This window comes from Prosthecobacter fusiformis, from assembly GCF_004364345.1.
Taxonomy (GTDB): Bacteria; Verrucomicrobiota; Verrucomicrobiia; order Verrucomicrobiales; family Verrucomicrobiaceae; genus Prosthecobacter; species Prosthecobacter fusiformis.
Genome location: NZ_SOCA01000002.1, coordinates 710,096 through 767,766 on the forward strand (window position 1 = coordinate 710,096; position 57,671 = coordinate 767,766).

48 protein-coding genes (2 of these 48 running past the window's edge) are annotated in these 57,671 nt (G+C 53.9%); 29 read left to right on the top strand and 19 right to left on the bottom strand.

Features of this window, described 5'->3' with window-relative positions:
* Positions 1-264: the 3' portion of an NAD(P)/FAD-dependent oxidoreductase gene (locus tag EI77_RS08765; protein ID WP_133794754.1), read on the top strand. Its footprint begins 993 nt before the window's first position; 264 of the gene's 1,257 nt are visible here — the last part of the coding sequence; the start codon falls outside the window, past its left edge; the stop codon is at positions 262-264.
* Here the strand turns inward: EI77_RS08765 and EI77_RS08770 are convergent.
* From EI77_RS08770 to EI77_RS08785, 4 genes are all read right to left on the bottom strand, one after another.
* A complete protein-coding gene (locus tag EI77_RS08770) occupies positions 240-647 on the bottom strand; it encodes a hypothetical protein (protein WP_133794756.1) in 408 nt (135 codons plus the stop codon). The genes EI77_RS08765 and EI77_RS08770 overlap by 25 nt on opposite strands.
* A gap of 66 nt (positions 648-713) precedes the next feature.
* Positions 714-9,569 (bottom strand): lectin-like domain-containing protein, encoded by an 8,856-nt coding sequence (locus EI77_RS08775; protein WP_133794757.1) that lies wholly within the window; start codon positions 9,567-9,569, stop codon positions 714-716.
* Entirely contained in the window at positions 9,566-11,275 is a 1,710-nt protein-coding gene (locus tag EI77_RS08780) for an MbnP family protein (protein WP_166647134.1), read from the bottom strand. The genes EI77_RS08775 and EI77_RS08780 overlap by 4 nt, the downstream gene beginning before the upstream one ends.
* Before the next feature lie 239 nt (positions 11,276-11,514).
* A complete protein-coding gene (locus tag EI77_RS08785) occupies positions 11,515-12,165 on the bottom strand; it encodes a helix-turn-helix transcriptional regulator (protein ID WP_133794761.1) in 651 nt (216 codons plus the stop codon).
* Positions 12,166-12,361: 196 nt separating this feature from the next.
* Between EI77_RS08785 and EI77_RS08790 the strand changes: the two genes are divergently transcribed.
* The 5 genes from EI77_RS08790 (at position 12,362) to EI77_RS08810 (ending at position 16,797) form a co-directional block, all read left to right on the top strand.
* Positions 12,362-13,525 (top strand): KamA family radical SAM protein, encoded by a 1,164-nt coding sequence (locus tag EI77_RS08790; protein ID WP_133794763.1) that lies wholly within the window; start codon positions 12,362-12,364, stop codon positions 13,523-13,525.
* Positions 13,526-13,554: 29 nt separating this feature from the next.
* Entirely contained in the window at positions 13,555-14,202 is a 648-nt protein-coding gene (locus EI77_RS08795) for an ABC transporter ATP-binding protein (RefSeq protein ID WP_133794765.1), read from the top strand.
* Complete coding sequence (locus EI77_RS08800; protein WP_133794767.1) at positions 14,199-15,374, top strand: ABC transporter permease; 1,176 nt, start codon at positions 14,199-14,201, stop codon at positions 15,372-15,374. Before EI77_RS08795 ends, EI77_RS08800 begins: the two co-directional genes overlap by 4 nt.
* A gap of 108 nt (positions 15,375-15,482) precedes the next feature.
* On the top strand, positions 15,483-15,755 hold the full coding sequence (gene rpsT, locus EI77_RS08805) for a 30S ribosomal protein S20 (RefSeq protein WP_133794769.1): 273 nt from the start codon (positions 15,483-15,485) through the stop codon (positions 15,753-15,755).
* Positions 15,756-15,882: 127 nt separating this feature from the next.
* Complete coding sequence (locus EI77_RS08810) at positions 15,883-16,797, top strand: aldo/keto reductase (RefSeq protein ID WP_133794771.1); 915 nt, start codon at positions 15,883-15,885, stop codon at positions 16,795-16,797.
* Positions 16,798-16,800: 3 nt separating this feature from the next.
* On the opposite strand, the gene EI77_RS08815 is transcribed toward EI77_RS08810, so the two are convergent.
* A complete protein-coding gene (locus EI77_RS08815; protein WP_133794773.1) occupies positions 16,801-17,418 on the bottom strand; it encodes a DUF2238 domain-containing protein in 618 nt (205 codons plus the stop codon).
* A 168-nt stretch (positions 17,419-17,586) separates the two neighbouring features.
* Between EI77_RS08815 and treS the strand changes: the two genes are divergently transcribed.
* The 6 genes from treS (at position 17,587) to EI77_RS08845 (ending at position 27,391) form a co-directional block, all read left to right on the top strand.
* Positions 17,587-20,805 carry a maltose alpha-D-glucosyltransferase gene (gene treS / locus EI77_RS08820; protein WP_133794775.1) on the top strand — a complete coding sequence of 1,073 codons (3,219 nt, stop codon included), beginning with the start codon at positions 17,587-17,589 and terminating at the stop codon, positions 20,803-20,805.
* A 69-nt stretch (positions 20,806-20,874) separates the two neighbouring features.
* A complete protein-coding gene (treZ, locus tag EI77_RS08825; protein ID WP_133794777.1) occupies positions 20,875-22,869 on the top strand; it encodes a malto-oligosyltrehalose trehalohydrolase in 1,995 nt (664 codons plus the stop codon).
* A gap of 20 nt (positions 22,870-22,889) precedes the next feature.
* Positions 22,890-25,700 carry a malto-oligosyltrehalose synthase gene (gene treY, locus EI77_RS08830; protein ID WP_133794780.1) on the top strand — a complete coding sequence of 937 codons (2,811 nt, stop codon included), beginning with the start codon at positions 22,890-22,892 and terminating at the stop codon, positions 25,698-25,700.
* Positions 25,701-25,792: 92 nt separating this feature from the next.
* Positions 25,793-26,590 (top strand): SDR family oxidoreductase, encoded by a 798-nt coding sequence (locus tag EI77_RS08835; protein ID WP_133794782.1) that lies wholly within the window; start codon positions 25,793-25,795, stop codon positions 26,588-26,590.
* Between the two features lie 20 nt (positions 26,591-26,610).
* Positions 26,611-27,147 (top strand): lipocalin family protein, encoded by a 537-nt coding sequence (locus EI77_RS08840; protein ID WP_133794784.1) that lies wholly within the window; start codon positions 26,611-26,613, stop codon positions 27,145-27,147.
* A gap of 25 nt (positions 27,148-27,172) precedes the next feature.
* Positions 27,173-27,391 (top strand): hypothetical protein, encoded by a 219-nt coding sequence (locus EI77_RS08845; RefSeq protein ID WP_133794786.1) that lies wholly within the window; start codon positions 27,173-27,175, stop codon positions 27,389-27,391.
* 58 nt (positions 27,392-27,449) lie between these two features.
* Here the strand turns inward: EI77_RS08845 and EI77_RS08850 are convergent, their stop codons facing one another.
* Complete coding sequence (locus tag EI77_RS08850) at positions 27,450-27,596, bottom strand: DUF3309 family protein (protein ID WP_133794788.1); 147 nt, start codon at positions 27,594-27,596, stop codon at positions 27,450-27,452.
* A gap of 145 nt (positions 27,597-27,741) precedes the next feature.
* Here EI77_RS08850 and EI77_RS08855 point away from each other — a divergent pair, with 145 nt between their 5' ends.
* From EI77_RS08855 to EI77_RS08875, 5 genes are all read left to right on the top strand, one after another.
* Positions 27,742-28,329 carry a type 1 glutamine amidotransferase domain-containing protein gene (locus EI77_RS08855; protein WP_133794790.1) on the top strand — a complete coding sequence of 196 codons (588 nt, stop codon included), beginning with the start codon at positions 27,742-27,744 and terminating at the stop codon, positions 28,327-28,329.
* Positions 28,330-28,428: 99 nt separating this feature from the next.
* On the top strand, positions 28,429-28,875 hold the full coding sequence (locus tag EI77_RS08860) for a response regulator (RefSeq protein ID WP_279586903.1): 447 nt from the start codon (positions 28,429-28,431) through the stop codon (positions 28,873-28,875).
* A 27-nt stretch (positions 28,876-28,902) separates the two neighbouring features.
* Entirely contained in the window at positions 28,903-29,325 is a 423-nt protein-coding gene (locus EI77_RS08865; RefSeq protein WP_133794794.1) for a PGPGW domain-containing protein, read from the top strand.
* Positions 29,326-29,396: 71 nt separating this feature from the next.
* Positions 29,397-30,269, top strand: coding sequence for an SDR family oxidoreductase (locus tag EI77_RS08870; RefSeq protein WP_133794796.1), 873 nt, complete (start codon positions 29,397-29,399; stop codon positions 30,267-30,269).
* Positions 30,244-31,356 (top strand): DNA topoisomerase IB, encoded by a 1,113-nt coding sequence (locus EI77_RS08875; protein ID WP_208300306.1) that lies wholly within the window; start codon positions 30,244-30,246, stop codon positions 31,354-31,356. The genes EI77_RS08870 and EI77_RS08875 overlap by 26 nt, the downstream gene beginning before the upstream one ends.
* A gap of 11 nt (positions 31,357-31,367) precedes the next feature.
* Here EI77_RS08875 and EI77_RS08880 read toward each other — a convergent pair whose 3' ends face one another.
* A complete protein-coding gene (locus EI77_RS08880) occupies positions 31,368-33,026 on the bottom strand; it encodes an ABC1 kinase family protein (RefSeq protein WP_133794798.1) in 1,659 nt (552 codons plus the stop codon).
* 185 nt (positions 33,027-33,211) lie between these two features.
* On the opposite strand from EI77_RS08880, the gene EI77_RS08885 reads away from it, so the two are divergent.
* Complete coding sequence (locus EI77_RS08885; protein WP_133794800.1) at positions 33,212-34,558, top strand: phospholipase D-like domain-containing protein; 1,347 nt, start codon at positions 33,212-33,214, stop codon at positions 34,556-34,558.
* Here the strand turns inward: EI77_RS08885 and EI77_RS08890 are convergent, their stop codons facing one another.
* Both EI77_RS08890 and EI77_RS08895 read right to left on the bottom strand, forming a co-directional pair.
* Positions 34,559-35,305 (bottom strand): endonuclease/exonuclease/phosphatase family protein, encoded by a 747-nt coding sequence (locus tag EI77_RS08890; protein ID WP_133794802.1) that lies wholly within the window; start codon positions 35,303-35,305, stop codon positions 34,559-34,561.
* 55 nt (positions 35,306-35,360) lie between these two features.
* A complete protein-coding gene (locus tag EI77_RS08895) occupies positions 35,361-35,549 on the bottom strand; it encodes a hypothetical protein (protein ID WP_133794804.1) in 189 nt (62 codons plus the stop codon).
* A gap of 158 nt (positions 35,550-35,707) precedes the next feature.
* On the opposite strand from EI77_RS08895, the gene EI77_RS08900 reads away from it, so the two are divergent.
* From EI77_RS08900 to EI77_RS08910, 3 genes are all read left to right on the top strand, one after another.
* A complete protein-coding gene (locus EI77_RS08900; protein ID WP_133794806.1) occupies positions 35,708-36,244 on the top strand; it encodes a DUF4142 domain-containing protein in 537 nt (178 codons plus the stop codon).
* A 128-nt stretch (positions 36,245-36,372) separates the two neighbouring features.
* The gene (locus EI77_RS08905) at positions 36,373-38,085 is read left to right on the top strand and encodes a 4-alpha-glucanotransferase (protein ID WP_133794808.1); all 1,713 of its coding nucleotides are present in this window, start codon (positions 36,373-36,375) and stop codon (positions 38,083-38,085) included.
* A gap of 209 nt (positions 38,086-38,294) precedes the next feature.
* Positions 38,295-39,542: a hybrid sensor histidine kinase/response regulator gene (locus EI77_RS08910; RefSeq protein ID WP_166647137.1), complete on the top strand. Its 1,248-nt coding sequence runs from the start codon at positions 38,295-38,297 to the stop codon at positions 39,540-39,542.
* Positions 39,543-39,562: 20 nt separating this feature from the next.
* Here the strand turns inward: EI77_RS08910 and EI77_RS08915 are convergent, their stop codons facing one another.
* A complete protein-coding gene (locus EI77_RS08915) occupies positions 39,563-40,492 on the bottom strand; it encodes a glutathione S-transferase family protein (RefSeq protein WP_133794812.1) in 930 nt (309 codons plus the stop codon).
* Between the two features lie 21 nt (positions 40,493-40,513).
* A complete protein-coding gene (locus tag EI77_RS08920; RefSeq protein ID WP_133794814.1) occupies positions 40,514-40,972 on the bottom strand; it encodes a hypothetical protein in 459 nt (152 codons plus the stop codon).
* A 293-nt stretch (positions 40,973-41,265) separates the two neighbouring features.
* Here EI77_RS08920 and EI77_RS08925 point away from each other — a divergent pair, with 293 nt between their 5' ends.
* Positions 41,266-41,862: an RNA polymerase sigma factor gene (locus EI77_RS08925; protein WP_133794816.1), complete on the top strand. Its 597-nt coding sequence runs from the start codon at positions 41,266-41,268 to the stop codon at positions 41,860-41,862.
* Positions 41,863-41,913: 51 nt separating this feature from the next.
* On the opposite strand, the gene EI77_RS08930 is transcribed toward EI77_RS08925, so the two are convergent.
* Entirely contained in the window at positions 41,914-42,750 is an 837-nt protein-coding gene (locus EI77_RS08930; protein WP_133794818.1) for a sugar phosphate isomerase/epimerase family protein, read from the bottom strand.
* Entirely contained in the window at positions 42,747-44,141 is a 1,395-nt protein-coding gene (locus EI77_RS08935) for a hypothetical protein (RefSeq protein ID WP_133794820.1), read from the bottom strand. Before EI77_RS08935 ends, EI77_RS08930 begins: the two co-directional genes overlap by 4 nt.
* Positions 44,142-44,272: 131 nt before the next feature.
* Between EI77_RS08935 and EI77_RS08940 the strand changes: the two genes are divergently transcribed.
* Positions 44,273-44,515: a hypothetical protein gene (locus tag EI77_RS08940; protein ID WP_133794822.1), complete on the top strand. Its 243-nt coding sequence runs from the start codon at positions 44,273-44,275 to the stop codon at positions 44,513-44,515.
* 60 nt (positions 44,516-44,575) lie between these two features.
* Here EI77_RS08940 and ilvN read toward each other — a convergent pair whose 3' ends face one another.
* From ilvN to ilvB, 3 genes are read right to left on the bottom strand one after another with little or no spacing between them, the layout of a single operon-like run.
* Positions 44,576-45,121, bottom strand: a complete 546-nt coding sequence (gene ilvN / locus EI77_RS08945) for an acetolactate synthase small subunit (RefSeq protein WP_133794824.1) — start codon at positions 45,119-45,121, stop codon at positions 44,576-44,578.
* Between the two features lie 40 nt (positions 45,122-45,161).
* On the bottom strand, positions 45,162-45,950 hold the full coding sequence (locus tag EI77_RS08950; RefSeq protein ID WP_133794826.1) for a DNA-methyltransferase: 789 nt from the start codon (positions 45,948-45,950) through the stop codon (positions 45,162-45,164).
* 60 nt (positions 45,951-46,010) lie between these two features.
* Positions 46,011-47,738 carry a biosynthetic-type acetolactate synthase large subunit gene (ilvB, locus tag EI77_RS08955; RefSeq protein WP_133794828.1) on the bottom strand — a complete coding sequence of 576 codons (1,728 nt, stop codon included), beginning with the start codon at positions 47,736-47,738 and terminating at the stop codon, positions 46,011-46,013.
* Positions 47,739-48,033: 295 nt separating this feature from the next.
* Between ilvB and EI77_RS08960 the strand changes: the two genes are divergently transcribed.
* Both EI77_RS08960 and EI77_RS08965 read left to right on the top strand, forming a co-directional pair.
* Positions 48,034-48,399, top strand: a complete 366-nt coding sequence (locus EI77_RS08960) for a DUF5713 family protein (protein WP_243838733.1) — start codon at positions 48,034-48,036, stop codon at positions 48,397-48,399.
* 696 nt (positions 48,400-49,095) lie between these two features.
* Positions 49,096-51,537, top strand: a complete 2,442-nt coding sequence (locus tag EI77_RS08965; RefSeq protein ID WP_133794830.1) for a DUF1592 domain-containing protein — start codon at positions 49,096-49,098, stop codon at positions 51,535-51,537.
* A 72-nt stretch (positions 51,538-51,609) separates the two neighbouring features.
* Here EI77_RS08965 and EI77_RS08970 read toward each other — a convergent pair whose 3' ends face one another.
* Positions 51,610-52,680 (bottom strand): hypothetical protein, encoded by a 1,071-nt coding sequence (locus tag EI77_RS08970; RefSeq protein ID WP_133794832.1) that lies wholly within the window; start codon positions 52,678-52,680, stop codon positions 51,610-51,612.
* 190 nt (positions 52,681-52,870) lie between these two features.
* Here EI77_RS08970 and EI77_RS08975 point away from each other — a divergent pair, with 190 nt between their 5' ends.
* The gene (locus EI77_RS08975) at positions 52,871-54,190 is read left to right on the top strand and encodes a DUF1552 domain-containing protein (RefSeq protein ID WP_133794834.1); all 1,320 of its coding nucleotides are present in this window, start codon (positions 52,871-52,873) and stop codon (positions 54,188-54,190) included.
* 12 nt (positions 54,191-54,202) lie between these two features.
* Here EI77_RS08975 and EI77_RS08980 read toward each other — a convergent pair whose 3' ends face one another.
* Positions 54,203-54,793, bottom strand: coding sequence for an LURP-one-related family protein (locus tag EI77_RS08980; protein ID WP_133794836.1), 591 nt, complete (start codon positions 54,791-54,793; stop codon positions 54,203-54,205).
* 125 nt (positions 54,794-54,918) lie between these two features.
* Between EI77_RS08980 and EI77_RS08985 the strand changes: the two genes are divergently transcribed.
* Positions 54,919-55,245 (top strand): H-type lectin domain-containing protein, encoded by a 327-nt coding sequence (locus tag EI77_RS08985; protein WP_133794838.1) that lies wholly within the window; start codon positions 54,919-54,921, stop codon positions 55,243-55,245.
* A gap of 11 nt (positions 55,246-55,256) precedes the next feature.
* Here EI77_RS08985 and EI77_RS08990 read toward each other — a convergent pair whose 3' ends face one another.
* The gene (locus EI77_RS08990) at positions 55,257-56,480 is read right to left on the bottom strand and encodes a hypothetical protein (protein ID WP_133794840.1); all 1,224 of its coding nucleotides are present in this window, start codon (positions 56,478-56,480) and stop codon (positions 55,257-55,259) included.
* Positions 56,481-56,602: 122 nt separating this feature from the next.
* Between EI77_RS08990 and EI77_RS08995 the strand changes: the two genes are divergently transcribed.
* Complete coding sequence (locus EI77_RS08995; protein ID WP_243838735.1) at positions 56,603-57,280, top strand: polyamine aminopropyltransferase; 678 nt, start codon at positions 56,603-56,605, stop codon at positions 57,278-57,280.
* 274 nt (positions 57,281-57,554) lie between these two features.
* On the top strand, positions 57,555-57,671 hold the beginning of the coding sequence (locus tag EI77_RS23975; RefSeq protein ID WP_133794843.1) for a DUF6600 domain-containing protein. It continues 2,175 nt past the right edge of the window; 117 of the gene's 2,292 nt are visible here — the first part of the coding sequence; its start codon is at positions 57,555-57,557; the stop codon falls past the right edge of the window.

Below are 57,671 nucleotides of genomic sequence, written 5' to 3' on the forward strand. Positions count from 1 at the left end.
AATGATCCTTCCCCTGAGCGCTTTGCTGACTATGGAAAACAGATCCGTGAGGGCGTCGAGAACATGCGCAAGCTGGTCTATGCTTTTTATGATCCTAATTTCTCCTTCAAAGATGTGGTGATGAAGTATCCGGAAGCGGGCGCAGAGCTGACGGATTGTCTTTCAGGTGACCTCAACAAGGACTATACTCCGCTCTGGAACCGTATTCGCGAGTTTGTGAAACTGCCGGAAGATCTTCCTTATGGAGTGCCCTTGGCGGCATGAGGTCGTGCTTTTTTGATCAAGGTAACGACCAACAAAAAGGCTGCGATGGCGGCCATACCGATGAGGTTTTCTCGCAAAGAAGGCGGGAAGATCAAAAAGAAACCTGCATCTTTAACTAGAGCGGCAAAGCTGCTCACGCAAAAGGGCATCAGGAAGAGGCGAAAAGTGACCCACGGGTCCAAGGGTGCTTTTTTTGCACCACTGGGCCGTGTGCTAATGATGAGGGCGGCACCGATGATGGCGCTCAAGCCCAAGGACGTGAGCCAGATCTGCGGACGGGGATCAAAGTGCGCGGTGATATTCACCCCATACCAGATGGCATAGCACCAGAGGATCACACGACCCGTGGACAGTTCTTGAAGATAGTGGAGCAACCCATGCATTGAATCATACCACTCAGCAGGAAGTGGACTCAGAGAGCAAGCGAATTTCCAAGGGCCACTTTACCATTAGGGTATCATTGCTGGCATGTTCCATTCCGAGGCTCCTGAGCGCGGGATGATCTTCAAGAAGAAGCAGCGGTGGGCAGGAATGAGGAGAGTGGCACTCACATCAGGAACGGAGGCATTGGCTTTCGGGCTCCATGCTCCCGTGGTGCCGCTTTGACGCAGCCAGTAGATCTCATACGTGGATGAGCCTGGAGTCTGATCCCCGGTCCAAAATTGCAACTGATCCGCCACGGAGCTGTTTCTGCCGACGGTGAAGCCATGAGTGGCGGCAAAGCGGAGCTGCTGGGGTGTGGAGTCCACGGGCCAAGGGAGAGCCAGCAGGTTGTGAGTCTGGTCCAGCGGGCGAACAAAGGCACCGGTGCGCACATGTCCGGTGAGGGTATAGGTAACAGCGCGTGAAGCGAGCTTGACCATAACGCCTGTGCCCGGAGGGATGATTCTGGCGTCTGAGGTGGCGTTTGCGGCTGCGCCGACGGTCTGCCATTGATGACGTGTGGAGGAAAGCTCCAGCCAGCATGTTTCCCAGACATTCTCTTTGAAGAAGAGGACCTGATCAGCCTGCGGATAAGCCATGGCTCCCTGAAGTTGGGACTTGGGGAAAACTTGGTTCAAAGTGACATGCGGGCGGATCACGATCCTGGCTCCGGCAATATCGGCGGGCAGAGTCTGGAGGGTCGAATGAGGTGAATTAAGATCCAGCGTGATGGTTTGACCACTGATGCTAAGAACGTCATAACGATGGCCTGATTGGGACCCATCGCGGACTTCGAGGTAACAGGGAATATTCTCAACAGGCAAGATGGTGCCTTCCACATTCACCGAAGTGGCGGAGGCATTCGCCACGAATCCGGAATAGATGGGCGCATTGACCCAGCTTACTCCAATGGTCTGGGTGCCTGGAACCAAGGCCTGGCGCTGCCAGCACTGGGGAGAGCTGGCGGCGGAGATGCCACTGCTGTGAGTGACGCGGAGACGCACGATGCCACGCTGGAGAGACTGACCCGTCAGGTGACTGAGACCCGCCCAGGTGAGCTGCTCTTCATTGTTGCCCAGGTCGGTCACTGTCGGTGCCAGGGCCAGCGGCTGCCAGGTCTTCAGATCGGTGCTGCTTTCCAGCTTGAAGCTGACATTGGTGATGAAACGTGGCCGAACCAAGTGGGCATCTACGCGACCTTCTGGGGTGGTTGTCAGCCACCAGCCAGCATCATAACGGTCATTGCTGTTCAACGCGTATTCGATGAGGTCATTGACATCGTCACCATCAAAATCGCGATCTTTGGCATTGGAAGAGCCGAGGGTGCCATCGGACGGATTGCTGCCGCCACTGCCTTCGCTACCAGAGGCGGGTGGATTACCGACAATCTGGACGTTGTCAAAAGTCGCGGTGCCAAGTTCAGCTGCACGGGAAGAAGTCAGGGCCAGTCCCACATACAGGGTGGATGGCATGTTTTCCAGGCGCACCACGCTGACCGTAGTCCAGCTAGTGCCATTGGCTGAAGCATAGGAGGTGAACGTATCCCCCTCACGCACCAGTCGCACCCAGTTGTTAGGGGCTGCGCTCAAGGCCGGACCACCCGCGTAATTGGCAGCAGCATTGGCACCTGACCTCCAGACAAAACCGAAGCCGTTGCCTGCCCCTGTCGGTGTGGTGAAGGTCATGGCATAGCGGGAACCGGCGGTCAGATTTTCACGGAACATCACGCCCGCTTTCCCCCACGGGTTCTGATTCGTCTGGCTTGTCACGCGTGCGCGGATTTCACCATTCCCGACGAGCTGGCTGGCAGCATAATGAAAACCATCGGCTGTGAAGAAGATGTCTTCGCCTGAGCCCTTCATCGTGTAAGTGCCCGTGCTGGTGTTGTAACTGGTGGAGCCTGCCACCAGTCCGTTGCCGATGTCCTGGCCTTGCAGGCTGATCACCACGGCTGGTAAATAACTAACTACAAGTGTGTTTGAGGCCGTGCTTGGAATGGCGCTGCTGTTTTGCGCTGAGCCAGCAGGCAGAGTGATGGTCACGTTGCCTTCATTTGTAGGAGTGATGGTCAGGCTATATCCTGTGCCACTGCCGATCAGATTAGAAGCGGTGCCATTGGTGACATTAAAATCTGTGGGTGCCAGGCCGGTGACGTTTTGAGTGAACTGCGCCTGAACGGTGAAGCTGCCTGTCTCAATGGCGGATGCTGATGAGAGGGTGACTGCGGGTGCGACGGCACTCTGTGCCCCTACGATCTGCACATTGTCAAAAGTAGCCGTGCTAAGCTGGGTGCGTGAGCCGGAAGTAAGCCCGAGTCCCACATAAAGGGATGAAGGCAGGCCACTCAGAGTCACAGTGTTTACTGTTGTCCACGATGTGCCGTTGGAGGAGGCATAAGCGGTGAGAGTATTACCCACACGCACCAGGCGGACCCAGTTGTTCGGTGCTGCCTGGAGGGCGGGGCCAGCCGCATAGTTGGTTGCGGCATTGGCCGTTGGTCGCCAGACCATGCCGAAGCCGTTGCCTGCACCCGTGGGGGTGGTGAACATCATCGCGTGGCGTGAGCCGCCCGTGAGGTTTTCGCGGAACATAACTCCGGCTTTGGCCCAAGGATTCTGATTGGTCTGGCTGGTCACACGGGCGCGAATTTCACCATCGCCATTGAGCTGGGTCAGGGAAAACTGGAAGCCATCCTGATTGAAGTAGATGTCCTCACCAGCCCCTTTAAGGGTATAAACGCCTGCATTGAAAACCGTTGAGCCAGTCACCTCGACTGAGCCGACATCCTGGCCTTGAAGAGAGACAACGACTGGGGGGGAATAAGTGACGCTGAGTGTATTCGATGCCGTGTTGGCGATAGCACCTGCATTAACCACCGAGGAAGCCGGAAGAGTGATGGTGACTGCTCCTGGGGCAGTTGGAGTCAGGGTAAGGCTATAGCTGGCACCGCTGCCCGTCAGATTGGAAGGTGAGGCATTGGTGATGGTGAAATCCGTAAGGGCTAGGCCTGTGACTTGTTGGCTAAATTGCGCCTGCACAGTGAAGGGGCCTGTTTCCAAGCCCGATGCAGCGCTAAGGGTGACCTCAGGTGGCAGCACTGTCTGAGTGCCAGTGATCTGCACACGGTCAAAGACGGCTGTTGTGCTCTGGTTCATCTGACCGGAGGTGGCGGCAAGACCGATGAATACCTGGCTGGAGAGGCCGGTAAGTGTAGCACTGCTGACAGGTGCCCAGGCATTGCCATCGGCAGAGACGTAACCAGTCAGCACATTGCCTGCACGGACGATGCGGACCCAGTTGTCCGGCACGGGATTCAGTGCTGGGCCTTGAGCGTAATTGGTCGTCGCATTGGCGGTGGGCCTCCAGACCATGCCGAAACCATTGCCAGCAGCCGGAGGTGTGATGAAGGTGGTGGCATGGCGTGAACCTGCGGTCAGATTTTCACGAATCATGACGCCCGCTTTTGACCAGGAATTGGTATTGCCAAAGCTGCGTACACGGGCGCGAATTTCACCATCGCCATTGAGCAGCACCTTGGTGAAATGAAAGCCGTCTTCTTCGAAGAAAATATCCCTCCCTGATGCAGTGAGTGTATAGGTGCCCGTTGCGGAATCAAAGGTGGTGGAGCCAGCCATATTCAGCTCTCCGATGTCCTGGCCTACCAGCACCGGGGTTGTTGGTGGAGTGGTGGTCTGGAAGGTGCGGCTGATGACATTGGAGACTAGGTTGCCGACGTTCGAAGCATCCTGAGCAACGTTGGCCGCCAGACTGAGGGTGACATTGGCGGTCGGTGTAACGGTGAAACTGAAACTGGAGCCGCTACCCGTCAGGGCACTGACGGTGCCTCCGGTGATCGTGATATCGGTCAGGGCGAAACCGGTGACTGGAAGGCTGAATGTCGCGCTGACTGTGAATGGTGTATTGACGGTCTCCGGTGCAGTGCTGGCGAGGGTCACTGTGACTGGCACTGGAGCAGCGGTGGGGGCATCATCAATCTGCTGAAGGTAAGCCGTGAGCTTGCTCAAATCTGCCTCCGTAAGGGTGACGCCGTTGTGTGCGCGGACAGCATCCGCCAGTGTGGTGGCAGATCCGTCATGTAAGTAAGGAGCGGTGCCCCAGAGGCCACGCAGAGTGGGGACATCGAAACCAGTCAGAGCGCCATTGAGGCGCTTGCCGCTCGATGCTTTGCGGGTGCCGATGTCACTAAAGACATTGAGTGCACTGTTGGTGAAACCTGTGCCGCTGTGGCAACTGGCGCAGTTTTGCTGGCGGAAGATTTTTTCACCTTCCACAGCGGTGGCTGTAAGGCTGCCATCGCCGCTGCGATGCGGACTGCGTGGTTCTGTGGTGAGTGATTTTACATAGGCCGCCAGAGCATCCAGATCTGTACTGATACCGGCTTTAGAATCGCCCAGCGGCTGGTTGCGTGTGCCGGTGTTGAACTGAGCATCGCTCATTAATCCAGTACCACCGGCGAGGTTGCGAATCTGGCCTTCAAAGTCATGCACTTCATCAAAGTTTCCGGACCAGTGCAGCATCCCTTGATTACCATGACCACGCAGAGTGATGGTATTACGCAGACCTTCGCCAAAACCTGTGAGATCCCAGGTGCGTCCGTCATGACCACCGTCGTTATGGCAGCCTGCGCAGGAAATGTATTCCTGGAGGGCCACGCGGCTGTCGAGAGCATCGTAGAAGAGCTGCTTGCCATTCAAAAGCTGGGGAGTCAGCTTTTCGGTAGAAACAGTGCTCACGGTAGCGACCGTGGCCGGGAGCTGTCCGCCACCGCCAAGAATGCCGCTGACGTCATGGACCGTGACAGTGCGGTCCATAAAATTTTGCACATACAGAGTGCGACCATCTGGAGAAAGGGCGAGTCCCTGTGGGGCGCGACCCACGCTGAAGCGCATCAACTCCTCTTCAGAACGGGCATCCACAATGGCCACCGAACGGCTGCTTTCCAAAGCGACGAAAAGATAACCACCCCAAGGATCAAAGGCGGCAGCGCTGGGAATGCCGGCATTGTCAAAGTCCAGCCGGGCAGAAGTATCTTCAGCCTGAGTGGCCAGATTGATGCGGCTGGCGATGGCACGCAACGTTTGGTCATGATTCAGGCCCACTCCATTGCGCAGCGTACCACGCTTGATGTTATCCTGTTTGGAAGGAACCCAGGCGGAAAGACCGTCGGGAGAGATGGAGGCAGCACCCAGGTAGTTTGGGATGCCACTGGCTGAGGTGGGGGTGTCTTCAGCATTGCTGTTTTGCAGGATGATGGTGCGCTCGATGGCCAATGAACTGGCGTTGACGACGATGACTTCGCCACCTTTGCCAGCCGGATTAGGGGTGGCTGTGTTTTCACCCGGAACTGGAGGGGAGATGAAACGGCTGATGTACAAGCGTGTGCCATCGGCACTGACAGATACATGGCGCGCATGTTGGCCGACTGTCTGGGTGCTGAGCGTGGCACCTGTGGCGGCATTCAGTTTCAAGAGTTGTCCGCTGCCTTCCAGGACCACATAGGCCGCACTGCCGTTAGGGTCAAAAGCAAGGCCGAAAGGGCGTGATCCACGAGGCAAGGCCACTGTGGCTGCCACCGCATAAGTGCTGCTGTTGAGGATGGAAAGAGTCGCGCTTTCCACATTTGTCACCCAAGCGCGACCATCGGGAGCGATGGCCACGCTGCGGGGGGCGCTGCCCACGGATGTTTCAGCCAGTTTGGCACGGGTCATAGCATCAAGAATCGTTACGCTGTCGCTGTCAGGATTCACCACCCAAACTCGGTCATTCCCTGTCGCACGATCTTCAAAAGCGATGCTGGTAGAGTTCGTGGGTTTTTTAGCCGTGAGCTGCGGGTGAATGACTTGGTAAGCACTCGTGGAGGTAACGGCGCCTGTGTCATCGGTAGCCGTCAAGGTCACGAGGAAACGGCCAGGTGTCGTGTAAGGATGCAGGACGAGGGTGCTGCTGCTGTAAGCAGTGACCGGAGTACCATCGCCAAAATCCCAGCGATAGCGTGGATTGGCTCCACCACTGCTGCGCGGGACAAAATTAACACTGACGCCAGCCAGCACGGGTGTGGTGACTAGCGGCTGCAAGGTCAAGGTATTGCTGATGGTCCACGTAAAAGTGGCGCTGACCGGTGTGGTATAACCATCGGTGACGGTGACGGTAGTCGTATAGATGGCTGCTGCTGTCGGTATGCCAGTGATAGCTCCAGTGCTCGAATTGATCGCCAACCCGGCAGGCAGTCCAGTGGCGCTGAAGGTGAGGGTGTCCTGATTGATATCTGTAGCGTTGATGGGGAGATTGACAGCGATGCCCATGACGCCGGTCTGCGATCCAGGACTGGTGAGGACAGGAGCCGTCGGCAGCGCGAAAGCATTGCTGAAAAAGCTCCAGCTTAGCACTTCATGGGTATTCGTACTGCCACCTGTGGCACCGGAGAAACCGATCCACGCATTCGGGCCCACTGAGGCGGGCAGGTCAATGTTTGGTACGGTGAGAACAGGAGTTGCCGGCCTGGTGGTCACCACTCCCTGGGCCAAGTAAATCCGCAGTGTATTGGTGGCACCATCGTATTCCGCCCAGAGCGTATGACTGGCACCGTTTTCGAGATCAAAAGGAGCTGTATAGGTACCGAGGTGAGGAGAGACGATGCCATTGGCCACGACTCCAATGTGATTGGCATTCGGATCCGTTCCTCCGGCGTATGTATCCAGCTCAATCGCCAAACTTTCCATAATGCCTTCGTAGCCCAGTCCACCACCAGGGCTGCCAAGGGCATCCGCACGATCATTCTGGATCATGAATGTCATGCCATCGGCACCGTCTCCGGAGCCGTTCATACGGAAGACGAACCGAGTGCTGAAAGAGGTGCCATTGGAAAGGGGCAGGGGAGTCTTCAAGAAAGCTGTGCCTGCCAGATTAGCTCCATTCGGCGTGAGCTGAAGAATGCTGCCGTTGACGCTGGCGCTGCCGTTGAGCTGAAGGGAGCTGTTGCTGCCGGTGAAGCTGGCAAAGTCATGGGTGACATTGGCTGGCGTGATGGTCCAGTTGAAGGTGGTGCTGGCGCTGGTGATTCCATCCGTCACCGTCACACGTGGTGTGTAAGCACCCGTGATGGTGGGGGTGCCGCTGATGATGCCGGTGGTGCCTTGGATGACCATGCCGGGAGGCAGTGAAGAGGCGCTGAAGGTCAGGGTGCCATTGCCTGGGGCCACCCCATAGATGGCGAGGACTGTCGCGGCATTTTTAGCACTGAACTGGTCACCCGGACTTGCGATGGAAACGGTGGTCGCGGGGTCCACCTGAATGATCTTCGACTCTGAATAGGCTCCGCTGGATCCAATGCCAAAGAGCATCCAGTAGCCTGGGGTCATGACATTGATGTTGGCATGCGCAGTCACGCTGTAGATGCCTGGGGAGGTTTCAGTAAAAGGCAGGCTGAGATAGCGCAGATCCGTATTCATCGAATGCGTCTGCGAAGACATCTTGATGAAGCTAAACTTGGTCAGTCCAGGGGTGGCCTGAACGGTGAAAACAGTGCCTGGGCCGATGTAGCTGGGGGCCTGCTGAATCACTGGCCGCACGGCAGCAGAGCCATCCGCAGCGAACAACATCGGTGGCGTATAAATCTGGGCATCGCGATGGTCGGCACTGTTGCCTGAAAGGCCACCCCCGCCTGACCAGACGCGGCCATCCGGCAGCAATAAGGCCAGGGAGTGATAATTACGCGGCACGCTCATGTCGGTGACTTCACGCCACAGACCAGTGGTCGGGTTCCAGATCTCGGGGGAAAGGATGCTGCCGGTGTCATTGAATTTGAGGCCTGATGTATTGCCACCGATGACCATCACTTCGCCGTTAGGCAGAATGACGGAGTTCACAAACTGGCGCACATACTTCATGGAAGCGGCAGACTTGACCACTGGGGTGCCGCTGCGGATATCAATGGTGAAGGCCAGATTGGTGCTGGTGCCAGTGGAGCTGTCGCTCGGATTCGAATTGGTGTTCAGCGAGCCGCCAGCCACTAGGATGCGGCCTTCATCGTACATCGCAAAGCAGCCTTCCTTGGGGAAATGGGTGCCGGGGACATTGACCCCGCTGTAAGTCAGGCTGCCATTGCCAGCCGTCGTCACCCAGTTCATCTGGCGGGTAGGACCGCCATGGAAAAGACGTCCGTCGGGTGCCACAACCATGAGCGGATGCCAGCGGGTGACGTAGCCAGGCTGGCTGACGACTGTCGCCCAATTGATGCTGCTCAGGCGTTTCCAGCCGTCAGCGGAGGTCCATCGTTCAGCGGTGTTGGTGCCACCGTCTCCCGTGACTGTAAAAACGCTGCCATCTGTCATGGCCACGCTCGTGTTGTACCAGCGGCCATCATTCATGTTCGGCAGGGCAGACCACTGACTGGTGCGCCAGTTGAAAATGCTGCTCAGACGCACGGTATTGCGCCCGCCGTTGACCACCACGCGACCATCCGGCAGCATGGAAGTACCACCGCAAAACATGTCATGGCGGTTGTTGTTGATCTCCGTGAAAACACCAGTCGCCGGATTCCAAACGGCAGCATAGGTGAACTCGGCTCCGACCGGGAACGTCGTGCGCTGGTTTGATGAAAACGTCAGCAGCCTGCCATCCGGCAAGGTGGCGGCTGTCACGGGGATGTGAGGGGTCCAGCTGATCACCGGACCCCACTGACCGACTAGGCTGCGCTGGGTCGGTGTAGGCGCTGGGCCTGTTGGGGAGATGAAAGCTGGGGCCAGCATCTGGGCATCTGCTGAAAGCTGATCATCCAGACCGTGATCATCCGCAGCGAAAGCCAGGCTGCTGAGAAACAGCACAGCTGTGAGGCAAAGGCGGGAGTAAAGGAACTTCATCATGGGCGTTGAGCGAGCTTGGTCTTGGCTGGGTCGGCGATGAATGCCTCATCAGTGAGCGTTTTTAGAAAGGCGACGAGGGCGGATTTTTCCTCGGTGGTCAGTTGCAGACCGGCATCGGGATGCTTGGCCAGATTAGGGTCCAGAGTATCACTGCGCTTCACGCCACTGCTGTAATGCTCCACGACTTCCTCCAGCGTGGTGAAACGACCATCATGCATGTAAGGAGCAGTGACCGCGATGTTGCGTAGGCTGGGGGTCTTGAACTTGCCCTTGTCCGCCGGATTGCCTGTTACTATCATGCGCCCCAGATCTGCCGGGGTGAGTTCAAGACCATTGTTCTTGAACTGATGATCTGTAAAAAGGGTGCCTCCGTGACAATGGAAGCAGTCAGCACCGCGCAGTCCACGGGCGGGGTCAAACTCAGTGACGAAAAGTTGGAGTCCGCGTTTCTCTTCTTCCGTCATCTGCGCCACTTTGCGTGCGGCACGGTCAAAGCGGGATTCCTGCGAGACGAGAGTTAACAAATATTGCTCCAGGGATTTGGCGATGCGTTCAGAGGTGATTTCAGGTGTGCCGAAAGCGTTGTTAAAGCTGGCTGATGTATCGGAAATTTTTTCTACCACGCGTTCCAGCGTTTCGTTCATTTCGTGCTGGTCCTGAATCGGCATCAGAACTTGCTCACGCAGAGTGCTGGCGCGGCCATCCCAAAAAAAGGACTGGTCCCAGGCCAGATTAAACAGCGGCATGGCGTGGCGTTTTCCCACCTGGCCTATGGCACCGATGCTGTATTGGCGTGGATCGCTAAAAGCCGCATCCCGGCTGTGGCAACTGGCACACGACTGACTGTTATTGATGGAGAGGCGTGGATCGTTAAAAAGTTTCTCCCCCAGTGCCACGCCTTCCTGAGTCAGCGGGTTATCAGCCGGGAACTGCACCCGTGGAAAACGGCTGGTGATGGCTATCGGGTAAGGGTGCGTACCCGCTGGCAGTTCCTGAGACTTAGCTTCGCTATTTTTTACCGCAGACTGGTAAAGGTCATATTTGACTGAGTGAAGGCTGAAGGCGCGGGCGATGTTTCTTTTCAGAAGGGGGACAATCAGGTCTCCGTCACGGGAGTGAGTGGATGTTCCATCGCGGGTGAAATCGATGCCCTCCAACAGGTGGGCGGCATCTAGGACGAGCTTCAAAGTTAGAGGACCGCCACCTTGAAAATTCACCGGGATCTCCACTCGTACATAATTGGGTGTCCGGGCGAGGTGAAAAGCAAAACCGCCGAGTTCACCATCCGGTCTCATCCATCGGCCTTCCAAAGCCATGAAGACATACCCACCTTGCCAGCCCCAGTGGAGGCCACAAACGTTGGGATGCAGGGGGTGATCCGCGGGCAGGAGGTTGGGATCTGCCCGGTCTTGGGCGGCGGGGATACCCACATCAAAGCGAATCGCTTTGAATTCTTCCGTCGGTATGCCGTCTGCGCGGGTTTTTAGCCGACCTTTTTCTAGGCTGAAGAACGCTGACCAGTTCTCGGACTCGATCCAGGTGCCGTCTATACGTTCAAGAGCGAGTGAAGAAAGAAGAAAGTCCAGACGCTCAACGATAGGTGTCCCCTGAGTGGCTTGGGAACGAGGCGAGGTAGTCTCCAAAGTATCCTGATTCCAGGATGGGAGGATCTCAAGATCCAGCACCTGAGCCTGGGCATTGCTCAAAAAGAAGACGGCTAGCCCTGTCAGGCAAAGCCACAATCTCGTTATTGAACATGAAATCATTGGTGAGTCTCGAATTTGAAAGTGTGGGCATGATGCAGGCCGTTGCTGTGGATTCTATAGGAAAAATGTAAAATTCCTGCAATTAGACCCATTAGAAGATGGGTCCTTTGAGCTTTTAGACTAAAAAAGCCTTGAGGATCTTTGTCAGATGAAGCTCGTTTTGCCTCTCTTCGTAGCTCTTAACTTTCAGGACGATTGAGGGAAAATATCACCCTGCGTAGACCTGAACGCTCTTCGACTTCCCGCTGCACGGAACAGCCAAGGAGCCGCTCCATCATCTCGCATTCGATTTCTTCGATGAGGGGATAATGCTTCAAAAGATCACCGTATGGACAGTGATAATCCACAATTCGAAGGCCTCCCGCACCGCTCATTTCCACGACCGACATGCAGCCGTCCGTACTTCGTAACCGGGCCAGGATGAGTGCTTTGTTCTCCAACTCGGGCTCAACGGTGACCTTTTTGGCATAACGCTCCGCCTTGGATGCAAAGAAAGCATAGAGCAGCTTTTCTGGAGCCGTCATGCCAAAAAGGCGTTCAGCATGGGTCAAAAGTTCGAGCAGATGATCTGTGGTAGCAGTGGGAAATAGAGGGTCCAGCCGGGTGGTGAGGCGGTAGATCTTCTCTGGCCGACCATGGGGCACGGGATGTCTCCAGCTATCCAGGTATCCTTTCTCCGCCAAGGCATCGCAATGCTGCTTCACCCCCATGTAACTCATTTTCATAACGGCGCACAACTCCTTGACCGTCATGCCGGGAGACTGCTTCAAATGCAGAATGATTTCCACCACCGGGGTGTGCAGGATATCGCGCAGAATGGGGAAAATCATAAGCCGCCGGGGTGCCTTTAGGCTATAGAGTTGCGGGCTTTTGCCAACCGGGCAGTGATATCTTTTTGCGCGAGCGAGTGTCCCATCGCGTGAAAATTTTCTTCCGGCCATTTTCTTTCGGCCGGACGATCTTTTTCAGCAACAAATTTGACAGGCCGAAAGCCACAGGCGTAACCTCTTCTCAATCACAACCTCAATGCGCACGCCGCCCCCCTCGCTCCCCGAGAAGGACTTCCGATCTCACGCCCCGGGCTTTTGGAAAGACAAACTAGTTCCCCAACAAGACTGGAATTCCTCAGCTTGGCAACTCCGCAACCGTGTCACCACCCTAGCGGGTCTGGAAGAGCACCTCACTTTGACCGACGAAGAGCGGGCCGGAGTGCTGCTCAGCGGAAACAAGTTGGCCATGGCCATCACTCCGCATTACTTCAATCTCATTGATCCCGAGGATCCAGAGGACCCGATCCGTCGGCAAGTCATTCCCCGGATTGAAGAGACCTGGGAAGATCCGGATGAAATGGCTGACCCCTGCGGTGAGGACAGTCACATGCCCGTCCCTGGGCTGGTTCATCGTTATCCAGATCGCGTTCTTTTCCTGGTCACAGACCGCTGCGCCAGTTACTGCCGCTATTGTACACGCAGTCGCGTCGTCAGCGGCGTGGGTGAACAGGAACTGCACACGGATTACGAAGCCGTGTTCCGATATTTGGAAAAGCATGAAGAGGTTCGGGATGTCCTCCTCAGTGGTGGGGATCCGCTCCTCTTTAGTGATGGTAAACTTGAGGCCATCCTCAAGCGCCTTCGCGCTATTCCACACATTGAGTTCCTTCGCATCGGCAGCCGCGTCCCCATTTTCCTTCCGCAAAGGATCACGCCGGAGCTGTGCCAAATGCTCCAGAAGTATCATCCTTTGTGGCTGAGTATTCACACCAATCATCCGCGCGAACTCACGACTGAGGTCAAAGCGGGGCTGGAAATGCTGGCCAACCATGGTGTGCCGCTGGGCAATCAAAGTGTTTTGCTACGAGGCGTCAATGACGATGCGGACGTCATGAAATCCCTCGTTCATAAGCTGCTGATGTGCCGCGTCAGGCCTTACTACCTGTATCAGTGCGATCTTATCCAGGGCAGTTCGCACCTCCGTGCCAGCGTCAGCACCGGTATAGAGATCATTGAGCAGTTGCGTGGTCACACCACCGGCTACGGGGTCCCTCAATTTGTCATTGATGCTCCTGGTGGCGGTGGCAAGGTCCCCGTGAACCCGGATTATGTCCTGCTTCGCGACGAGCAACGCACCATTGTCCGCAATTTCGAGGGTCGCACCTTTGAGTATCCGGAACCTGCGATGGTAAGAGTGTAATCTGGATGTAGGATTGGCGCTGGCCAACCATGCTTTCCCTCCACGATATCCGTTTTCAATACCCAGGCGGTGCTTTCTGTCTGGCGTTGAAAACGCTGGAGGTCCGGGCAGGGGAGTCACTCGTTATTTTAGGACCCAGTGGCGGTGGTAAAACCACGCTGCTGCGCCTGATGACGGGGCTTTTATCTCCAGATTCGGGGGAGGTGATCTGCGGGGAGACTCGTTTAAATCGACTTTCGCCCGAACAAAGGAGGCGCTTTCGCTTGGAAAAAGCAGGGCTTGTTTTCCAAGATTTTGCCCTTTTGGACTATCTGACTGTGGAGGAGAATATCCTCCTGCCTTCTCGTTTCAGCCCTTTATCCGGTACCATTTCTGCCTATGCGCGGGAACTGGCGGACCGTCTGGAAATCGCCTCACATTGGCGGAGGCGCGCCGCATACCTTTCCCAAGGCGAGCGGCAACGCGTTGCCATAGCCCGCGCCCTTGCTCATCGTCCTCAGTATGTATTTGCCGATGAACCCACCGCCTCCCTGGATACAGGCCGCCGAGGATTGGTGATGGATTTGTTGTTGGACTATACCCAGGAAACACAGGCGAGCCTGGTGATGGTGACTCATGATGCGGAACTGATGCCGCTTTTCCAAAAACAATTGCGTGTGGAGGACCTGACGGAATGATCGCGGCCTGCGTTCACCTCGCCTGGCGTTACGTTGACAGGCATCTGGGGCAGACACTGCTGCTTGCCGCCGCATTGGGCCTTGTTCTGGCACTGCCGCTTTCCATTCGTGTCATCGTCCGCGCGGCAGAGACTGCGATGCGTGCCCGTGCGGATTCGACGCCTCAGGTCATCGGCGGGCGTGGCAGTGCCCTGGATCTCCTGCTGAGCGCGCTTTATTTTAAGCGCCAGCCGCTGCCTGCGCTTACGGTCAAAACTCTTGATGAAGTCCGTTCCTCCAAACTCGGGACTGCCATCCCGCTTTACACCCGGTTTCATTCTCAGGAGGCCCCCATCGTCGGCACCAGCCTTGACTATTTTCCCTTTCGGAAACTGTCTCTCAAAGAAGGCCGGATGTTTGGCCGGTTGGGGGACTGCGTCATCGGTGCGGGGCTGGCCAATAAGCGTGGCTTAGGCATAGGCGATCACATTTTTTCATCCCAGGAGCAGGTGTTTGATCTCGCTGGCATATATCCTCTGAAGATGCGCATCACTGGTATCTTGGCTGCCAGTGGTACTTCCGACGATGAGGCGGTGTTTGCCGATCTCAAGACCACCTGGCTCATAGAGGGCCTCGCCCACGGACACGATGATCTCGTCAGCGATGATGCCATTCTGAAAAAGGAAGATGGTAACGTAATTGGCAATGCCAGCGTGCGCATGTTCAACCAGGTCACCGATAAAAACCTCAGCGGTTTCCATTTTCACGGAGATACCCATGCCTATCCACTGAGCTCCATTTTAATCAATCCCACCGACGCCAAGGCAGAGGCCATCCTTGCAGGGCGTTATCAAAAAAGTGATCATCCCGCCCAGATCATCCGTCCGCTGGACGAATTTCAGGCTCTCATGGGAACCCTTTTTCAGGTCGAATCTCTCGCGCATGTCATTCTCGCCCTCCTCGCTTTGGCGGCGGGCAGTGTGGCTGTTTTGGTGTTTGCACTGACATTTCGTTTAAGAAAACGCGAGTTTGCGACACTGGATGACCTGGGTATTTCCCGAAACGCCCTCGTTTTGACCAAAGGCATGGAGGTTATTTTAGTGACCATCATGGCCCTATTTTTCGCCATGATTTTGACCTCCATCGTCTGGCTGAATGCGGATAAAGGCGTATCCTTGATGCTGCGATTATAGAGAGGTCCTCTAACATTTGTGAGTTGTTCACAACAGATGCACATTCTAGTTTGACAGCTTGGGATGCGTGTTCTATAAACTCCGCCCTCTCTCCAGCAGACTTTTTATATGGCCAACATTCGTTCTTCAGAAAAAGACATCCGCAAGACCATCAAGCGTACCGCGGCAAATCAATCCGTGAAGAGCCGTATTCGTACGCTGCGCAAGAAAGTCCTTAGTGCCATCGAAAAAGGTGACGCTGCTACGGCCAGCTCCATGCTCAACGAGTTCTCTTCCGCCACTGACAAGGCAGCCAAGACCAAGGTGCTTCACAAAAACACCTCCTCCCGCCTCAAAAGCCGCTTGGCCCTCAAGGTCGGTGCTCTGACCAAGCCAGCCTAAGTTTAGGCAGGCAGTTTGATTTTCAAAAAAGCCCACCTCGCTACGGCAGGTGGGCTTTTTGTTTTTTTGCGCCAAGTTGCACTTTTTAGATTTTCAGGAGTACTGTTTCTCGTTTCAATCGCCGCCCATGATCCCCCGAATTTCCCTTTCACCGAACGGCCCGTCTTTTTCCCGTCTCGTCTATGGCACTTGGAGATTTTTGGATGATCCCGCGACCGCCAATGGAGATGATCTCCTCACGCGCCTCCATGCCTGCCTCGACCTTGGCATTAGCACTCTGGACACAGCGGAAATTTACGGTCTTTACCGGGTCGAAGAATTCATTGGCCAGACGCTGAAGAAGGAGCCTGGGCTGCGTGAGAAATTCGAGATCGTGACCAAATCGGGCATCTATGTCCCATGCGATTTCCACCCGGACCGGAAAGTGGCACATTACAATACGACTGCTGCGCGCATTGTGAAAAGCGCAGAGAAATCCCTGCGCCTTTTAGGCACCGATTACATTGACCTTTTATTGGTGCATCGTCCTGACTGGCTGACCAGTGCGGACGAAACGGCAGAGGGACTCAATCGCCTCCTCAAGGAAGGTAAAATCCGCAGTGCTGGCGTATCCAATTACAACGTCCACCAGTTTGATCTTCTCAATTCACGCATGGACCAGCCTCTGGTGACGAATCAGGTGGAATTCAGCCTGCTACACATGGATCCGATCTATGACGGTACGGCCGATCAGTGCCAAAAGCTGGGGATCAAGCCGATGGCCTGGTCTCCTCTGGCGAAAGGTGCCTTGATGGACGTGACGCAGCCTGCCAGTTCCCGTCTTCATGCTAAAGCGCAGGAGCTTTCGGCCAAATACAGCGGAGCCACCCTGGACCAACTGGCGTACGCCTGGATCCTGGCGCATCCCTCACAGCCACTGCCCATCATTGGCACCAACAAGCTGGACCGCCTCATCGCCACAGCGCGTGCGGCAGAAATCAAACTCGAGCGTGAAGACTGGTATGGCCTTTGGGAAGCGGCCCAAGGCCAGTCCATCCCGTGAAACCTAGTCCTTGACGCTGAAACGAATGATCAGGGCTGCCACGGTCGCCCCGATCAAGTTAGCCACCAAATCCCAGCCGGTATTCATGTAACCGCCGACGTTTGTTTTCGGCATGCTTAATACGGCGATGAATTCGATGACTTCATTCAGTGCTCCGAAGCCGACACCTGCGGCAGCGCATAGGGTGAGCATGCCCAGGGTCGGCCTCAGCCGAAAGCCTGCAACGCGCAGCAAGGAAGAGCTTAGTGCGTGCCAGCACAGCCAGGTGGTCACACCAAAGCCGTAGGCGTGAACGAGTTGGTCATACTTCAGCTTTTCAGGTATCAGCCACAAACTGTAGAGCACCGCGTGTTCTCCGTTGTAAGGCCATCCCGCCGGCACCGGGACCAACCCACCGGCCATGTGCAGCATGCCCCAAACGGAAAGTGCCCACAACAAAGGTGTTGTTAGGCCAACCTTCTTGTGCACCAGGCACATCACGCCGATGAGCACGAGCATCACCACAATGTAAAAAATGAATTCCGTGTTTCCCTGCACCATTGAAGTGGCGACGGAGGCAATCATGTAAGCACCATTAAAAAGGAAGACCGGCAGCAGGCGCGGGGAAGGGGAGTCTCTCATGTCCCTATCACACCACGCTCTCACGCTTCTGTCGAGCCGCACTTGCTCAGCTTAAATACTGGCATTGAAAGTCACCCCAGGCTTGAGTCGGCACAAAAAACGGTGCTGGTTGATTGGTGGATACAGACGCATAGGCGCATTAATCGCCCAAAATCCGAAGTCAAAGAGATGAGCAACGACTTATGGTACAAAGACGCAGTGATTTATCAACTGCATGTGCGCTCCTTTCAGGACAGCAATGGAGACGGGATTGGCGACTTTCGCGGTCTCATCCAAAGGCTGGATCATTTCACTGAGCTGGGTGTGACTGCCCTTTGGCTGCTGCCCTTTTATGTGTCTCCGCTTCGTGATGACGGTTACGACATTCAGGATTACTATGCAGTGAATCCAAGTTATGGAACCGTGGCTGATTTCCGCGAGTTCCTGGAGCAGGCTCATGCTCGTGGGTTGAAGGTGATCACAGAACTGGTCTTAAATCACACCAGTGACCAGAATGCCTGGTTCCAGCGCGCCCGCCATGCACTGCCAGGCTCTGTAGAGCGTGATTATTATGTCTGGAGTGACACTCCGGAGCTCTATCAGGAAGCACGCATTATTTTCAAGGATTTCGAACCGTCCAACTGGACTTGGGATCCGGTCGCTAAAGCCTATTTCTGGCACCGTTTTTATTCCCACCAGCCGGACTTGAACTTCGATAATCCAAAGGTGCATGAAGAACTGCTGCGCGTTGTGGACTTCTGGCTCAGCATGGGGGTGGATGGCGTGCGCCTGGATGCCGTGCCTTACCTCTATGAACGCGAGGGCACCAATGGCGAAAACCTGCCGGAAACGCATGCGTTTTTGAAAAAGTTGCGCAAGCACGTGGATGAGCATTTTGATAACCGCATGCTGCTGGCAGAGGCCAACATGTGGCCGGAGGATTCCGCCGCTTACTTTGGGGATGGGGATGAATGTCATATGAACTTTCACTTCCCGCTGATGCCGCGGCTGTTCATGACCATCCAGATGGAGGACCGTTACCCGCTGGTGGACATCCTTCAGCAGACACCTGCCATTCCCTCCAATTGCCAATGGGGCATCTTCCTGCGCAACCATGATGAACTGACGCTGGAAATGGTCACGGATGAAGAGCGGGATTATATGTATCGAGTGTATGCCGAGGACACACGTGCGCGGATCAATTTGGGCATCCGTCGGCGGCTCGCACCACTCCTGGGCAATGACCGTAAAAAGATAGAGCTGATCAATTCGCTCCTGCTTTCCATGCCTGGAACGCCCATCATTTATTATGGGGATGAAATCGGCATGGGGGATAACTTTTATCTGGGTGACCGCAATGGCGTGCGCACTCCGATGCAGTGGAACTCTGATCGCAATGCTGGCTTTTCCACAGGCCATGTGCATCAGCTCTTCCTTCCCGTCATCACGGATGCGGAATACCATTACACTACCGTCAATGTGGACGTCCAGCGGGCCAGCGCCTCATCACTGATGAGCTGGATGCGGCGCATGTTGCAGACACGTCGGCAGTCCAAGGCTCTGTCTTCGGGGGACTTTGAATTTCTGCATCCAGAGAATGCTCGCATCATTGCATTTGTCCGCCGGTATGAAGATGAGACCGTGCTCGTGCTGGCGAATCTTTCCCGTTATACTCAATACGTTGAACTGGATCTCAGCGCCTTCGGTGGATTGACGCCGGTGGAAATGTTTGGGCGTAGCAGAATGCCAGATCTGAAACAAGGGCATACCTCTTTCACGGTCGGACCTCATGGCTTTCTGTGGTATTCACTGCAGCGTTCTGGAGATGGTCATAGCGTCGTGCAATGGGATCCCCCTGTACTTCCATGTGCACCAGCGTGGGGCCGGGTTTTACAACAATCGCTCGAAAGCCGGGTCCTGCCTGCCTATCTTCAGCAGTGCCGTTGGTTCGGGGGCAAAGGCCGCACTCTTCGTGAAGTGAAGATGCTTCAATCGGTAATTTATCCGGAGACCCAGGTTCATCTATTCCTGCTTGAAACTTCCTTTTTGGAAGGTCTGCCGGAGCATTATTTGTTACCGCTCGTCTGGCTGGAGGGTCAGCCTGCCGCCCAGGCCCTCCTGGATGCGCCACTGAAATGCATCGCCCGTACCGGGGAATCTCATGTTCTCTTTGATGCCCTGCATCATCCAGAATTTCAAACGGCCCTCTTTCATAATATGACGGATGGCAAGGTATCTCTTCATCCTCCTTTTGCCGCCAAGCTCGAGCCAACGGCTGAACTGTCGCCTGATGAAGTAAAAAAAGCATCTGCAAACATTCGTGTCCTCACGGGAGAGCAATCCAATACTTCCATCAGCTATGGAGACATCTGGCTGCTGAAGTTTTTCCGCAAATTTGAAGCAGGCATTCAGCCGGAGGTGGAGATGACCCGCCATCTGACTCAGCATGAATTCAATGTGCCTGCACTGATATCTACCTTGTCTCTATCCACCGCCAGACGCGATGGGGAAGGGGTGATCGCCATGCTTGCCGGTTATACGCATCATCAGGGAGATGGCTGGACCTACACCTTGGATGCTCTGGCCCGCTACTTTGACCGCGTGTTGGATGCGCGCCTCATCACTCCTGATACTCCGGTGGAGCAGATGGTGGGGGCTATTTATCCAGAACGCGCTGCCCAGCTTGGGCGCATCACAGCGGACATGCATGCAGCCCTGTCGCGCCGGACGGATGATGCCGATTTTAAAGAGCTGCCTTTCAGCGTTTACTACAGCCGTTCATTGTATCAGGGCATGCGCGCCAATGTCTCGCGTGTATTTCGTGAACTCAGGCGCCAGTTGCCTGGACTGCCAGACGTTGTGAGACAACGGGCAGAATCCGTTCTCGCTCGTAAAGACGATGTGCTCAAAGTGTATGAAAAGTTGCTGCATGTCACTGTCAGGTCCAGCCTCATCCGCATTCATGGTGATTTCCATCTTGGGCAGGTTTTGAATACAGGACACGACTTTGTGGTCATCGATTTCGAAGGTGAGCCACGCTTGTCTTTAAGTGAGCGCCGACTCCGACGCCCTGCCTTGCGGGATGTGGCCGGCATGGTGCGCTCTTTCGATTACGCTGCTTCTGCCGCTTTGGAAAAAGCCAGTCCAGAGGACCGGGAGTGGCTGTTACCCTGGGCACGGGACTGGACTCAGATCGTGACCCAGGCTTACCTGGATGCGTACTTCAAATCAGCCAGCGGCAGCGCCTTTGTGCCAGATGATTTAGGAACACTGCAACTGCTTCTGGATCTGCACGTGCTGGATAAGGCGATCTACGAAATCGGCTACGAACTCAGTTACCGGCCACATCTTTTGCCCATACCTTTGGAGGCTGTGGAAAAGATCTTGGCTCCTTATCAACAGGGTTGAGGGATGATGCATTTTGTGACTCCTCACCCTCTGTGTTGAGAACTTCATCAAGGCTAAAAGGATACTTCTATGCTTCCGCCTCAGCCTGCTTCCACCCCCTTGCCTTGGGAACTTCCTTCAGGGCACCGCGAACGAATTCGCAATCTGGCCCAACAAACATTGCTTGAAGGTTCGATTCTTCCCGTGGAAGAGATCTCGAATCTTCAAACTTGGCAGCTTCCTTTTGGAGCGAACGTATCCGCCGCCGGTGTGGAGTACCGAGTCTGGGCTCCTGCGCAGCTGGGACTGGAGCTGCATATAGAAACGGCTTCTGGGGATGCTCGAATTCTTCCGATGCTGCCAGACGGGAAGGGATACCACCATGTGACCGATGGAGAGGGGCAAGCCGGAGATCGATATGCCTGCAAGTTGGCCGATGGCAGTTTGCAACCCGATCCCGCATCCCGATTCCAGCCAGCAGGTGTGCATGGATACTCACAAGTGGTGGATCCAGCAACGTATTCATGGAAAGACCAGACCTGGGAAAGGCCGGCCTTTCGGGATCTCGTGCTCTACGAATTGCATGTGGGAACTTTCACGCAGGAGGGGTCTTTTCTTTCCGCGATTGCCAAGTTGGCTGACCTCCAGAAACTTGGCATCAATGCCATTGAAATCATGCCGCTGGCAGATTTTGCCGGCAAACGTAACTGGGGGTATGATGGCGTATTCATCTATGCACCGGCCAATGCCTATGGCACCCCAGATGACTTGCGTGCCCTGGTGGATGCGGCCCATGCCCACGGCATCGCGGTGATTTTGGATGTGGTCTATAATCACGTAGGCCCAGATGGCTCCAGCCTCGCAGCTTTTTCACCGGCCTATTTTGATCCGGAGCGGCCTACCCCCTGGGGCATGTCATTCAATTTTGATGGTGTCGGTTCGGCGGCGGTGCGGGAATACTTTGCCAGCAATCCCCTGTATTGGATGCATGAGTTTCACATGGACGGTTTTCGCCTTGATGCCACCCATGCCATGAACGATACTTCGAAGCGGCATATCCTGACGGAAATCGCTGCCCGCATCCACTCGTTAGGTGGATACGTCATCGCCGAGGATGAACGCAATTCAGCCCGTCTCATCGAGCCGGAGGATAAAGGAGGTTACGGATTGGATGCTGTCTGGGCGGATGATTTTCATCATTCAGTTCGTGTCGGGCAGACGCGGGAACAGTATGCCTATCTGCAAAACTTCAGCGGTTCTCTGGAAGAAACGGTGGATACATTAAAACACGGCTGGCGCTTTAGAGGGCAGATACTTGCGCCGGGGCGCGTAGCTCGCGGGACTGAGGTTAGTCACGTGGCGCCATCGAGCCTCATTCATTGTATCTCCAATCACGATCAGTCAGGAAACCGTGCCTTTGGCGAGCGTGTGAGTGCCAGCATATCCCTGGATTCATACCGTGCTATTTCGATGCTGCTTTGCCTGTCTCCCTATACTCCGATGTTCTTTATGGGACAGGAATGGGCGGCTTCGACGCCCTTCCTTTTTTTTACGGACCATCATCCTGGACTCGGCCAGCTCGTGACAGATGGGAGAAGGCGGGAGTTTTCAGCCTTCCCTGAATTCAACGATCCAGCGACACTCAATGACATACCGGATCCCCAAAGCGTAGAAACCTTTTTACGCTCAAAACTGGACTGGAATGAAACCTTGTTGCCTGCACATGCCGGAGTGCTGGAGCTATACCGCCAGTGTTTGCTGCTTCGCAAATCCCAGGCTGCTTTCCGCCCGCAGACCAGGCAAGGATGGGATGTCGGGGCAATGCAGCGCGGCGTCGCCTACATTCGATATGACGACTGGGGGACAAGTTATCTGCTGCTATTTCATTTGTGGCCCGAAGAAGATTTAGTCCAACTGGATCTGGAGCATCTGCCTTGGATGCAGCAAGGCAGCCCATGGGAGTTTCTGATATCCAGTAACGATGTGGCCTTTGGTGGTGCTGGTTGTTCTCTGTCTGGCAAGGATTCCACGTATGTCTTCGGTGGTGCTGAAACCCTTTTGCTACGGTCGCCACCCGGCTTCTGATCTTTTAAAGAATTATTTTCATGAGCCCTTTTCCCTCCATTCCTACAGCTACTTGCCGCCTTCAGTTTCACCAAGGTTTCCGGTTTGCCGATGCGCAGAACATCGTGCCATATCTTCGAGATCTGGGCATCACCCATATCTATGCGTCCCCCATCTTTAGGGCCAGCCAAGGCAGTCTTCATGGTTATGACATTTGTGATCATAACGAACTCAATCCTGAATTGGGTAATCGTGACGACTTCGATTCGCTGACGGAGGAGATGAGGAAGTATGGTCTAAAACTGATCCTCGACTTTGTGCCTAACCACATGGGTATCACAGAGGGCAGCAATCTATGGTGGATGGATGTGCTGGAGAACGGTCCTTCTTCCTGCTATGCCAGCTACTTTGACATCGACTGGAAGCCATTAAAAAGAGAGCTGGAGTCCAAGGTGCTTCTTCCGATTTTAGGGGAGCAGTATGGCCGCACACTTGAGGGGGGGAAACTCTTCATCGAATATGATCAGGGAAGCTTTTGCCTGCGCTATGAAGACCGTTATTTACCGTTGGCTGTGCACAGCCTCCTTCCGGTGCTGGAGCGTGTGGTATCGAAACTTCATTTGGAGGAAGCTGACGTTCCAGTGGAACTGGAAAGCATCATGTTTGCCATTGAACATCTGCCTTACACGCAGGAAGCGCTTGGGGGACGCATGGCTGAGCTGGTGCGGGAGAAAGAGGTGATACGCACTCGCATGATGAGACTCTGTGAGGAACACCCGGAGGTCACAGCAGCAATTGCAACCGCATTGGAAGATTTTAACACCGGCGGCGAGCACAAAAACTTTGATCCTCTGGATGCTCTCATCAGTGCCCAGCATTATCGTCTGGCCTCATGGCGAGTTGCTGCTGAGGAAATCAATTACCGCCGTTTTTTTGACGTCAATACTCTGGTGGCTTTGCAGATGCATTTGCCTGAGGTGTTTGCAGCCACGCATCAACTTGTGGGAGAGCTCCTCAAGTCGGATGTAGTCACTGGACTGCGGATTGATCACATCGATGGGCTACGGGATCCTCATCGTTATCTGACACTCCTGCAGGAATGCCATGCCAATGCACATGAGGTGAATCCAGAGTCCAAACCTCTTTATCTACTGGTGGAGAAGATTCTCGGGCGTGATGAAAATCTTCGTGAAGACTGGCCTGTCCATGGCACTACGGGCTATGAGTTTGCCACCCAAGTCATCGACGTGCTGATCGATAGCGATGCTGAAGCGCAGTTTACCCAAACATATCGTCGCTTCACAGGCATGGCATTGCCATACTCTGAGTTTGCCTATCGTGGAAAACTGCTAGTCATGCGTGCCGCAATGGCCAGCGAGGTGAATGTTTTGGCTCACCAGCTCAGCCGCATTGCTGAGACCAACCGCTGGTATCGTGATTTCACCTTGGAGGCTTTGGGTACTGCTTTGCGTGAAATCATTGCCTGCTTTCAGGTTTATCGCACATACATCACGCCCGAGGGGGAGATCAGCCATGAAGATCACCGCATTATTCTTCGTGCGATCGCCATGGCCCGAAGGAAAAATGCGGAACTGGAGCGCACCGTTTTTGAGTTCATTCGTGATGTGCTTTTGCCCCCTGCGGATAACCCCCATCCGGTGGATGAAAATGCCCGCCGGTTGTTTGTCTTGAAGCTTCAGCAATGCACAGGTGCCATTACGGCGAAAGGAGTGGAGGACACTGCTTTTTATGCTTATACACGATTGGTTGCCCTCAATGAAGTAGGAGGAGAGCCCGGTCACTTCGGCAGTGATGTGGAGAGGTTTCATCAGCAAAATAAAATGCGTGGGGAGAAGCATCCGCATTGCATGCTAGCCACCTCCACACATGACACGAAACGAAGTGAGGACGTCCGTGCACGCATCGCCGCCCTCTCTGAAATGCCCCGTGAATGGGCGCGGGCAGTGCGGACCTGGCACCGTGCTAACCGGAAGTTCGCCAAAAAAATGGAGGATTCCGCCGCTCCTGATTTGAATGAAGAATACTTCCTGTATCAAACCTTGCTAGGAAGCTGGCCCCTGTATCCAATGTCCGAGGAAGAGCGCCAGGAATACATCGGCCGCATCTGCCACTACATGGTCAAATCATTGCATGAGGCCAAGATCAATAGCAGTTGGATCGAGCCAAATTTAGAGTGGGACAATGCAGTGAGCGTTTTTGTGGAGCGCATCCTGACCCCGGCAAAAAACAACTCCTTTGAAACCAGCTTTCTGCCTTTGAGCGAACGTGTTGCAGAGCTCGGGGCCTTCAATGCTCTCACGCAACTCGTGTTAAAGCTCACTTCTCCTGGCGTACCGGATGTCTATCAAGGCCAGGAATTATGGGACTTCAGCCTTGTCGATCCAGACAACCGTCGTCCAGTGGACTTTAACTTACGGAAGTCCATGCTCGAAGAAAGTTTCCCCACTCCTGAGGAAATGTTGAGCCAGTGGCGTGATGGTCGCATCAAGCTTTTCATCACCCAGAAGCTTCTTCATCTCAGGCAGCAGCATTTTTCCCTATTTGCCTCTGGCTGTTATGATCCGCTAAAGACGAGCGGCATCTACGCTAGAAATGTCATCGCGTATCGCCGCGGGGATCTTGTTGTTGTGGTTCCCAGACTCATCTCCCAGGTCGGCACTCCTCCTGTGGGGGATTGTTGGCAAGATACCTCGGTTGAGTGGGAAGGATTGCCGGATCTCTTTAATGTCTTCACGGGTGGATGGCTGGCATCCTGTCCCTCCATGCCGATGTCTCAGCTACTGAAAGTGTTTCCAGTCGGTGTTTTCATCACGAAGGAATCGCCACATTAGGCATTGAGAGGCTTTTACATCCATAGGCAGCCTGTCGTGCGAATTGTTATCGCCCGCCAGACTAAACCTTCTCTGGCCATGGCTCATATTGCATGCACATCCCCCCTCAATCTCTGCAAGATAAGGTCGCCCTCGTAACCGGGGCAGGTTCAGGTATCGGCAAAGCCTCTGCCAAAATTTTGGCCCATGCTGGCGCGTCAGTGGTCCTTGTAGGTACCACTTTAGAAAAGCTGCAGGAAGTGGAGGAAGAAATACGCCACCACGGTGGAAAGGCTGTTTCAATCTGTGCCGATGTTAGCCAGAGCAAGGAGGTGGAGAAAGCTGTCGAAACAGCTATTCATCACTGGGGCAGACTAGACATCGTGCTGGCCAATGCGGGTATCAATGGAGTCTGGGCTCCTTTGGCAGACATTAAGGAAGAAGAGTGGGATGCGACACTCGATACCAATCTCAAAGGTACATTTCTGACTTTGAAGCATAGCTTTCCGCATCTGAAAAAACACGGCGGCTCAGTTATTGTCACCGCATCAGTCAATGGCACCCGCATGTTTAGCAATACCGGTGCTTCCGTTTACGCCTGCTCGAAAGCAGGGCAGGTGGCTCTTGTGAAAATGCTGGCTCTCGAATGGGCTCCAGAACGTATCCGCATCAATGTGATATGCCCTGGCGCGATTGAAACGGAGATTGATGACTCTACAGACGTGCGACCTCAGTCAGGCAAACAATTGACTGTGGATTTTCCAGACGGAACCGTTCCTTTAAATCAAGGAGAAGCTGGCACTGCCGGGGAAGTGGCGCAACTAGTCTGGTTTTTAGCCTCCGATGCATCGAGCCATATTACAGGAACGGAAATCTTTATTGATGGCGGCCAGTCACTTCTCCAAGGCTAAATTGAGCCTAACATAAAGTTATGAAAATTTATTCATTTTTTATCGCCGCTGTTTCGGTGGTGCTGATGAGTTGCTCCAGCACAAAAGACACAAAAACGCTGCCCACGGCGGCGAAGGTGGATATCCAACGCTATATGGGGCAGTGGTATGAAATTTTCCGGCTGCCCAATCAATTCCAGCGGGATGATTCGAGGGCGGAAGCACTTTATACCATGCAGCCAGACGGAACTGTTAAAGTCCTGAATACAGAGATACGTCCTGACGGCACCCAGAAGAAAGTTTCTGGTACAGCGACAGCGATCTCGGATGGGAAAAATAGCCGCTTGAGAGTGACGTTCGAAGGTCTCGCCTCATTGGTGCCAGTCTCAAAAGAGGGCAATTACTGGATCATCCGTGTGGCTCCCGATTACTCAACGGCTCTCGTAGGCACTCCAGACAGAAAGTACCTTTGGTTGCTTTCACGCACTCCGCAGATCAGCCCCACACGACGCTCTGCTTATGAATCTGAGGCCGCACGGCTTGGCTTTGATACCAAACGTCTGCTTCATCAAAGATAGATTGTCACTTTAAAACTCACCATTTATGATCACTACATCTAACGACCCACAACCTGAACAACCGACTCCCAATGAGGTGGATGTTGAAGAAATGCCAGTCCGTGAGGACGATACATTTATTGATGTTCCCGTCCCTAAACGTGTGACCCGTGAGGTTGACTCAGGCGGCTTATCCAACTCTGACAAAGAAGACACTCAACAAGGGGATGAAGGTATTGATGATCCCCAAGAGATAACAGCGTAAGCGATAACTGATGATAAGTTCCACGGTGGCAGCCATCTGCCACCGTGTTTTTATTTCATCACCGGGTCAGGGCCACGATGACAAGAATAATCAGGATAAGGCCAAGTCCGCCGCTGGGATAGTATCCCCAGCCAGAACTATATGGCCAGGCTGGCAGAGCGCCAATGAGTAGCAAAATCAGCAGTATAAGCAGGATGTTATTCATGGTATTTAATTGGGTTACTAAAGGTATCGTATGCACGCATACCTTTGGCTGTAGGTGATACAGATACCCCAGACAAATGATGACGTTGCCATCAGGAGAAAACTACCCGGCCAATTTATCGGCAGATAGCGATGTAACTTTGCTTATGAAACTGCCCCTAGATTCCAGACACGTCGCCATCCTGGTAACCGATGGCTTTGAACAGTCCGAATTGGAACTGCCACTTCGCGCTCTGGAACTGGCAGGGGCCAAGGTCACCATCATATCCCCTGCGGCAGGTGAGATCCAGGGCATGCATCACGATGAAAAAGGAGATCTATTTGATACCGACCTCCGGTTGGATCTTGCAGACCCCGAAGACTTTGACGCTTTGCTTTTACCTGGTGGACTGGCTAATCCTGACACGCTTCGCTCATTGCCGGCGGCAGTCTCTTTTGTGCGGGAATTCGGTCTCCAAGGAAAACCTATCGCCGCTATCTGTCATGGTCCCTGGATTCTCATTGAAGCGGGCCTGGTAGAAGGCCGACGCCTGACTTCGTGGCCTGCTATCCAGACCGATATCCGCAATGCCGGCGGTGAATGGGTGGATGAAGAAGTCGTTGTGGACATGAAACTGGTCACCAGCCGTCAGCCCGATGACATACCGGCCTTCAATAGCAAAATGATCGAGGTATTCAGTCAAGGGGCAGACATACCTCTGGGCGTTGGAGCACAGCCTCCACTTGAAGATTGATGCTTCACTCCTCCGTAAAGAGGCAGCTTATTGCGCTGCTCCAAGGTTTTTTTCCTTCATTCATAAACGCACTTCTTCTACAAAAACCGAATGTCTCAGATGCCACTCTTTAATTCCGCCCACACAGCACCGGCCGCTAGCATTCGCATAGCCGTCGTGGATGATCATTCCATCATGCGTGCTGTCTATCGCAGTTTGGTCGATGACTGTCCTGAACTCCTGATGGCTTGGAGCGCTTCCACCATCGGGGAGGCCCGTCTCCATGTTGAAAGGGATGAGGCCCCGGATGTCATTATTATGGACGTGACTCTGCCAGACGGCACTGGTTATGATCTCGTGCGCGAGGTCCTTCAAAAATATCCCACCATCCCCATTTTGATGGTCTCCGCGCACGAAGAAAAATCCTATGTGCAACAGGCGGTCGATTGCGGCGCGCGCGGATATTTAGTCAAAGATTCTTCGCCTGCCGAACTCATGGACGCCTTGGAAACGGTTCTGAGTGGAGAAACTTATTTTAAACCAGCGCTCAACCTGACTTCAGGCTGAGCCGATTCGACTCATTCATAAACTCTAATGAATTCGCAGGCCAGTCACTCCACATTGAAATCCTATTGGCAGGATTTCAAGTCAAGCGCCCCAGGCCACCGTTTCAAAGACTTTTATGAACGGCGGCAGGAGGAGCGATCCGGGAGTGGATATGGGAAGCGTTTTCTCTATGTAGGATTGGGATTGGGTCTGGTCATTGCGGGCGTGGTATTCCTGGCACTTCCAGGGCCTGGCCTTCTTGGCGTCGCACTGGGCCTAGCTCTGATTGCTGGGGAGTTCAGTTTTATGGCTTCCTGGCTGGACAGGGGAGAAGTGATGCTACGGGAAGCTGTCCATGTCTTGGCTAAATGGTGGGGCCATTTGCAGTCTTACCAGCGCACACTGTGTTGGGTGCTCGGCTGCCTTTTAATACTGGCAATGGCGGGTGTCATTTACGAATGGTTACGCTAAGCTTTCTCTGCTGAGGCCACACAGCCAGATGTCTTGAATGGGACGATGATTGGATAACCATCTTTTCACTCATGCCCCAGCTACAACAAAAGAAAAAAGCTCTACGTCCCAGGCAAAAGCAGGCGCAGCAGCCAGGCCTGGAACATCGCATGGATCCCCAGCCGGAATCGAGAGTCTTACAGACTGTCCATCAGCCGAAACTCGCTGGGCAAGTGGTCGTTATTTCAGGTGGGGACAGCGGCATTGGACGTGCAGTTGCACTGGCATTTGCTGAACAGGGAGCTAAGACCGCTATCCTTTATCTGAATGAACGCAAGGATGCCGAGGAAACCGTGCGTTTGGTCAAAGAAGCTGGTTCCGATGCATTCTCTCTATCGGGTGACATTGGCCGTGAATCCTTCTGCCAACGTGCAATCGCTAAAGTCATTCGTCAGTGGGGTAGGCTGGACATTGTCATTAACAACGCTGCCGAGCAGCATCCGCAGGACTCCTTGGAGGAAATCACAGCTGTTCAATTGGAAAGAACATTTCGGACCAATATCTTTTCCTATTTCTTTCTCACCAAAGCGGCTCTGCCTCACTTAAAAAGCGGCAGTTCCATTATCAATACGACGTCCGTGACGGCCTATCGAGGCAGCGCATCACTGATCGATTACTCTTCCACCAAAGGGGCAATTGTTTCGTTTACCAGGGCGTTGGCTCATTCGGTCATCAAGCGTGGAATACGTGTCAATGCCGTCGCTCCAGGGCCAGTTTGGACACCGCTCATCCCTGCCTCGTTTCCAAAAGAAAAAGTCGAGACTTTCGGGTCCGATGTCCCCTTAGGACGGGCGGGTCAGCCAAATGAGATTGCCCCTTGTTATGTTTTCCTCGCTTCTGCCGAGGCTTCCTACATCACCGGTCAAGTATTGCATCCCAATGGCGGCGAAATCATCAATGGTTAGTCCAAGGCCCCTTGCCGAGAAGGAGCATGCAAAGGAAGCAGGATTATCCTATGCTTCTGATCACCGCCCCGGCATTACCCGGCACCTTGCGGGAAAAGAATTCATCTACTCATCTGCCGCAGGGGCTCGCATCACGGATGCGGCGGTGCTTTCCAGGATCAGGTCATTGGCCATTCCCCCTGCTTGGACGGATGTTTGGATCTGTCCATCAGATAAAGGGCATCTGCAGGCCACCGGACGGGACGCGCGCAAGCGCAAGCAATACCGCTACCATCCACTCTGGCGTGAATACCGCGACGGAAATAAATTTCAACACATGGTGGCCTTTGCAAGAGCCCTTCCAAAGATTCGCCGCACTGTCCGGCGTGATTTGAAAAAACCAGGGATGCCACGTGAAAAAGTATTGGCGGCTGTGCTCAAGCTTCTGGAGACCACTTTGATCCGTGTGGGAAACGATGAATATGCACGCACGAACCGCTCTTACGGTCTCACCACTCTACACAATAAGCATGTCAAAATCTCAGGGGATAACATCCTTTTCAACTTCAGGGGAAAGAGCGGAAAGGTGCATGGTATTCGCCTGAAAGACCGGGAAATGGCGCGTATCGTCAAACGTTGTCAGCATATGCCAGGGCAGGAACTCTTTGCCTATGAAGACGCTGAGGGAAAGTTACACGACATCGGTTCCCAAGATGTAAATGAGTATTTGCGCGCTATCACGGGCAGCGATTTCACGGCAAAGGATTACCGCACCTGGGCAGGGACCGTGCTGGCGGCCATTGCCTTGCGTGAGTTTGAAGACGTCGCATCCCAGGCTCAGGCCAAGAAGAACGTGATTGTGGCTGTCGAGTCAGTGGCCAGAATGCTGGGAAATACTCCTTCGGTGTGTAGAAAATGCTATGTGCACCCCACCATTTTGGATTCCTATTTTGAGGGGCTTACCATTGCCACGCTGACCAAAAAAGTGGCTGTAAAAATTGATAAATCACTCTCCGCACTGAAGCCTGAGGAGGCTTCAGTGCTTGTGCTGCTACAGCGGCGGCTAAAGGATAACCGCCGCCGTCTGTCAGCCTCAGGAAAAACCTGAGTGTAACCGGTTTATTTCGGCCTCAAATCACTGCGCATGATCTGCCATGCCAGTGTGAGGCCGCCACCTGTGGCCAGCAAAAACAAGACCATGGCAAACCCAGGATAACCAAAAATGCGGAAGCTCGTATCGATTCGCATCAGTAGAGAAGCTCCCATAATCATGGAGGCAAGGATCAAGCCCAGGGTGATGCGATTGGCCACTTTTTGGAGACCAGTCATCACCACTTTTTCATCAATGGTATCCAAATGGATTTTCAATTTATTAGAGGCGACCACCTCCAGGAATTGATTCAACCTTCCTGGCAATTTCTCAAACAGTTCCTTGGCATCCAAAAGGGAATTGAGCAGGTTGCCAGGGGAAAGACTTTTCATGGTCTTTTCCTGCATCAGTTTACCCGCATTGCGGCGGATGGATTCATTGGGGTCAAAGTCGGGATCCAGAGTTCGACCCACGAGATCCAGATTGAGCAAGGTCTTGCCTAGCATCGTCAGTTCCTCCGGCATGCTCAGGCCTGTGTTTGCCGCTACCTGAGTCACTCGCATGACGATTTTTCCCACCTGCATATCCTGCACCGTTGCACCCTGCTGCTGGCTGATGATCTCTGCAATTTCACGGCGGAAGGTGACTTCATCAAAACCATCCCTTTCCGTGCCCATGCTTTGGGCCACTGCCGCTGCCCGGTCGCTCTGCCCATCACTGATGGCGATAAGCAGTTTCAGAAGTTGATCCTGCATCTCCGGTCCGATGCGGGCCACCATACCGAAATCCAGCAATGCAACACGGTTGTCCACAGTCAAAAACACATTGCCAGGATGCGGATCAGCATGGAAAACGCCCATGACCAATATCTGGTGGAGGTAAGATTTGAAAACCTCTTCCGCCAAACCCGCGCCATCGATTTCAAGCCGGGTCAGGGGATGCAGTTTGGTCACTTTGGAGCCATCCACATACTCCATCGTTAGCACACGCCCGCTGGAATAATCATCAATCGGGGCTGGGATGACGAGGCGGGTGAATTCGGCTAATTTGGTCCTCATCATGCGCATCGTCTGGGCTTCGAGGCGATAGTCCAACTCACGCAATAAGGCCTTGCGCAGCTCATTGACGATCTTGGTAAACTCAAACCGACGGCCCATGTCGGTATGCTTATCCAGAAACTCCGCAATTTCCGACAGCGCGGCCAGATCCGTGGCCACATGCTCACGCACATCCGGTCTCTGAACTTTCACCGCCACCTCCTGCCCGCTGCGCAGCACAGCATAATGAACTTGCCCCAGTGAGGCAGCCGCCATCGGAGTCTCGTCGAACGACTTGAAGGCTTTCGAAATTCTCGCTCCGATCTCGACTCCCACGATGGCTTCAACCTTCTCATAGGGGAAGGGCTTGATGTGATCTTGCAGCATACTCAGACCCTCCATGTAGGCTGGGGGTATGAAGTCTGAGCGCGTGGATAAAAGCTGCCCCAGTTTGATGAAAGTTGGACCCAGCGCTTCCAGATCTTTAGCCAATTCTTTGGCGCCTGGCGGGACCGGCGGCGGTGGAGCAAATTCCAATGGATCATCCACGATTGGAGCGTTTTTGACCAGATCGCCATGCCCATATTTAATCAGCAGACCGACGACTTGCTTGTAGCGTTTAAGATGCTCGGGATTGAGGGAGAGAGTCATACAAAAGTGAAATCGAAATGCGCCTCCTCACCGCGTGCATTCTGCAATCGACTTCCTCCATTTTTTAGTTAGACGCATCGCGGCCGTCTGATCCGATTTGGAGTGAGAAGTTGCCGTGGATTAACTTTCTGAAAGTTCAATTACCCTACTCTTGCCCCAATAACCCGTGTTGACCTGTATTTTCTATGTTTCCACTGCTCAAGCCAAAGGCTAAAACCTGGGCCAAAAGCTTGGCTCACGTCGGTCGGAATGACGAAAATCATTCCCGCTATGGATGGATGAAATTTGCAGCCACTGCTCTTTTAAGCGGTGGGGCAGCCATCATTTTTAGCAAAAACTTCCTCGAAACGGAGAAGCGAATTACTCACGATATAGACACGGATTACGGTGTGATGGATCCCGCTTTTGAACGGGTGATGAGCCACTTGATGGGGCCGCCTCTGGTTGGTGGAAACAAGGTCACCATTCTTGAAAACGGGGCCGAGTTTTTTCCGCGCATGTTGGATGCCATACGCAAGGCAAAGCACAGTGTCACTTTGGAAAGCTTTGTTTTCATCAAAGGAAAAATCTCCAAGGCTTTTGCGGATGCGCTTTGCGAAGCCGCACAACGGGGAGTTAAAGTTCACTTCCTCCAGGATGCGATGGGATGCGATTGCATCGACAGTGAATTCGTTCAGCGCATGGCCGATTGCGGCGTGGAATTGGAGATTTTCAGACGATTTAATCTGGCGCATTTTAACCATCGCACTCATCGGAAGCTCCTGATTGTGGATGGGCGTATCGGTTTCACAGGTGGTGCCGGAATCTCCGATCAATGGGATGGCAATGGAGATAAAGCCGATCATTGGCGAGACACCCAATATGAAGTGGAAGGACCTGTGGTTTCCCAGATGCAGCAGGCATTTATGGATAACTGGATGCAGACCCGCGCCCAGGTCTTGCATGGCGACCTCTACTTCCCTGAGCTATTCCCTTGTGGGGACAAAACTTGTCAGATGCTGAAAAGCTCTGTCAGCGAAGGCGCAGACAGTGCGCGTTTGATGTTTCTGCTTTCCATCGCCGCTGCCAGACATTCCATCCGCATCGTCAATCCATACTTTGTTCCTGACATGCTGGTGCTGAAGCTTTTGAAAAAAGCCCGCCAGCGAGGAGTGAGTATAGAGATCATCGCTCCTAGCAAGCGTATTGATCAGCGGCTCGTTCGGTTTGTCGGGCGTGCTCGCTGGGGCGGGCTGCTGAGGGAAGGGGTGCGTTTCTATGAGTTTCAGCCCGCCTTGCTGCACAGTAAATATTTCATTGTGGATGAGCATTGGGTCTCGGTCGGTTCCTGCAATTTGGATGACCGCTCTTTATGCTTGAATGAAGAAGCTAATTTAAACATCCTCGGCACTGACTTTGCGAGGGAGCATCTTGAGGTGTTCGAATACGACAAAGCGCAGTCCGTCGAAATCACCTGGGCGACATGGCGAAACCGTCCCCTTCAGGAAAAGCTTCTCGGTCATGTGGGCGGTATCATGCGTTCGCAAATGTAGTTAGGCTAGCGCCAGGTCGGCGATGAGTGGCAAGTGGTCGGATGCCGTACGTATTTGTTTGTCACTGGGCACCTCCACGTGCTCAACGACCAGCCTGTCATTGATAAATATGTAGTCCAGGCGCGCAAGCGGCCAGCGTGAGGGAAAGGTTGCCCGTGGCCAACGTTGCAGTGTCCAGGGCTGCACGTCATGCAACAATCGGGTGAATGCGCGATAGACCTGGGAACCTGGCAGTGCATTGAGGTCTCCACATAAGATGAATCGAGCTTGGCCTGCAGGTTCCCCCATCCACTCAGGCCCCAGAAGTGCCTGGGTCTGGGCTAGGCGCTCGTCCCACGCCAGTCCGAGGTGAGTATTGAGCAGAAAGACTTCTTCACCCTTCACGTCCAGTCTTACCAACAGCGCCCCACGGGGTTCAAATGCCAGTCGTGAGCTTGTCGTTGGCAATATACCTTTTTTGACCAGACTCATGGGGAGCTTGCTCAGAATGGCATCCCCGTAGTGTTCGGAAAAGTGACTCAGGGTGGGATGGAACTGGAAGTCCATTTTCAGATGATCCGCCAGTAGCCGCACCTGATCTATTCCACCGCTTCGTGCCCTTTCTACATCCAGTTCCTGTAGCGCTACCACATCAGGGTTAAATGAGGCGATGACCTCCGCGATGCGGCCTTCATCCAGACGCGCATCCGTACCTACACAGCCATGCACATTGTAGGTCATCACACGGAGGGTTGATGTGATGCTCATGAATGACAACTTGGGTCTGACAGTTTCTCGCTGGTCTGTAGTGAGGGTGATGCATTTATCTTTGTGAAGTTTTAGCTGGAGGGGACATCTCTTGCATTTGTTCGAGAGCCTCTTTGCGGTCTTCATCGGTGACCTTGGAATGATTTTCCTTGTTGGCCAAGTCAGCGGCCATCTGTTCAATCTGATCAGTGCCACCCAATTGAGAGTCCTGATCCTGGCTCGTAGATGGAAGATGTTTTTTCATAATGTCTGTGGATACAGATACGCATGTGCGACGGCCTTCGGTCCTGCTCGTTTTAAGAGGCACTTCAATACATCCATGTCCTGTTACGGCGGCGAATCACATGAGCAGCCGAGGCTCTTTCTGTGCCCAGACTGCCAACACTAACCATCCGATATCCTATGAAATCCTATTCGATTAAAACCCTGGGAGCTGCTCTGGTCTGTGCTTTCGCAGGCCTTTCCCTTGTGACTACACAAATTCATGCTGCAGATCCAAAAAGCACTCTGAACACTGGCGATGAAGCGTTCGTGAAGGCCGCTTCTCAACACGGCATGGGCGAAGTCCAAATTGCCGCTCTGGGTGTCAAAAAATCTTCTCGTGAAGATGTGCGGGCACTGGCTGAAAAGCTGGTGACTGATCATGGTGCAGCCAATACCGAGCTTGCCACGCTGGCCAAAACCAAAGGCGTGATGATCTCGGCCGTCACGGATCCGAATGATACGGAGACCATGAAGGAACTCGAAAACACGAATTCAGGCGAGGCCTTTGATAAAGCCTTTCTTGCCCAGCTCGAAGACGACCATGAGGCCTCTATCGACCTCTTTGAAGAGGCTGCTAAAGACTCTGCCGATGCAGAAGTCAAAGCATGGGCTGCTAAAATGCTGCCAACTCTCCGCGCTCATCTGAGCGAAATTCAGGCAGCCATTAAAAAGTAACCATCCACATCTTCTGACCGCAGTTTGATCTGCCTTTAGAATGCCCTGGCGGTGATGACGGACCTTTAGGCCTGCTCTCACCGCCAGGGTTGTTTCAGCCTCTCTAGCTCGTTATTCGATTTTTTGTTATGCCTCCACCACCTCCTCTGCCCAAAAAACTCGCTGGCCTACTGGTGCCGGTTTTTGCCATGCGCCGCACGGATGACATGGGCATCGGTGACACCCAAGCAGTCATCGAAACCATTGACTTCTGTGCTGCCAATCAATTCGCCGTCCTTCAGTTGCTGCCTATACACGAAACGGTTGGAGACCACAGCCCTTACAATCCCATCAGTTCTAGGGCTCTTTCACCTGCCCTCCTGACCCTGCATCCTGATTGGGTGCCAGGATTGAGTGAGGAAATCATCAAGCGGCATGCTACAGAATCCTGGCTCATCCAGCTCAGGGAAGGACCTGTAAAACACCTGTCTGTCCATGCCTTGAAATTGCAAATCTTGATGGATGCTGCCAAGTCCTTTGAAGAGCAGATGGATGACTTTACTGCTTTGGCTGAAGACTTCAAAGCATTTCAAGATCAGGAGGATCAGTGGCTACCGGCCTATACACTTTTTCGCGTGCTCGTTCATGAATATGAAGGCAACACTCATTGGGAGCAGTGGCGGCCGGAGCATCATAGCCTAGCTTTGGCAGAGTCTTGGTTTGCAGCCCATGCCGACAATGCGCGCCTAGCTTCACTCAGACGTGCTTTTGCATTCGTTCAATGGGTAGCCCATCGGCAGTGGCTGCAGGTGCGGACGCATGCTGAAGCCCAGAGTATCAAGCTGATGGGGGAAATGTCATTCGGTGTCTCCAAAAGCAGTGCGGATGTCTGGAGCCGACCTGAGCTTTTCGATACAGAATGGAGCATGGGTACACGGCCGGTGTCTTATTTTGATACCAATAAAGACTCCGAGCGCTGGGGACAAAATTGGGGGTTGCCGCCCTACCGTTGGGAAAACCATCGCTCAGAGAAATTCGCCTGGCTCCGAGGGCGAATGAGTTCTGAAGCAAAGTACTTTCATATCTGTCGGCTCGACCATCTAAGAGGCTATTTCCGCGCCTACATGTTTCCATGGCAGGGCGGTCCTCAGCATGCCGAATTTGCCACCTTGAGTGAAGAGGAGGCCTTTCTCAAAACCAATGGTCGCTTGCCCCGTTTTGTCCCTGGGCCAGATGATGAGGAGACCACGGCGCAGATGAATGACCTGCAAGGCCGTGAACTTATCTCCATCATGCAGGAGGCTGCTGGCGAAATGGGACTGATGGCCGAGCTGATGGGAATGATGCCAGACTACATGAGACAGGCATTGGAAGACCTCCAGATGCCAAATTTAACTTTCCCACTTTTGGAGAAGGATGACGAAGGGCATCTTCTTCATCAGGAAAATTTCCGTCCTCTCAGTCTCGTCTCCTATGGGAACCATGACCACGCACCGCTGGCAGCAGTCTATGCCCGCCTTCATGAGGGGATGGGAAAGGATATGTCTGAAATGTCTGGAGACCTTCGCAACCTTCTGGCCTTTGCCGGTTGGTCAGGTTCCCCGCCTGATACGCTCACCAGCGAGCTGCTTTCCGCTTTGCAAAAATCCTTGTTTGAGACGCCCTGCCTGCTGGCTGTTCTCATGTGCACGGATCTTATCGGCACTGCACAGCGCTTTAATCTGCCTGGCAGTTATGGAAGCATGACCTGGTGTGAGCGCCTGGAATTGCCCTGGGACGGACTGTGCAGCCATCCAGTTTATGGGGCGCGCATTAAGGAAGCTGTCCAATGGGTGTTGCAATCTGGGCGTGCCCCAGATTGAGATCGCCATGACTTTATTCGAACCTCCGAATTAAACTCGCCTTCGATACATGCCGATACATCCGCGCATCATGCAATAAACGATATTTCAAAAAGTAGAATGTTTAACACGGACCTGTCACCTCCAACGCTTGAAAATGGCTGCCACTTATGTTAAAAACAAATCAGCATTCCGGCTTAAACGCTCCTAAAAACTCGGCGAAAGAGATCGTGAAAAATCCTCCAAATCCATCCGAACCTGGCGCCGGGAAAGAGCAGTCTTTCCCAACTAAATCTTCATCCTTCTCAGAGCCAGCTCTGGTGCTCGTGGTGGATGATCAAGCTAGAAACCTGCAAATAGTCAAAAAAGTACTTACCTTTGATGGTTATCAGGTGACGACAGCGGAGAGTGGTAGTGAAGCGCTAAAAAGCATTGCTGTTCGTCGTCCAGATCTCATTCTTTTGGATGTGGTGATGCCGGAAATGGACGGATTTCAGGTCTGTGAGCAGATCAAAGAAAATCCCGCTACCCACGATATTCCTATCGTCTTCCTATCAGCGGATACGGAGCATCGTTCCATCATGACCGCCTTCTCCAAAGGCGGCATTGATTACGTGCCCAAGCCTTTTAATAAGGCGGAACTCCTGGCTCGCGTGCGGACCCATGTGGATCTTTACCGCAGCCAGAAGCGCCATACAAAGGAGATCGCTGAGCGTCAGCGCACTCTTCACATCATTGCTCATGAGTGGCATAAACCCTTGCAGCGCATCTTCCTGTTTTTGTCGAAGATCCAGGACCTTTCAGATTCCACCCTGCCAGAGACGCGCATTGCCTTAAGCAAAGAGGCCACGCGGGACACAGAGCGCATGCTTGCTTCCATTGAAGACTTTCTGCATCAGCAGTCGCCGGATGGCAGCGCTACCGCTGAGTCATCCTCAGGATGGCTGACGACAGATGATCTCAAATCCATGGCCGGTAAGTGGTATGTCACGGCCAAGCGCAAACTCGTAGAACTAGTGCTTTTCGCTCCCTCTGTCCCGATTTCCATTCCTGTGGCGATGCCCTTTGCCATTCACCAAATTGTGGATGCCGTCATCTCCAATGCGGTTAACTTTACTCCCCAGACGGGACGTATCGAAGTCCGTATTTTTGAGGAAAATCAGCGCATCGTTCTGCGCGTGGAGGATGAGGGTCCAGGTTTTTCTGACGACTATCTGCGCCGTAAATTTCAGCCCTACATGCGCCCTGGCACCGAGCCGCCATCGGCCGCCCTCGGAGTCGGTCTCGCCGCTGCCAAACGAATCGCTGACCGTATTCATGCCACACTAACTATTGGCAACCGTGTGCGGGCCGACGGCGGTGGATGTGTGACTGTGGAATTTCCTGCGGCCGATGAATTGGCCCAGCTCAAAGCAGCCCCCGCTGTAAAACCACGCAAAGCTTCAGCAAATGGGCGTAAAAAGGTCGCTGGCAGTTAGTTAGACCTTTATTCGTCTTCTTATTCGACTGGCACTTCCAGCCAGCTTAAATCCGGTCCTGAGGGGACAATTTTGGACGGATTGATATCTTCATGCGTCATGTAATAATGGCGCTTGATATGGTCCATATTGACCGTCTCGGAAATGCCGGGCTGGTGGTATAATCGCCGAAGATACCGCGAAAGCTGGGGATAGTCTTTGATCTGCCGGATGTTGCACTTGAAGTGCCCATGATAAACGGCATCGAAACGGATCAGAGTACAAAACATCCGCCAGTCTGATTCCACGGCCTCTTTCCCCATGAGGTAAGGCTCGTTCCGGTTGGCTAGACGTGATTCCAATTCATCGAGTGCTATAAAAAGCTCCCGCACCGCCTGTTTATACACCGCTTGCGAGGTTGCAAACCCAGCTTTGTAAACGCCGTTGTTGACCTTCTCGTAAATGAAGGCACTCAAAGCTTTCTGCTCTTCTGCATGCTCAGTCGGGAACAGGTTGCAGCGGCGAGTATGGCAAGTCTCGAACCCGTGGACAAACATTCGGCAAATATCGTCCTCCGAGTTGTTGACGATCAGTTTTCTTTCGCGATCCCACAACACCGGCACTGTGATCCGGCCTTTGAATTGAGGATCAGTTGCGTGATAGGCCTCCGATAAGAATTCAAAGCCGTTGACCTCATCTCGCGAATGTCCATCGCCTTCATGAAAAGCCCAGCCCCGCTCATCTCTTACGGGATCTGCAACAGTCACGCTGACAGTCTCCTCGAGTCCCAAAAGATGCCGCACAATCAAGGTGCGATGAGCCCATGGACAGGCCAGCGATACATACAGATGGTAACGCCGCTTCTCAGGGGGAAATCCAGTCACACCATCAGGGGTGATCCATTGACGGAATGCATCTTCCTGGCGGGTGAATTCGCCATCATTACTTTGTTCGTTAGGGAACTGGGCCATCGCAATTCAATGTTAAGGTGTTCAGTCTGGAGGAGCTACAAGGATATCTTGTGAATGGCTGATCTTAGGGGTAGCAGAAGCCGGTGCTGGCAGCCAGGTGGCGTGGCATTTCCGGCAGTAAAACTTCTTTTTGAAAAGCCCCAGATCGCTTGCCCACTCGATCAAGAGAGGCGTGATGAGAAACTTGCGGGTAAACTGGGGGTATTCCACCGCAAGGGAGCTGCATTCAGGGCAGCTAAAGATATGATTGCAAATGGGGTCATTTTCATCCTGTAGATCTTGAATGATGGATACCGCCTGGGAGTAAGCGGCCTCATCCACCTGAAGAATGAAATGCCCGAGTGGTTTTGTGAGGAACAGAAAGCGCTGCATATCACTTTCGTCATGAACGCGGGTTTTGATGCCTCGCCCCGCGAGTTTCTCGGCCAGTTGTTCCGCTTCCCGCAGACGATCCATGGTTGCCAGATTGATGATGTTCATAATAGTGAAAAGTGATTTGAAAGGATTCGTGCGGCTCAACGTGGCCGCGCTTGCTGAAATTCGTCACGGCCAGCTTGGCGGCTCCAAACGATACGGTTTTCGCAAGCTGCAATGCTTTGGCCCATGCAAATCGTCATACCATGCAGGTCTGCATGATGAGGGATGATTATTAATGTGTTGAAAATCAACAATTTAACCATCGTGGCACACGAGGTATGGGCTGTGCATAAGAGGAAAGGGACATCGTGCTTCACTGCACATCTCCACAATTAACCATTGCGCTCACTTTCCTCATGAACATTGCCCCTACTTCCTCCTACGTTGATAAAGATGATGAAACTCTGATGGCATGCTTGGCCGCCAAAGAGCCAAATGCACTCTGGGTCCTCCATCAGCGTTATCATTCAATCCTGAAGTCCATCATCATCTCAGTGATTCACGATGAAACGGATGCCGATGATGTGCTGCAGGAAGTCTTCATTCAGATCTGGACGCATGCGGCTAATTTCTCCTCCTCGAAAGGTAAGGCTGCAGGCTGGCTTATTACCCTGGCTCGTCGCCGCGCCATTGACCGCCTTCGTCAGCGTCACGCCTACCACCTCGCTACTGAGCGTCTGGAAAAGGCATCCAAGCCTTCCAACGCTTATGAAATCGAAAGCGCTGAGCATGATATCGAGCGCCAGGATACCCAAAACTATCTCAACCAGCTTCTTCAGCAATTGCCAGTGCCGCAAAAGGAAGTGGTCATCCTCGCCCACCTGCACGGCATGAGCCAGCGCCAGATCGCAGTGCACATGAGCCTGCCTCTGGGCACAGTCAAAACACGCCTTGAACTGGGCATGCGCAAACTTTGCCACGTCGCTTGCGCCGCTCATCACAAGGTGATGTAATTGATTCCTAACTCTGACTGAACCGAATTCTGGAAAACTCCGGGATTCGGTTCAGTCGTTTTTATTGATAGCGACCAAATAATCAAAAGCGCGGCGGGCACGCACAAGAGTGTCATGGATGGATTCTCCATGATATCCTGCCAGCTCCAGAATGAGGGATCCTTTGAACTGATTCCTCTTCAGTTCGCCCAATAGCCAGGGCCAGTCGATCCTGCCTTCCCCCGGATTAAGATGGGCATCACTGTTTCCCAGGTTATCATTCGCATGCAGCATCTTGAGATGCCCGGAAAGCTTGTGCACCACCGACCCCAGCTCTCCTGCCAGATTAGCATGCCCCGTGTCCAGGCACGTACCCACATTGCATTCCCGTATCTGGCCTAACAAATAAAGCATATCGCTTGTGTGGCCGAACAAAAGATGCGGAAGCATGTTTTCCAGCAGCAGATTCACGCCCAGATCCGTGCATCGTCGGGCCACCAGGTTTAAGGATTCCGCCGCGTGGTTCATGTGCTGGAGGAATTCCTCCTCCGGTGGTCGGCCCTCCCTTTCTGGGCCAGGGTGCAGCACGATGTTGCGCGCTCCCATCACCGCCGCTGCCTCACAGGCCACGATGAGCTCATTCACCGCTCCACGCCTCGTCGGCTCATGCAGGGAGGTGATGTCAATGTGGTCAGCAAAAGGCGCGTGAAAGGAAAAGGGATGCAGTTCCAGTGCACGCATGCGTTCGCCCGCTTCACGCACCTGATCCTTTTGATGATAGTCCAGATGCTTTGGAAATGAGCAGATTTCGATCTGGCGAAATCCGCTGGCGTGGATGTCATCCAGCACTTCAAAAATACTGCGATGATAAAAGCATCCGGTGGAAAGTCCGATGGGCCATTGGTTCATAACATGGGATGGGTGAGGAGGGTTTGACGAAGGGGTGCCAGGCAACTCCCAGCATCACAGGGGGAAAGACAAAAACCTTTTTCGCGCGTGGAGACGCAGTTGAAATCCACCAGCTCATCCAGGCCGGTGGCGCGCAGTCCCGCAAACACCCGCGTATAAAAATCCGCCCGGATAGCCGCACTGTAGTCTCCCCAGTTCATCCCCCAGCCATAGCCAGAGTTTTCAAACTTGGAGCGGATATAGCCGGCGATATGTCGCGGATGCCAGCCTTTCGCTAAAAGGCTCCGGGTGATGAGTTGCATTCCGGCTGGTTTCAGCAGTCGATCATTCGGATCTTCCACCAGCGAGCGCATGCACGGCGGCAGCAGATACCCCGGAGTCTGGTGATAAGTCTCCGGCCAGCGTTCTTCCGGGTCATGATGATCGGAGTAAAAGTATTCGTGAAAGCGCTTCAGCGGAGAGCCCAGGTATTCATCCAGCAGCTTGCCCGTACCATGAGTTTCATCAGGGATGCGTACACAGGCACGCTTGGCCAGTTCTCTCACTTCCGCTTCCACCTGGCGCACTTGGAGCGCCAGCTTCACATCCATTTCATGCAGCGGCACCACTCTCACCAGGGGGATTTGGTCGCGCACATCATCTCCCAGTCCCTGCATCCACGGCTTTAAATAATAAGTGAATGGCTGGCGGATCATCCGAGAGTAAAGCGGATCTCCATACTCAGAAATGTCCACGGAGACGATTTCCCTCCGCCCCGTGCGCCCAGGCCCCACGTGCACCGCCGTGATCTCCACGGGGATGTCCATCAGCGATGCCGCATCCGCTTTGATCCTTTGCGCCATGTACTCCAGCAGCAGTGACTGAGCGCCAAAGGCACTTTGGGCTTTCGCATCGATCTGCTGGGCAAACTCCGGTGGCACCTGCTCCACACACTGGCTGCGAAATTCAGGGGCAGGGTCCAGCAACTCCAGTCGCCTGGCCACATCGGAATCGCGTCCGATCCGCCACACAAAATGGTGTCCTTGACCCGTCAGGATGTGCAGCGGACGGATGCCCCAGTGCAGCAGCAGGCACTCGATCACCTTCACCACCGGCTCTTGGATTTCAAAAGCACGCACTGGGTCCAGGTGCGCCTCAGCAGGTGAATCGAAGTTCACATACTCAATGTCCAGGTGGAACAGCAGGGAATGGGTATCCCCCAGCGATCTCGCGATATCCAGGTCCCGTTCCAAAAACCAATCCAGCTCCTGGGGTGGACGCAACTGGCTTCGGTGGAAAAGGCATCCATCAGAATGGGTGACATAAGCAGCCGTCACTTGATCCAGCGTTTCACCGCCTAAAAATTCGATCAAACGCTGCCGGATAGCATCATCCCGGTAAAAAGGTGTCATCCAGGTTAATCGTGTCAGGCACCTCCTCCGCGTGCTGCTCCCCGCAGCTTATTCCTCCCACCGGATGTTAAACGGATCCAGCCATACGGGGCAGGGGATGCGAACCCTCCTTGAACCCCACCCCCAATACCATGAACAACACTGCCCCCTGCGAAACCTGCGGAAACGTTTACGACAAAGCCTTCACGGTGACTCTCCACGGTCAGCCACATGTTTTTGACAGCTTTGAATGCGCCATCCATGCCTTGGCTCCTATCTGTGAGCATTGTGATTGCCGCATCATTGGCCACGGGGTGGAGTCGGAGGGTAAGATCTTCTGCTGTGCCCATTGTGCCACCCATGCTGGGGAGCGCGGGCTCAAGGATCGTCAGTGAAAAAAGAAGGAGTGAAGGCACAGCCCTCACTCCTTCAAATAGAATACTCGTATTTAAGGACTAGGTCGTCTCCAGCCCACGTGCCATCACCACTTTGCCGGTGCGCACGGTTTCCACGATCTCGAACTTGCTCAGCAGGCGCACCGCCGCATCCAGCTTGTCTGTGTTGCCACTGATCATGGCGATCAGGCTGTCCTCCTGGAGGTCCACCGTCTTACCGTTGTAATGCTCCACGATTTGCAGGATTTCCGTGCGCTGCTCTGGACCGGCGGCGACCTTGATCAGCACCAGTTCCTTGGCCACCGCATCGCGGTCGTTGTGCTCGATGCCGTGGATCACGTCGATGAGCTTGTTCACCTGCATGATGATCTGGTGCAGACCTTCAGGATGGCCGCTGATGCCGATGGTCATCCGGCTGAAGCGTGGATCACGCGTCTGGGATACCACTAGGGATTCGATGTTAAAGCCACGGCGGCTGAACACGGCGCAAATGCGGCCGAGCACGCCAGGCTGGTTGTTCACCAGCACGCTCAGCGTGTGGATGTTGACGATGTCTGCCTGGGGTGAAGGCTTCTTGTCAGTGGTGGCAGGGATGCGGTCGCTCATGGTATCGTTGATTTGAAAATAAGGTTTGGAAAAAGAAAGGTTAGGAAAGGGAGGCTCGGAATTTTTTCAGTCGCTGTCGGGCCATTTGGGTATAGGCGGCATTGCATTCGATGCCCATCCATTGCCGCCCTTGACCTTCCGCTGCGATGGCCGTCGTGCCGCTGCCCAGAAAGGGGTCCAGGACTAGGTCATTTTCATCGCTCGCACAGGCCACCAGCTTGGTGATGAGTGCCAGCGGCTTCTGGCTGGGATGTCCGCACTTTTCCTTGGTCAGTCCTTTCAGACTGGGCACTCGCAGAATGTTTGTGGCGAACTTTCCTTTCTCCAAATGTGACTTGCGGGCTTCCAGGTCTTTGTAACGAGGATCTCTCAGATAGGCCGTGATGGTCTGCGCATCATACGGCAGGCGCACCGCGTCTTTGTTAAACTTCACGTCCTCACTTTTGCGCAATACCAGGATCATCTCGTACTGCGGGGTAAAGCTGTCCCGGCGTTCATTGTAGCCCACCGCACGGTCCCAGATGATGAGATCGTGAAATGCATGCTGATGACAGAGCCGGGACATGAGGTGGATAAAAGTATGCTCGCGTTTACCTAGCTGGCCGAAGATGAAGCAGAGGCCGTCCTCTTTGAGCACACGCAGGCATTCCCCCACCCACACCTCGCACCAGGCGAGGTAAGCTTCGGGCGTCTTCCATTGCGTGTCCCAGGCTTCATCTTCGAGGACGTTATAATAAGGCGGATCAGCGATCACTGTCTGGAACGTGGCATCGGGGAGCTTTTTCAGCGCCTTGACCACATCACCCTTGATGACAGTGTTGACTTTCATAGGGAGGGAAAGGTGTGCGGATGAATTTCTTCATCCGACACCTGTTCACGAAGGGCTCAATTACGTGGAACCGGTTGGCTTCTCCATCTTATGCTTCGGTGCTTCGATGATCATGTCTTCCAGGGCAGCGCCAGCAGGAATCATCGGGAACACGTTTTCATACTTGATGCACTCAGCTTCAATGATGCACGGGCCTTCATTGTAATCCAGAGCCTGTTGGAGGATGCGCTCCACGTCAGCCGGACGGCGTATGTGGAAGCCCTTGATGCCATAGGCTTCACCCAGTTTCACGAAGTCAGGGTTACCCACCAGATCCACCCCGCTCTCACGGTTTTCGAAGAACAGTTCCTGCCACTGGCGCACCATGCCCAGGTAGCTGTTGTTCAGGATCAGGATCTTGATCGGCAGCTTGTGGATCGCGGCTGTCGCCAGTTCAAATAAGGTCATCTGGAAACCACCGTCGCCGGAGATGGACACCACCAGCTTGTCAGGGCAGGCCAGCTGCGCACCGATGGCCGCCGGGAAACCAAAGCCCATCGTGCCAGCACCGCCGGAGCTGATCCAGTGGTAGCTTTCGTCGTTCTTATAGAACTGCGCGGCCCACATCTGATGCTGGCCCACGTCCGTCGTCACGATTGCCTTGCCCTGGGTCAGGGTATAGAGTTCGTCGATCACCTGCTGCATGCGCAGGCCACCCTGCTTCTTATAGCTGAGAGGGAACTTTTTCTTGTAGCCGTCCACATGCTCCACCCACTCTTCAGTCGGCAGCTTTTGCACCAGCGGCAGCAGTTTGGACAGAGCAGCTTTCGCATCGCCTTTGATGGTCACGTCCACCTTGATCATCTTGTTAAACTCAGCCGCATCAATGTCGATGTGGATGAGCTTCGCATTGCGGCCGAACATGTGTGGTTTGCCAATGATGCGGTCATCAAAGCGGGAACCAACGTTCAGGATGAGGTCAGCTTCGCAAATCGCCTTGTTCGCATACGCAGTGCCGTGCATGCCCAGCATGCCCAGGGAGAGTGCATGCGTTTCAGGGAACACGCCTTTGCCCAGCAGGGTCGTCGTCACGGGAGCACCCAGCGTCTCTGCCAGTTGCTTCAGTTCTTTGTCCGCACGGGCGATCATCGCGCCTTGGCCAGCGAGGATCACTGGGCGCTTGGACTGGGAGATCAAGCGAGCTGCCTCCTCGATGCCCTTCATGTCAATCTTCAGCGACTCTTCAGGATGATACCCTGGAAGGTCGATAGGCTCGTCATAGTTCCCGGTAAAGGGAGCCTGGCTTTTGTCCTTCGGAATATCGATCAGCACCGGGCCTGGACGACCTGTGGTGGCGATATGATACGCCTCACGGGCAATGCGCGGGATGGCATTGGTATCCTTCACCAGATAGTTATGCTTCACCACCGGAGCGGTGATGTTAAAGATGTCTGCTTCCTGGAAGGCGTCCTTGCCCAGCATCCAGCTCACCGTCTGGCCGCACAGCACGATCATCGGCACGCTGTCCATCTGTGCCGTCATCAGACCTGTGATCGTATTGCCAGCACCAGGGCCCGAAGTCACCAGCACCACCGCAGGCTTGCCTGTGGCGCGTGCATAGCCGTCAGCCATGTGAACCGCACCCTGCTCATGGCGGACGAGGACAAACTTCATGTTCGTCTTCATAGTTTCCAACGCGTCGAAAATCGGGATCGCGGCGCCGCCGGAATATCCGAACACGTACTCGATGCCGAGGTCGGCCAGCGTTTTGATTAGCGCTTGTGCGCCATCCATTTGGGGTGTGCTCATAGGTTGTCTGGTGAAAATTGCGTTTTCGAGGGCTATTTTATCATTTGAATCATAAAATGCAATCCAAAGTTTGATGTTTTTCGACCAAGTTCGGTTAAATCCGACTTCCAGCGGGTCAAAAATAATGAAATTCAATCAAAGATCGTGCATCCGAATCGGTTGGAGGACTCGAAGTTGCCGATTTTTTGGAGAACAACGCCCGACTGATATGGATTAATCCCCAAATGTGGAATGGGCATTCGTACTTGCCGTCTTCTCCTGTTCCTGATAACCACACCCACTAGGAACTTACACAATGCTCTCCACAAAATCGCTTTCCGCTATGCCCGTCAGCAATCCTCAGATATTGGCCCATCCCTTCCTGGAAAAGATGTATTCAGATGAATACTTCCCACCCGCCTTGGTGGATAAGCTCAAAGACATTCTCATGAAATGGTGCGAGGAAATTGAAGCGGTAAAGCCCGCCGACCTTCCGGCCCTTTATGAGCTTTCCCATGAGGCCACTGAACAGATCAATCAACTCGCAGAAGAATTTGAAGAAAACGAAAGCGAAATTGAAACAGCCGCCCGCGAGGCCATCGCCGCAGATTTTAGGTTTATTGCCGCCGCCTACGGTTACGAGGCCGATATTGAAGAATTGATCGCACCCCGGGATTGGTAGTTCACTTCATTCATGAGCACCCAATGTCCCACCGCTGCCCGCAGTCTTACCCCCACGGCGGCAGCCTCACTGCCCTGCCATTTCTGCGGACACCCCGACACCCATCAATTGGACGATCTCCACATCTGTGATGAATGTTACATCGCCAAAGGCTCGTGTTGCGCTGGCGAAGACGAGGCGGAGGCAACTCTTTGAATTGAATCCTGCGACAGATGAATTTTGGTTTAAGGGTGGCCGGCTCCCTGCAACCGGGTTCAATCGCCACTGGCCTAGCCCATCCCCCCTGTATTCGTAGTGACCCGTAGCCCGCACAGTCCCCCGGTGCGGAAAGCCGGATCGCAACCGAAACCCATCCCGAGCTGGATGCCATCCCGCCCACGCCCCGGCCCACTTCCGTCCGGTTTACAAATGTCAGTAAACATCGTATAATAATGCGTGAAATTTTCTTCCCGTTTGCCGCATTTGAAATCTCCCCTTGCTGCCAGCCAGCCTCCCAAATGTCCCCAAATGGGGGATTGGGGACGCCGTGGGGATTCAATGGGGAAACAAATCCCCATGGATATCTTGTTTGAAACCAACGAGTTACGATAAAAAATCCCCAAATGGGGAAAATTTGAAATTCATCCCCAAATCCCCATCGCTGGCTGCGTATTGTTATTCCCCCTCATTAGACCGGAATTAACCGGCCTGCTCCTCATGGTCCGCTATATCCTTACAGTCCTTTCGTCCGCGCTGCTTTTTAGCCATTCCGCCATGGCTGCGGATGCACCACATCCAGGCAAGGTCATTTATGAAAAGCTATGCTTGGAATGCCATGGTGATAAAGGCCAGGGCGTGGATGGAAAATATGACGAGCCTCTGATTGGCGACCGTGCTTTAGAGGTCCTGGCTCGCAAGATTGAGCGCACCATGCCGGAGGAAGACGTCGGTGCCTGTGTGGGGGAAGATGCCAAAGCGGTGGCTTCTTATATCTACGACGCCTTTTACTCACCTGAGGCCCAGGCCCGCATACGTCCCCCGGAAAAAGACCTGACCCGGCTCACCATCGCCCAGTATCGCACCAGCGTGATGGATCTCATTGGTCGTTTTCGTCAAGGGCCAGGTTTCGATCGCCCCATCAAGGAAGACATGGGTGTAAAAGCCTTCTACAATGGTTTTGAACCCCTTCAGCCTGAGCCGGAACAGCCGGATGAAAAACTGCCTCAGGAAACAAAGCTGGAAGAACTGAAGGCCGCCAAGGCCGACGGAAAAAAAATCTCCGCCGCCAAGGATGAACTCCGCAAAGCCATCGAAAAACGCGAGCGTGAAAAGCGTGCCCTGGCCGAGAAACGCATGGAGGAGCGTAAACGTTACAAGTTTGAGCGTGTGGATGACCGCATCAATTTCAAGTTTGGTGCCGACAGTCCGGACAAAGAAAAGATGGCGACGGATCAGTTTAAGATCCGCTGGGAAGGTAGCATCGTTGCTGAAGAAACGGGCACTTATGAATTCATCATCAAGAGCGAAAATGGTGTCAGGCTGTGGATCAACGAAGATCAAAAAGCACTGATTGACGGCTGGGTGACCAGCGGCCCGGAAGTGAGGGAAGAAAAAAAGAGCATCTACCTCGTCGGTGGGCGCGCTTATCGACTCATTTTGGAGCACTTCAAATTCAAAGAGGCTTCTGCCTCCATCGAGCTCCGCTGGAAGCCGCCGCATGGCATTGAGGAAATCATCCCCAAGCATGTCCTGCGGCAGGACAAACCCAACCCGCTCATGATCGTGAGTACCAATTTCCCTGCCGATGACCGCAGCGTCGGCTACGAACGCGGATCCAGCATCAGCAAAGCCTGGGATCAGGCCACGACCGAGGCCGCCATCGCCACGGCCGAATATGTAGAGGAAAATTTGGACCGCCTAGCCGGCACAAAACCGGATGCTCCTGACCGCGCGGATAAACTGAAAAAGTTTGCTCTCACTTTTGTCGAAACGGCTTTTCGCAGGCCTCTCAATGAAGAGCAGAAAAAACTCTATGTGGACTCGCATTTCGAGACCGCCAAGTCACCTGAAGTCGCCGTCAAAAGGGTGTCTCTCTTCACCCTCAAATCTCCCCGGTTCCTTTATCCTGCACTGAGCGAAAACGATACCCCGGATGACTTCGACATCGCCTCCCGCCTCGCTCTCGCCCTGTGGGATTCCGTTCCTGACAAAAAGCTCACCCAGGCCGCCGCGGAGAAGAAACTGCACAAGCCTGATCAGATCAAAGCCCAAGCTTTGCGTATGATCACGGATGCCCGCACCAAAGCAAAGCTGCACGGCTTTTTCCATCATTGGCTGGAACTGGAACATGCCGAAAACACATCTAAAGATCCCAAAGCCTTCCCTGGTTTTAATGAAGAGGTTCTGGCAGATCTTCGCCACTCCTTGCTTCAGTTCATCGACCAAGTCGTCTGGACTGAAAAATCTGATTATCGCGAGCTCCTGCAGGCTGATTACCTTTTACTCAATGACCGGCTGGCCAAATTTTACGGTCAGAACGTCAAGGGGGGTGAGTTCCAGCGTGTATCCTTTGACCCCAAACAGAGGGCTGGGGTCGTTACCCATCCCTATCTGCTGGCCTCTCTCGCCTATAGCAAGCAGACCTCCCCCATCCATCGCGGTGTCTTCCTCACTCGCAATATTGTCGGCATCTCCCTGAAATCGCCACCGATGGCCGTGACCTTTGATGAGAGCCATTTTAATCCGAGCCTCACCATGCGGGAAAAGATCACTGAGCTGACGAGGAACAATTCCTGCATGTCCTGCCACTCCACCATCAACCCCCTCGGCTTCAGCCTGGAAAACTTTGATGCCATTGGTCGCTGGCGTACTCAGGATAACAAAAAGCCCGTCAACCCCATCAGCGAGCTCGCCACCGAAGAAGGCAAAAACATCCGCCTCACCGGCCCGCGCGACATCGTCAACTATGTCGCTGACAACCCCGCCGGTCACCGCGCCTTCATCCGCCATCTGTTCAACCACACCGTCAAGCAGCAGATCCCCGCCTATGGCCCCGAGGTCATGGACAAGCTTCAAAAGGACTTCGCCGCCAACGGCTGCAACATTCAAAAACTCCTCGTTCAGATTTCTGTCCTCGCCGCACTGGATGGCGTGCGCTAATCAATATTTTCTTGAGTGGTGCGACATCGATATTGAAGACAGTGATTCACAGCCAATATCTCCTCCTTCCAATCATCTTGGATCTCTCCGGACCCTCACCATATCACCGCTATTCAGCTTCATCGAATTCGCCACCTGCTGAAACATCGGTGCGTATTTCTCCAGGCGTTCTTTGGCCATGGGACTGTTTGCCGGGCCGGGGCAGTTGAAAAAGAGGATGATCATTTGGCCTTCGTAGAAGGTCTTAAACTCTATCACTGCCGCCCGCAGCGGGGCGGTGCCCATCGGCCCTTCGGCGGTGGCGATCTTGTACCGCAGGGTGTGTCGCCCATCAGTCTGATTAAAAGTTTCCCGATGCATTTCTTCGAAGTGCATCAGGTCCAGCCCCAGTGATTTAAAGTATCGCTTTTCCGACTCAATTGTGCAGGCATTGAAGGCCTCTTCTACAGTCTGGCCCTGGGGCAGCGGAATTACCTGCACATTGCCATGGAGGTGGCCGTGGCCGTACACATGTACGTGCTTTTGAAACATGGCCGGGTTACGCGCGGCTGTCGGCTTCCAACTCATGGGCCAGGATAGCGTCACCTTCACCCAGCCGTGCCGGGTCGTCACTGGTGTATGGTAACCTTCCAGCATCTCCATCTCAGGCTGGTTTCGATATTTGGGGCAGTAACTCAGCAGTTGGCCCCGGATCGCAGGTATCTTGATGTCTCCGCCTGCCCGATCCTCCACCCGTTGGAGAAAGAGCCTCAGCTCCGCCTCCCCTGTGATTTCCTGCACCGTCTTCACAGGGTCATCGAAGGATCGATCGATCTTCTCCAGCTCCGCCTTCATGGCCTCGCCGCCCTCGCGCAGCATCTCCTCCTCCAGTGCCCGTTTACCCTGGGCCAGGGGCGACTGCGTCCACAGGCCCTGCGTCTTTTCGATCTCCGTCTTCATCGCCGGAAATTTCTCCATCAGGAGCACCATCTGCCGCTCCATCGCATGGGCGTAGGCTCGCGCATGCATCAGCTCCGTCCGGCGATCCACCTCTTCCTCTTCGGCGGGCGGGGACTGGCCCTGGGCAGGGGAAAGCAGCCCGGCGAGGGCAAGGCAGCACAGCCACCGCAGCGGCGCTGAAAAGGCAGGGGAGAGGAAAGGCATCCACCTAAGAGACGGCCCAAGCTCGAAAAGTAAACGGGAAAACTCCGCCATTCACACAACGCCTCCAAATGGCCGCCTGCCTGTTCAATGCCATCCGGGCGGGTCGCTGCTTCGTTGATCTCTCGTCCTCACGTGGCATCTTCGCGCAAGAAAACCCTTCACTCCTCCGTAGCACCTTCATCCCCCTTTCATGAAAGTCCTGAACCGCCGCCAATTTCTTCGAGATCTCGGCATCTCTGCAACTGCGTTGCCCTTTCTCTCTGGTCTGCCCAGCATCACAGGCGCACCGGCTCCGCAGAAGCGGCAGCGGCTGATCATCATGTTCTCTCCCAATGGCACTGTCCCTGGGGAATTTTGGCCTGACCAGGAAGGCGAGGGTTTTGAAATGAAATCCATCTTGAAGCCGCTGGAGGCCTTCAAGGACAAAACACTCATTCTTCACGGCATCGCCAATAAGGTGCGTGGAGATGGGGATAACCACATGCGTGGTATGAGCTGCCTGCTCACTTGTGACGAATTGCTCAAGGGAAACATCATGGGCGGTGGTGGCAACCCTGCGGGCTGGGCCAGCAGTATCTCCATTGACCAGGAGATCAAAAACTTCCTTCAAAGCCGTCCTGAAACACGCACTCGTTTTGGCTCCCTGGAGTTTGGGGTTGCCGTGCCAGATCGTGCGGATCCCTGGACGCGCATGAGTTATGCAGGCGGCAACCAGCCCATCGCGCCTGTGGATGATCCACACCAAATGTTAGGCAAACTTTATGGCCGGATGAAGGACAAAGAAAGTCTGGTGAGCATCCTGGATGATGTTCGCGATGACCTTAAACGCGTTTCTTCCAAACTCAGCGCCCGCGACAAAGCCCTTCTGGACCAGCACATGACCCTTGTGCGCAGCCTGGAGCAGGATCTGGAGAATGCCGATAAGCAGGGCCAGCTAGCTCACCCTGTGCCGCAAGTCGATCCCAGCATTGAACTGGTCAATGATAACACGCCCGAGATCAGCCGTGTGCAAATTGACCTCCTGGTGAATAGTCTGGCAAATGACATGGCCCGTGTGGCCACTTTGCAGTACATGCGCTCCGTCGGCATGGCCCAGATGCGCTGGCTGGGCATTGATGAAGGTCACCACTCTCTTTCCCATGATCCCGATGACAACAAGGAGAGCTATGCCAAGCTGATGAAGATCAATACTTGGTTTGCAGGAGAGTTCGCCTATCTGGCCAAACGCCTCAGCGAAACCCCTGAATCCACCGGCGATGGTAGCATGCTGGACAATACCTTGCTCGTCTGGACCAATGAACTGGGCAAAGGGAATAGCCATACCCTCGATGACATTCCTTATGTCATGGTCGGTGGCGGTGGAGGCTTCAAAATGGGGCGAACTTTGAAGTTTGACAAAGTCGCCCACAATCGCCTTTGGATGACGGTAGCCCATTCCATGGGCCACTCTGGCCTCAAGACCTTCGGCAAAGCCGAGCTTTGCGAAGGTGGCTTGTTGAACTTGGCGTAACCGCGTTGCGCCTTACCCGCGCTTCCGCTCCAGCAAGTTCATCATGAGGAAGGACAGCATCAGCGCCGTCTGCTCGCCTTCATCGGCGGCATTGACTTGGACGAGTTCAAAGCGTCCTTCAAAGAGTGCGCTTTGTTTCGTCAGCCTCAGCACAGGTGTCGTGTCGGGACGGCTGGCCAGGTAGCGGGGGTGGAACATGAAGCCGCTGAACATACCCACGACTGGGATCTCACCGATAAATCCGTCCATCAGTTTAGCCCCGGGGTTTTCCTCGCGGATGAGAAAGGCGATCTCTTTGGAGCCAGGCGCAAAGACTTCATAATGCGCGCGCCAGAGGGACTTCATACCTCGCCTGCCGACAGCGCCGATCTCATTACCCCGCGCATCACGAAAGGTATATCGGGCTGACCAGTCCAGAATACGGTCTGCCTCGATCGTTGCCAGGAGCTGGGTGCGGGTGTCATTGGTATACACCTCCACTTTTTCCCGGAAACGAAACATCTTTTGCTTCACATAGCACACCTGGTTTCCTGCCGCATCTTCCACATAGATTTGAGGGGTGAGGGCGATGAGTTTGAATCGGAATGTCAGAGGATAGTTCATAGCGGAGTCTCATCATGAGCTGTAAGCACCGGAACTCACCCGAAAATTGGCATTTTTTTAAAACTCCGGGACTGCTACGGAACTGGATACTGGAACAGGCCCAAATGTTGCTTTAACTTAGGTGCATGTACTCAACATCCGTTCCCTGGAAAGTCCTTTCCTCCCAAGTTTCCGTCAGTGTTCTTTTGGAAGACTGGAATCTGGCCAATAATGAGCCAGAGGCGGACACGCTACGCAGTTATGTGGTCCAGGTTGTGTTTGATTCACCCTTTCTTTCGGTGCCGGTGGTGCATTTGGGACTTACTGGATTCGACATTGACCAACGAGACAGCGCCCGCCTGACGGTGAAGGCTGAAAGCATCACGGAATCCGGTTTCCAGGCGGTTATTTCCACCTGGTCCAACACTCGTGTCTATGCTGCTGAATTAAACTGGCTGGCCATTGGTTCTTAAAGCTGAATACTTTAGCCTGCATGGAGTACGCGCAGGCTGGATGTGGCAAAACTGTCTCGTACATCCTGCAGGCCGTCGGGTGCCAGGGACTTCAAAGCGGCGGGAACCTTTTTGCCTCCTAACAAAAAGTGACGAAGTGCAGCCAGGAAAAGTTCCGGCTGATCCTCTGCGGGGATGTCCAGCGTTTCTGGAAATGATGCATCAAGAATGGAGATGCCTTCTTCCGAGATATCCGCCAGTTCTTCAGCCCAGCGCATGACTGTTTCCGCAGCAGGGGCATCTGGATGTTTTTGTGTGACCAAGGCCAGGAGGTCTTTGCGGTTGGACACATTCATCAGCAGGGCCAGGAAGAACCGATGCTCAGGATCAGCAATATGGCTGCGCATGTTTTTGATGCGATCCCGATGCACACATTCGGCCAGGGTAGGGGAGATGCCGCTAGCGGCTTGGCCATGCTTCTTTTGAAATGCCGTGAGCACTGTCTCCCATTCGCCGAGATCTGACAGATGCCCCATGCTGTGTTGAAGGATATAAAAGCCGCGCTCGAAGTCTAGGCTGGTGATCATTTCCAAAACCAGTTCCGCATAAGACGGGTCTTCGGTCTGCTCCAGGACATCCAGCAACTGCTTACGACGCATGGTCAGCAGGTCGCTAAAGTGAGGATCCAGCGCAATGTGCGGGGGCAGGTAATTGAATTGGGGACCGGTGCCAGGGTCATTTTGTGTGCGCACTACCACCGTCACAGAAGGTGTCTCCAGATGGAATAGGGAATGGATGCAGCGCGAGCCTGAGATGATGGGGACGGTGCGTCCTGTCTCTAGCAATTCGATTTTCTTCATGCGCACATCGCCCAGATGCAGATGAGGTGTGATGGCCTGTTGTTTTTCAAACTCGTAATGCGCATGAATGCTGGAGCCAGACATGACGTGGAAGGCACCGGAGAACTCATGCTGATGAATATCCGTGGTGCCATCCATCCAGAAGAGAAGCTGGATATAAAAGCGCGGATGGTCGTAGGCGACGATCTCCGGCTGGCCAAAGCCGGACTGCGTCTGGAAGGGCTGTTCATCATCCAAAAGAAATTCCCGCATGAAAGCGGCCAAGTCCACGTGCTGGGCTGGAGGATTGGCATCCAGGGCCGTCTGCGCGATCTCAGGAAACTTTTCCAGCGAAAAGTTATTGTCCTTCCAGCGCTGCAAAACGGTGCGTCCCAAGTCCTTAAAGTATGCCTTCATCCCTCACTCTTCCGCCAGGGCAGTTGTCACGACAAGGGGCTTTGTCGTTCGTCCTTGCAGAGTGGCTTCTGTAACGCTCCTTTGCGGTCATGGTGGCGGCTTGTGCGCTCCATCGCCGCCCTATGACGAAACCCTTTCTCACTCTTGCCCAGGCACGTACACCCGAAGGTGCGGAGCTGACCCTGCATTCCCATGACACAGAGTTTTATCTGCGGGTAAACCGGCAGCCGTTGATGGGGACGAATGCCTCGGAATCAGAAAAGGTGCTGGCAGAGCTGGCTTGTGCGGGACTGGCCACCCAGGCGACACCGCGTGTTTTGATTGGCGGACTGGGCTTTGGTTTCAGTTTGCGGCGCGTACTTGAGTGTGTTGGGGCTGCGGCAATCGTACAGGTCGCGGAACTGTTGCCGGAAGTGGTCGCCTGGAACCGTGAATTCCTCAGCAGTGTGAACGGACTCCTGCTGGATGATCCTCGTGTTCTTTTGTCCATTCAGGATGTTTACCAAATCATTGCTCAGGCTCCAGCGGGACATTATGATGCCATCCTTCTGGACGTTGACAATGGACCCATAGCGATGGTGAAGGATGGCAATGGCCGACTATACCAATCTGCGGGGCTTGCCGCCATCTCCCGTGCACTGAAGCCGGGGGGAAGGGTGACTTTTTGGTCCGCCAGTCAGGATCAGGCCTTTTCACGGCGACTGGTTAAAGCGGGGTATAAGGTCGAGATTGTAGGCTGCAAGTCATACCCACAAGCCAAGAAAAAGACCCATACCATCTTTGTCGCGGACAGGAGATAATAGCTCTCGAAGTAGTGCCTAAGTATTAAAAAGTGGTTCTGCGTTCTGCACGGTGAACCTTTTTTCTCATGCACTCCGCATGGGTAACTGATACCAATCAGTTTCGTAAAGTGTTGCAGATCAATGCTTTCGAAAGCATTTTTTCCTTTGGTCAGCATTATGCACTCATAAGCAGAGTTGCGGTGTAACCGAAGGGAACCGGGCTGTGGTCATTTCAATCGAATGAATGATCACCCTTTCCCATCCAAGCCCTGGAACAAAACCTAACTCAACCATGAAACACTTTTCCTTATTAATATTAGCCGCTGTACTTGCAGTGGCTGCGCCGGTCTCATCCGCGCGCGCTGAGGTGGACGTCTCCATTGATTTCTTCTACGATGCGCTCAGTCCC

Bases quoted from the DNA above. Each gene is read 5' to 3' on its own strand.
- EI77_RS08770 (WP_133794756.1), bottom strand. From the start codon at position 647: ATGCATGGGTTGCTCCACTATCTTCAAGAACTGTCCACGGGTCGTGTG.
- EI77_RS08775 (WP_133794757.1), bottom strand. From the start codon at position 9,569: ATGATGAAGTTCCTTTACTCCCGCCTTTGCCTCACAGCTGTGCTGTTT.
- EI77_RS08785 (WP_133794761.1), bottom strand. From the start codon at position 12,165: ATGATTTTCCCCATTCTGCGCGATATCCTGCACACCCCGGTGGTGGAA.
- EI77_RS08790 (WP_133794763.1), top strand. From the start codon at position 12,362: ATGCGCACGCCGCCCCCCTCGCTCCCCGAGAAGGACTTCCGATCTCAC.
- EI77_RS08795 (WP_133794765.1), top strand. From the start codon at position 13,555: ATGCTTTCCCTCCACGATATCCGTTTTCAATACCCAGGCGGTGCTTTC.
- EI77_RS08800 (WP_133794767.1), top strand. From the start codon at position 14,199: ATGATCGCGGCCTGCGTTCACCTCGCCTGGCGTTACGTTGACAGGCAT.
- rpsT (WP_133794769.1), top strand. From the start codon at position 15,483: ATGGCCAACATTCGTTCTTCAGAAAAAGACATCCGCAAGACCATCAAG.
- EI77_RS08810 (WP_133794771.1), top strand. From the start codon at position 15,883: ATGATCCCCCGAATTTCCCTTTCACCGAACGGCCCGTCTTTTTCCCGT.
- EI77_RS08815 (WP_133794773.1), bottom strand. From the start codon at position 17,418: ATGAGAGACTCCCCTTCCCCGCGCCTGCTGCCGGTCTTCCTTTTTAAT.
- treS (WP_133794775.1), top strand. From the start codon at position 17,587: ATGAGCAACGACTTATGGTACAAAGACGCAGTGATTTATCAACTGCAT.
- treZ (WP_133794777.1), top strand. From the start codon at position 20,875: ATGCTTCCGCCTCAGCCTGCTTCCACCCCCTTGCCTTGGGAACTTCCT.
- treY (WP_133794780.1), top strand. From the start codon at position 22,890: ATGAGCCCTTTTCCCTCCATTCCTACAGCTACTTGCCGCCTTCAGTTT.
- EI77_RS08835 (WP_133794782.1), top strand. From the start codon at position 25,793: ATGCACATCCCCCCTCAATCTCTGCAAGATAAGGTCGCCCTCGTAACC.
- EI77_RS08840 (WP_133794784.1), top strand. From the start codon at position 26,611: ATGAAAATTTATTCATTTTTTATCGCCGCTGTTTCGGTGGTGCTGATG.
- EI77_RS08845 (WP_133794786.1), top strand. From the start codon at position 27,173: ATGATCACTACATCTAACGACCCACAACCTGAACAACCGACTCCCAAT.
- EI77_RS08850 (WP_133794788.1), bottom strand. From the start codon at position 27,596: ATGAATAACATCCTGCTTATACTGCTGATTTTGCTACTCATTGGCGCT.
- EI77_RS08855 (WP_133794790.1), top strand. From the start codon at position 27,742: ATGAAACTGCCCCTAGATTCCAGACACGTCGCCATCCTGGTAACCGAT.
- EI77_RS08860 (WP_279586903.1), top strand. From the start codon at position 28,429: ATGCCACTCTTTAATTCCGCCCACACAGCACCGGCCGCTAGCATTCGC.
- EI77_RS08865 (WP_133794794.1), top strand. From the start codon at position 28,903: ATGAATTCGCAGGCCAGTCACTCCACATTGAAATCCTATTGGCAGGAT.
- EI77_RS08870 (WP_133794796.1), top strand. From the start codon at position 29,397: ATGCCCCAGCTACAACAAAAGAAAAAAGCTCTACGTCCCAGGCAAAAG.
- EI77_RS08875 (WP_208300306.1), top strand. From the start codon at position 30,244: ATGGCGGCGAAATCATCAATGGTTAGTCCAAGGCCCCTTGCCGAGAAG.
- EI77_RS08880 (WP_133794798.1), bottom strand. From the start codon at position 33,026: ATGACTCTCTCCCTCAATCCCGAGCATCTTAAACGCTACAAGCAAGTC.
- EI77_RS08885 (WP_133794800.1), top strand. From the start codon at position 33,212: ATGTTTCCACTGCTCAAGCCAAAGGCTAAAACCTGGGCCAAAAGCTTG.
- EI77_RS08890 (WP_133794802.1), bottom strand. From the start codon at position 35,305: ATGAGCATCACATCAACCCTCCGTGTGATGACCTACAATGTGCATGGC.
- EI77_RS08895 (WP_133794804.1), bottom strand. From the start codon at position 35,549: ATGAAAAAACATCTTCCATCTACGAGCCAGGATCAGGACTCTCAATTG.
- EI77_RS08900 (WP_133794806.1), top strand. From the start codon at position 35,708: ATGAAATCCTATTCGATTAAAACCCTGGGAGCTGCTCTGGTCTGTGCT.
- EI77_RS08905 (WP_133794808.1), top strand. From the start codon at position 36,373: ATGCCTCCACCACCTCCTCTGCCCAAAAAACTCGCTGGCCTACTGGTG.
- EI77_RS08915 (WP_133794812.1), bottom strand. From the start codon at position 40,492: ATGGCCCAGTTCCCTAACGAACAAAGTAATGATGGCGAATTCACCCGC.
- EI77_RS08920 (WP_133794814.1), bottom strand. From the start codon at position 40,972: ATGAACATCATCAATCTGGCAACCATGGATCGTCTGCGGGAAGCGGAA.
- EI77_RS08925 (WP_133794816.1), top strand. From the start codon at position 41,266: ATGAACATTGCCCCTACTTCCTCCTACGTTGATAAAGATGATGAAACT.
- EI77_RS08930 (WP_133794818.1), bottom strand. From the start codon at position 42,750: ATGAACCAATGGCCCATCGGACTTTCCACCGGATGCTTTTATCATCGC.
- EI77_RS08935 (WP_133794820.1), bottom strand. From the start codon at position 44,141: ATGACACCTTTTTACCGGGATGATGCTATCCGGCAGCGTTTGATCGAA.
- EI77_RS08940 (WP_133794822.1), top strand. From the start codon at position 44,273: ATGAACAACACTGCCCCCTGCGAAACCTGCGGAAACGTTTACGACAAA.
- ilvN (WP_133794824.1), bottom strand. From the start codon at position 45,121: ATGAGCGACCGCATCCCTGCCACCACTGACAAGAAGCCTTCACCCCAG.
- EI77_RS08950 (WP_133794826.1), bottom strand. From the start codon at position 45,950: ATGAAAGTCAACACTGTCATCAAGGGTGATGTGGTCAAGGCGCTGAAA.
- ilvB (WP_133794828.1), bottom strand. From the start codon at position 47,738: ATGAGCACACCCCAAATGGATGGCGCACAAGCGCTAATCAAAACGCTG.
- EI77_RS08960 (WP_243838733.1), top strand. From the start codon at position 48,034: ATGCTCTCCACAAAATCGCTTTCCGCTATGCCCGTCAGCAATCCTCAG.
- EI77_RS08965 (WP_133794830.1), top strand. From the start codon at position 49,096: ATGGTCCGCTATATCCTTACAGTCCTTTCGTCCGCGCTGCTTTTTAGC.
- EI77_RS08970 (WP_133794832.1), bottom strand. From the start codon at position 52,680: ATGCCTTTCCTCTCCCCTGCCTTTTCAGCGCCGCTGCGGTGGCTGTGC.
- EI77_RS08975 (WP_133794834.1), top strand. From the start codon at position 52,871: ATGAAAGTCCTGAACCGCCGCCAATTTCTTCGAGATCTCGGCATCTCT.
- EI77_RS08980 (WP_133794836.1), bottom strand. From the start codon at position 54,793: ATGAACTATCCTCTGACATTCCGATTCAAACTCATCGCCCTCACCCCT.
- EI77_RS08985 (WP_133794838.1), top strand. From the start codon at position 54,919: ATGTACTCAACATCCGTTCCCTGGAAAGTCCTTTCCTCCCAAGTTTCC.
- EI77_RS08990 (WP_133794840.1), bottom strand. From the start codon at position 56,480: ATGAAGGCATACTTTAAGGACTTGGGACGCACCGTTTTGCAGCGCTGG.
- EI77_RS08995 (WP_243838735.1), top strand. From the start codon at position 56,603: ATGACGAAACCCTTTCTCACTCTTGCCCAGGCACGTACACCCGAAGGT.